This is a genomic window from Kribbella sp. NPDC056951 (assembly GCF_042674205.1).
Taxonomy (GTDB): Bacteria; Actinomycetota; Actinomycetes; order Propionibacteriales; family Kribbellaceae; genus Kribbella; species Kribbella yunnanensis.
The window spans coordinates 1-55,527 of record NZ_JBHUQZ010000012.1; the positions used below are offsets into that span (position 1 = coordinate 1).

The following is a 55,527-nucleotide window of genomic DNA, read 5'->3' on the forward strand; positions in this document are numbered from 1 at the left end:
GGACAAACCTGTCTACCCAACAGAGCTCCGCTGCTTTACGTTCAACACACCCCTTGACACCACCCAACCCGCCTTAACTAACCGGCCTTGGGGCTCACCCCAATGCCAGCTAGTCGAGAATGCCGGCTAGTCGAGGCTCGCCGCTGCGGCATCCGGGATCCCCGCTGCCACAACGTCCGAAGAACCCGCAGCCCCGGTCTCACGCAGCCCCGGTCTCCGGATCGTCGGACGTTACCGGCGGCGGAGGTTGCGTTGGTCGGTAACTTTGGGGCGCTATCCCGCGAAAAAATTACCGGCCAACGCATCACCGCACTGCACGCACGACGAGGGGGCGCGGCTTTGGTGGGGCGCGGCGCGGGGTGGTTTGGCGCGGCGCGGGTGGTGAGGGCGCGGCGCGGAGTGGTTTGGTGAGGTGTTGCGTGGTTGATGGGGTGCGGCGCCGGGGCGGTTTGTTGGCGCGGCGCGAAGTGGTTTGGTGAGGCGCGGGGTGGTGAGGTGCGGCGTGGGTCAGCTGCCAGCAGGCTCTTTCCCGCACGGCAACCACAGCCCGGTAACCCCAGGCGACGTGGAGCCGCGGTCACCGGGCCTCGCCATCCGCCTCAGCCACCGCGGCGCCCCGCCATGCTGTCTTTTTGGTCGGCCGGGAGCGGCGATCAGCCACAGCGGACGTCACCGGCCGAGTCCTTCCGCGCCTGTACCCCGACTCGACCACCAAAAGGCGGCCGACAAAAACCAGAGGGTGCGCCGCGCGGGTGGCTGGGCTGGTTGGCGAGGCCCCGCGACCGCGGCTGCACGTGGTCTGGGGCTGACGGACTGTGGCTGAGGTGCGGGATGCTCGAGGTCTTGCGTTAGTCGGAGGAGTTTCGGGTCCAGGCGAAAATGCTCCGACCAACGCGCCAGACACCCCCGACGACCCGAGATCGCTGGCCGGCAACCAGATTGAGCACCCTCAACCACCGTCAGAGGTTTTGGGATTCTGGTACTGGGGTTAGGGCGGTTCCGTAGGTGAACCAGTTGAGGAGGTTCTCGACGACTAGGTTGCCCATGGCGATTCGGGTGGGGATGGTGGCTGAGCCGACGTGGGGCAGGAGCACTGCGTTCGGGAGGGTGAGTAGGTCGGGGTGGACCTTGGGCTCGTGCTCGTAGACGTCCAGGCCGGCTGCGTAGATCGTGCCGGAGCGGAGGGCGTCGACCAGTGCCTGCTCGTCGACGACCGAGCCGCGGGCGACGTTGATCAGGATTCCGTCGGGTCCCAGGGCCTCGAGGACCTCGGCGTTCACGAGGTGACGAGTGGAGTCGCCGCCGGGGATCACCACCATCAGCGTGTCGACGTCGTGTGCCAGCTCGAGCAGGGTCGGGTAGTAGGGATAGTCGACGTCCTTCTGGCTGCGGTTGTGGTAGGCCACCGAGATTCCGAACGGTGTCACGCGGTCGGCGATTGCCTGGCCGATTCGGCCCAGGCCGAGGATGCCCAGGCGGCGGCCGTTCATTGTTGCCTTGGTCAACGGATAGGCGCCGTCCTGCTGCCACTTGCCGGCGCGCAGGTAGCGCTCGGCCTGCGGTAGCTCGCGGACCGTCATCAGCAGCAGCCCGAGCGCGGTGTCCGCGACCTCGTCGTCCAGCACGCCGGGAGTGTTGGTGACGACGACGCCGCGCGCGGCCGCGGCGGTGGCGTCGATCTGGTCGTAGCCGACGCCGAAGCTCGCCACGATCCGCACCGCAGGTAGTCGATCCAGGAACGCGTCGTCGATGCGGGTGCCACCGGTGGCGACGGCAACGATCTCGTCGCGGCGGTCGGCGAGGACCGCGTCGGGGTCGCTCTCCTCCCAGAGCCGGATCAACTCACAGTGACCGCTCAGCCCTTCGGCGACTGCGGTATGCATCGGTTTCGGCATCAGCACCACTGGTTGTCCCATGCGTCCCATCCTCATCGACCGATCCTGCCCGGACCAGGTACCCGGTTGCCCTTTCCCAGGAACTGGACAGGAACTGAACCGGAACCGGACCGAAGTTCACCTGTTCGCCCCTGTTTCCCGGCCACCCCATCGGCGACGATCGAGACCGGGGTGAGGTTCGGGAGAGGGAGGCAACCATGATCATCGACTGCGCCTACTACCAGGACGGCCGCCGTCAGCACGTCGAGACGATGTCGGTCCGCGAGGCCGCCGCGCAATGTTCCAAGGGCGGATTCGTCTGGCTGGGGATGTTCGATCCGACCGCCGAGGAGCTCGCGCAGGTCAGCGAGAGTTTCGGCCTGCACGAGCTCGCCGTCGAGGACGCGCAGACCTTCCACCTGCGGCCGAAGGTCGAACCGTACGAGGGTGACATCCGCCTCGTCATCCTGCGCACCGCCCGGTACGACGAGGAGCGGGAGGAGGTCGAGTTCGGCGAGGTCAGTGTGTTCGTCGGGCCGGCGTTCGTGATCACGGTCCGCCAAGGTGTCGCGAGTGATCTGCACGGCGCCCGGATCCGGCTGGAGCAGCGGTCGGAGCTGTTGGAGGCTGGGACCAACTCGGTGCTCTGGGCGATCCTCGACCAGGTGGTCGACGGGTACGGTCCCGTCGTCGCGGAGCTGGAGCGTGACATCGAGGAGGTCGAGCGGACGGTGTTCGCGGGTGCGGTCGCTCCGACCGAGCGGATCTACTTCCTGCGCCGCGAGGTGACCGACTTCTACCGCGCTGTGCATCCGCTGATCGCCGTACTGGCCACGATCGAGCGCGGTGCTCGTAACACCGAGTTGCTGCCGTACTTCCGCGATGTCCGCGATCACCTGGTGCTGGTGAACGAGGAGGTGGCGGCTCAACGCGACCTGTTGGCGACGGTGCTGGAGGCGAACATGGCAGTCATCTCGGTCGAGCAGACCAAGGTGGGTGTGCAGCAGAACGCGACCATCGAGCAGTTGACCATCCTGGCGACGATCTTCCTGCCGCTGACCTTCGTGACCGGCTTCTTCGGCCAGAACTTCGGGTGGTTGGTCGACCACATCGGTGCGGAGTGGGACTTCCTTGCACTCGGCATCGGTGGCTTGCTGGTGCCCTGTATTGCCTTGTTCATCTGGTTCCGCCGGCAGAGGGCGGCGCGGCAGCCGAATCCGTTGGGGTAGCGGACGGCAGGTGTCCGCCATGGCGGTGATGCTGGGTGCATGAGTGAGCACAACGTCAGCACAGCGACCTTCCATGCGTACTTCGGCTACCGCGACGCGGTCGGCGCACTGCGATGGTTGGAGCGTGCCTTTGGATTCGAGACCACCATGGAGGTTCCGGACGAGCAGGGCGGGATCTCGCATGCGGAGATGCGGTACGGCGGCGTCGCGTTCACGCTGTTCAGTGACAGGGACGGGTATGACCGACCGGTGCGCAAGGGAGACACCGTTGGGCACGGTATGTACCTCGCTTTCGACAGTCGTGAGCAGGTGGATGAGGTGTATCGCTCTGCCCTAGCTGCGGGGGCGGAGTCGATCTGGGAGGCGGATTTGAGCGAGTGGGGCAACTACCGCTGCCGGGTCGCCGATCCCGAGGGCTATGAGTGGACCTTCGGTACGCACCGACCAGGGAGCTAGCCGAGGTTTAGGTCGGCGACGGTTACTGGTTGGCCGGTGGTGAGGGACTGGTTGGCGGCGATGCCTACTGCTACTGCGTTGATGCCGTCGTTGATGTCGGCGGCGCGGGCGAGTGGGTCGTCGCCGGGGCCTTGGAAGAGGTCTGCGTAGAGGAGGCGGTCGCCGCCGCCGTGGCCGCCGGCGGCTCGGGGGATCTCGACCTCGACTGCGGCGGTCCAGTGCTTCTGGAGGACGAGGCGTTCGCCGTCGGAGCGGATGTCGCCGGTGATCAGGTTTCCGGCCGGATAGCTCGGGTCGATGCTGGCGTCGATCACTGCGGCGCGTTCGACGACCTCCAGCTCCGCGCGGCCCTCGGTGCCGTTGACGGAGACCTTGTAGCCCTCCCAGGGGGAGTGGGCGTTCAGCGAGTAGCTGAGGCGGGCGCCGTTCGTGTACTCGGCTATGACGGCCAGGTTGTCCTCGATGGTGATGCCTGGTCCGAAGACGTCCTGGTCGCGGAGATAGCCGTCGTACTTCTCGCTCTCGAAGTAGAGGCGGCGGTTGGCTTCGTCGTGGCGGAGGTCGAGGAGCCAGGGGTCGTCGGACCAGTCGTCCACGGTGCCGCGCGGCGGGCGGGGGCCCAGGCCGCGGGCTGCGGCGTTCTGGTCGCCGTAGAAGGACAGTGCGCCGGAGGCGAAGACGCGGGCGGGTTCGGAGGCGATCCACCAGTTGACTAGGTCGAAGTGGTGAGAGGCCTTGTGGACCAGCAGTCCGCCGGAGTTCTGCTTCTGGCGGTGCCAGCGACGGAAGTAGTCCGCTCCGTGCCTGGTGTCGAGCACCCACTGGAACTCGACGCTGGTGACCGTGCCGATGGAGCCGTCCGCGATCAGCTTGCGTAGTGCGCTGTTGCGGGGTGAGTAGCGGTAGTTGAAGGTCACGACGACGGACTTGCCGGACTCCGCCATCGCTGCGGCGATCTGACGGGTGCCTTCCGCGTCGATGGTGAGGGGCTTCTCGACGATCACATCGGCGCCTGCGCGGAGGAGGCGGGAGACCACAGCTGCATGGGTGTAGTCGGGGCTGGTGACGATGACTCGGTCGACGGACTGCTCCTTGACCATGCGCTCCAGGTCGTCGGCGCCGTACTGCGGGAGTTGGTGGCCGCCGAGTCCTTCGACGTACTGCTGGTGGAAGGCGAGGCGACCGGGGTTCGGGTCGAGGAGGGCTACCAGTTCGGCGTCGGTGGGGTGGTCCTGGAAGATCGCCCGGACGTACTCACGGGCCCGGGAGCCGGTTCCGGCGACGGCATAGCGGCGGGCCATGGCGGCGGCCTCTCTACTCGTGGAGGAATCTACTCGTGTAGATCGAGGCTAACAAGGGGCTTTGCATGCGGTCAACGGTCGCTACGATCGGGGTCATGTCGTCCCCAGTCACGCGTAACGACGTCGCGCGGTACGCCGGTGTCAGTACGGCGGTTGTGAGTTACGTGGTGAACGACGGGCCGCGGGCGGTGTCGCCGGCGGCGCGCGAGCGGGTGCTCGAGGCGATCCGGGTGCTCGGGTATCGGCCGAACGCTACGGCTCGAGCGCTGCGGACGGGGAGCACGCGGACCTTCGGGCTGATCACGCCGGACGGTGGGAACCCGTTGTTCGCCGAGCTGGCCAAGGCGATCGACAAAGCCGCTGACGAGCGTGGGTACGTCGTACTGCAGACGAGTGCTGATGGTGATCCGGGAACCGAGCGCACGAAGGTCGCGCAGCTACTGGCGCGACAGGTGAGCGGGCTGGTGCTCGTGACGCCAACCGAAGCCCCCGACCTGGCCGGCGCCGACGTGCCGGTGGTTGTCGTCAACCGCGTGCTGCCCGGGGTGAGCTCGGTCAGTCCCCGCTACCGCGAGGGTGCCCGAGCCGCCGTCGAACACCTGGTTTGGCACGGTCACACCCGCATCGCCCTGGTGATCGGTGGCCCCGGCGCTCGACGCGGTGGACATGCGGCGGGCAAGGCCGCGCCCACTCCCGCTGATGAGGGTATGGGGTTCCAGCGAGGCGGGGTGCCGGAGCGGGAGCGGGGTTGGCGGGAAGGACTGCGGGGGGCGGGGTTGGCGGATGGGCCGCTAATCAGGGTGGGGTTTAGTCGGGAGGGTGGGTACGACGCGGGGCGGTGGTTGGTGGGGTTGGGGGAGCGGCCTACGGCTGTGTTTGCCAGTTCGGATTTGCAGGCGGTTGGGCTTTTGCGGGCTGTGCGGGAGGCGGGGTTGCGAGTGCCGGAGGACTTGGCGGTGGTGGCGTTTGATGGGACGCCGGAGGCGGAGTGGTGTTGGCCGGGGTTGACGGTGGTTCGGCAGCCGGTGGAGCGGATGGCGGCTGAGGTGGTGAGGCAGTTGGTTGAGGGGACCAACGGTGAGGCGACTGCTTGTCCGACGGAGTTGGTGGTTCGGAAGTCTTGCGGGTGTTAGAGGGTTCCTAGGTCTTCGAAGATGAGGGCTGTGCGGGTGCCCAGGACTTCGGGGATGGCCTGGAGCTTTTCCAGGACTACGCGGCGGAGGCCCTCGTTGTCGGCGGCGCGGACCAGGAGGATGGCGTCGAAGTCGCCGCCTACCAGGGCCATGTGTTTGATTTCGGGGATGGCTTGGAGTTGTTCGCGCAGGGTGCGCCAGGAGCTCTGGCGGAGACTCAGGGTGACGTACGCCGAGGTGGCGAGGCCCAGTTTCAGCGGGTCCACGGTGACTGTGAAGCCGGTGATGGTGTCGGTGCTGGTGAGGCGTTCGACGCGAGCGTAGGCGTTCGCGCGGGAGATGTGCACCTGCTCGGCCAGGGCGCGGATCGAGAGCCTTCCGTCGCGCCCCAGGGCCTCGATGATCTGCCGGTCGATCTCGTCGAGCGCCGGAGCGATGACCATCCGTCCAGGTCCGGCGTGATGCGGGATCTCGTCCTGGGACATTCGCACTCCAATTTCAACCGTCGATGACCAAACGTCTCGGCATTTTCCCAGGTCTGGATCCGAATGGCCAGAAGTACGACGATGTGGCCACCGTCCGTCTCCTGCGCCTGGAGGGCTCATGACTACCGTCGAGGAGCTCTTGCTCCCCTCCACAGAACCTGTCCGGTTGATCGACCAGGACGGGGTTCTGCACGAAAATTCGTCGTACCAGCTGCCGGGTGAGCAGGCGCTGGTCGATGGCTACGTTGAGTTGATCAAGGGTCGTCGGATCAACGATCAAGCCAGTGCGCTGGTCCGGCAGGGCCGGCTGGCTGTCTACCCGTCGTCGCACGGGCAGGAGGCCTGCCAGGTCGCCGCCTCGATGGTGTTGGCCGACGGGGACTGGCTGTTCCCGACGTACCGCGACACGGTCACGATCGTGAGCCGTGGTGTCGACCCGATCGAGACGCTGACGCTGCTGCGTGGTGACTGGCACTCGGGCTACGACCCGTACGCGCGCAACGTCGCGCCGCAGTCCACCCCGCTGGCGACCCAGCTGACGCACGCGGTCGGGGTTGCGCACGCGGCGCGGTTGAAGGGCGAGGACACCGTGGTGATGGCGCTGTGCGGTGACGGTGCGACCAGCGAAGGTGACTTCCACGAGGCACTGAACTTCGCGGCGGTCTTCAAGGCGCCGGTCGTCTTCTTCGTGCAGAACAACGAGTACGCGATCTCGGTGCCGCTGTCCAAGCAGACGGTCGCGCCTTCCATTGCTCACAAGGGCATCGGGTACGGCGTCCCGGGAGAACGGGCCGATGGCAACGACCTTGCCGGGCTGCTCGCCGTACTGGGGCAGGCTGTTGCCAAGGCGCGCGCCGGCGAGGGGCCACAGTTGGTCGAGGCGCACACGTATCGGGTGCAGGCGCATACGAACGCTGACGACGCGACGCGTTATCGGCAGGACGACGAAGTGACACCGTGGCTGGCGAAGGATCCGATCAAACGGCTCGAGGCGTATCTGAGCAGCGCCGGGTTGCTGAGCGACGACCTCAAGAAGCGGGCCGAGGACGGGGCCACGCGGGTGGCGCAGCAGTTGCGCGACGGGCTGATGCCGGAACCGAGTGTTGATCCGGAAGACCTGTTCGCCCACCTGTACGCCGTACCGACGCCGCAGCTGGCCGAGCAGGCCGCGTTCCTGCGGGACGAGCTGGCGCGAGAGGAGGCCTGATATGACACACCAGAAGATTTCGATGGCGCAGGCCTTGAACCAGGCAATGCGGGACGCGATGGCCGCCGACGATTCGGTGCTGATGTTCGGTGAGGACGTCGGGGCGCTCGGCGGGGTCTTCCGGATCACCGACGGGCTGACCGCGGAGTTCGGCGAAGATCGCTGCTTCGACACCCCGTTGGCCGAGTCCGGGATCGTTGGAATGGCGATCGGGCTGGCGATGAACGGGATGCGGCCGGTGGTCGAGATGCAGTTCGACGCGTTCGGGTACCCGGCGTTCGAGCAGATCGTCTCGCATGTCGCGAAGATGCGGAACCGTACCCGCGGCCGGGTCGCGTTGCCGATGGTGATCCGGATGCCTTATGCCGGTGGGATCGGCGGGGTTGAGCACCACTGTGATTCTTCGGAGTCGTACTACGCGCACACGCCGGGGTTGACGGTTGTTGCTCCGAGCACTGTTGCGGACGCGTACACGTTGTTGCGTAGGGCAATCGAGTGGCCGGATCCGGTGGTGTTCATGGAGCCGAAGAAGCTCTACTGGGCCAAGGAGGAGGTCGATCTGACTGAATCTGTGCCGGGGATCGGGAAGGCTGTTGTACGGCGGGAAGGCGCGGACGCGACGCTGATTGCGTATGGGCCTTCGGTGCCGGTCGCTCTCGAGGCCGCGGAGGCTGCTGCGGCTGAGGGGCGGCAGCTGACGGTCGTGGATCTGCGGTCGGTGGTGCCGTTTGACGACGAGACGGTTTGTGCTGCAGTACGGCGTACTGGGCGGGCTGTGGTTGTTGCCGAGGCGAGTGGTTTCGCGAGTGTGTCGTCGGAGATCGTTGCTCGGGTCACCGAACGGTGTTTCCATTCGCTGGCCGCGCCGGTGCGGCGGGTGACCGGGTTCGACATTCCGTATCCGCCGCCGAAGCTGGAGAGGTTCCAGCTGCCGGGGGTGGACCGGATCCTTGACGCTGTTGACGATCTGCAGTGGGAGGACTCGTGAACACGTTCCTGCTCCCGGATCTCGGTGAGGGGTTGACCGAGGGCGAGATCGTGCGGTGGTTGGTGGCCGCTGGTGATGTCGTCGCTGTGGATACGCCGGTTGCTGAGGTCGAGACGGCGAAGTCTGTCGTGGAGCTGCCTTCGCCGTATGCGGGGGTGGTTGAGGAGCTGCATGGTGAGGTTGGGACGGTGATCCCGGTGGGGAAGCCGCTGATCACCATCGGGGCTGAGGTCGGTGCGGCCTATCGCGAGGAGGAGCGCGCGGGGTCCGGGAATGTGCTGATCGGCTATGGGACTGGGGAAGCCGCCGGTGCCGGCCGTCGGCGGAAGCCGCGTGGTGCTGCCGTTGCTGTTGAGCCGCGGGTTGTGCGGGTGATTTCACCGCTGGTACGACGGTTGGCTCGCGATGCCGGTGTGGATCTCAAGGGGTTGGTGGGGTCTGGGGCGGACGGACTGATTGTTCGGCGGGATGTGGAGCTGGCTATCGCACGCCGTGTTGGACCTGCGGCGGACGAGGTCGTGCCTGGTGCCGCCGAGAATGTTGTTAGTCCAAGCCTGGCGCCTCGGGCTGAAGTGAGTGGAGGGTTGCCGGCCGGTGCCCCAGCTGCCGTGACTGGAGTCGACTCTCGGACTGGGCTTGGGGAGTTGAAGCGGGAACAGATGAGTGGGTTCCGGAAGGTTGTGGCTGCGACTTTGAGTCGGAGTCGGCGGGAGATTCCGGAGGCTACTACTTGGGTTGATGTTGATGCGACCGCGTTGCTCGAGTTGCGGGAGTCGTTGCGGTCGGCAAGTGATTCGGGGCCGGGGTTGCTGGCTTTGATGGGGCGGTTTGTGGTTGCTGGGTTGGTGAAGTATCCGGAGCTGAACGGGTTTGTGGATACTGAGCGGGATGAGCTTGTTCAGTTCGATGGGGTGAATCTCGGGCTGGCGGCGCAGACTGAGCGTGGGTTGGTGGTGCCGGCGGTTGTCAACGCTCACCAGTTGAGTGCGCGTGGGTTGGACGTGGAGATTCGGCGGTTGATGGAGACGGCCCGTGCTGGGCGGTTGACGCCGGAGGAACTCAACCGTGGGACGTTCACGTTGAACAACTACGGGAGTTTCGGGGTGGATGGCAGTGCGGCGATCATCAATCATCCGCAGGTGGCGATCCTGGGGGTTGGGCGGATCATTGATCGGCCGTGGGTGGTGGACGGCGAGCTGGCGGTGCGGAAGCTGACTCAGCTGTCGTTGGTGTTCGACCACCGGGTGTGTGACGGCGGGACGGCTGCGGGGTTCCTGCGGTTCGTGGCCGATGCGTTCGAGAATCCGGTGTCGGCGTTCGCAGACCTGTAAAAGTAGAGTGGCCGGCCCCCGTGGGCCGGCCACTCCAGGTGTGACTAGTTGTTGATCTGGGTGGTCAGTGCGCTGTAGTACGAGGCGACCTCGGCGTACACGCCCGGGTTGCCGGCGTCGGCGCAGCCGATGCCCCAGGAGACGACGCCGAAGAGGCGGCCGTTCAGGACGAGCGGGCCACCGGAGTCGCCCTGGCAGGAGTCCTTGCCACCGGCCTTGTAGCCGGCGCAGATCTCACCGTTGGCGACGTAGCCCTCGCCCGCGTACTGCTGCTGGCAGTAGGAGTCACCGAGCACCGGGGTGAGCACCTTCTGGAAGCGGTCCGAGGGGCCGGTGCCCTCGGTCTCGCCCCAGCCGTACACGGTCGATTGCGCGCCGACCGCGTCGGCAGCCCGGCTGGACTCCAGCGGCAGGGTGGCGATACCGGTGAACGGCGTGGTCAGGGTCAGTACGGCGACGTCGTGGCCGGACTGGACGCCGTACAGCGGGTCCTTCCAGATCTTGGAGATCTTCGAGGTCTTACCGACCGTGGTGCGCAGGTCGTCGCGACCCTGGACTGCGGTGTAGGTGCTGATCGGCTGCGTGACGCAGTGCGCCGCGGTGACGATCTTGTTCGCCTTCACGAGAGTGGCGCCGCAGTACTGGTCGTACGGGTCGGACGAGCGGGTGTTGTTCAGCGCGATCGCCCACGGGGTCTGCGCGGTGCTGGCCAGCGTTCCGCCGACGATCGGGGCCGGCGGCTTCGACTTGGCGGCCTGCGCCTGACCCACTGCTCCGGCTGATGCTGCCACCAGGATGACGGCGGCGAACGCGGCACGGGCGAGCTTGAGCTTTCCTGTCATGCCTCACACTCCAGGGTTTGTTTGGGACCGCAGGGCGGCGCGGTCCCATCACCGTGAAGAGTTGTACGACGACAGGGAGTAGCACAAGCGATTGACCGGGCACAGTGGTGACGGGTCATCCCTGTGTCACAAGCGTCAGGAAAGCTGCCGTGGTCGCAGTCCGACCAGAATCACCCGGAGTCCCGCGGAAAACCGTGCTTCCGGACCGGCGCGGTTGGCGCGGTTGAGGTACGCGGCCAGACTCTCCGCGCCGACGCCGAGCTGGTCGCCGGCCTTGTTGGCCCACTGGCGCTCGGTCAGTCCGCTGCGACGGACCATCGCGGACCAGGCGGAGTCCGTGACGGCCGAGCCGATCAGGTAGTGGAAGACAGCCGAGACCGCGGAGTCGAGGTGCTCACCCTTGAAGCGGGCGCCGGCCAGGATCGAGACGAGCTGGTCGGTGAACGCCTGGTAGTTCGGACCGAGACCGGCGTGGGTCGCGAGCAGCTGCGGCGCCCAGGGGTGTTCCCACAATGCCCGGTACGCCGCTGTGCACGCGAGGGTGAGGTGGTCCCGCCAATCGCCCGGGCCGGCGTCGGCGACCGCCGTACCGAGGATTTCGTCGACTGCCAGCTCCAGCAGGTCGTTCTTGTTGGCGATCCGCCAGTAGAGGGCGGAGGTCGCGGTGGTACCGAGCTCGGCCGCGATCTTGCGCATCGAGAAGCCGTCGAGGCCGTCGCGGTCGAGGAGCTCGATCGCGGTGCTGATGATCTGCTCGCGGGTGAGAGGTGCCCGGGTCGCCTCGGCCTCGGTCCGGAGCCATACCGAACCGAGTGCCGTCCGTTCGTCTGCTGCTCGCACTGAAACAGTGTGTCAGATTTGAAGACGATGTGTTAGCAACCAAAGTCGCACGACCGGGGACGGAGGGTGGACGACTCGGTCGCGCTGTCGGCGAAGACTCGGGGTATGAGCGAATCGCGGATGGATCGGGCGCAGTTCCTTCGACGTGCGGCTGCTCTCGGGCTGGTCGCGGGGGCCGCCCTGCCACCACCCGCCGCGGCCGCCGTGGGGAGTGAGACGCAAGCCCGGTCCCTGGGTGGAGGTGGGCGGCGGCTGGCGTTTCGGGGGGTGGCTTATGACGTGGGGACGGGGTTCCTGGGGGATGACAGCCGGGTGCGGTGGAGTCGCGGGTTGATGCAGGGGGAGGTTCGGGCGATTCACGATCGGCTGCACGCCAACTGGGTGAGCGTCTACGGGAGCGATGTGGGGCGGTTGGTGGAGACGGCGACCGAAGTGCTGAAGCAGGGGATGGCGGTTTCGGTGCAGCCTCGGGCGTTCGATGAGCCGCAGGCGGATGCGTTGGGGAAGTTGCGGGAGGTGGCGATCGGGGCGGAGCGGTTGCGGCGGCGGTTCGGGGCGGAGGTGATCTTGGTGGTCGGGTGCGAGTTCATGTTGTTCACGCCGGGGATCGTGCCGGGGGCGGACTTCTTCGAGCGGGTCGCGTACCTGGAGAAGGGCGACTACGACATGACCGAGTTGCAGCGGAAGTTCCGGGTGTTCACCGCGCAGATGGTGAAGGTTGCCCGGCGCCACTTTCACGGGCGGATCACGTACGGCGCCGCGCACGATCTGGAGAGCGTGGACTGGTCGTTGTTCGACATCGTGGGGCTGGACTTCTACGGAACTGATCCGAAGGAGCTGGCGCCGTTTCGGCGGTGGGGGAAGCCGATCATGGTGCTGGAGTTCGGGTGCTGCACGTTCACTGGGGCGCCGGAGCTGGGTGGGATGGGCTGGGACATCGTCGACACCAACGGCGAGATTCCGCCGCAGTACATCCGTGATGAGCAGACCCAGGCGGATCACCTGGTGAAGATGCTGAAGGTATTCACCGCCGAAGGCTTGCTCGGTGCTTCGATGTACACGTTCATCTCACCGGACGCGCCGCATCGGCCGGACGACCGCCCGCACGACGAGGACATCGCGGCGTACAGCCTGTGCAAGGTACTGCGGAAGGATCCCGACGACCCGGCGTCGTCGTACCGCTGGGAGCCGAAGGAGTCCTTCCATGCTGTCGCGAACTACTACGCGAACTGCTAGACCGCGTTGAAGGTGTCCGGGTGCGGACCGGTGCGCTCGTCGCGGTCTAGTGGGGTGATCGTGGCGAGGTCCTCGTCCGACAGTTCGAAGTCGAAGACGTTGAGGTTCTCCTTGATCCGGGCCGGTGTGACGGACTTCGGGATGACGATGTTGCCGAGTTGGAGGTGCCAGCGCAGCACAACCTGCGCGGGAGTGCGCTCGTGCTTCGAAGCGAGTGCCTCGATGACCGGGTCGGTCAGCAGCGAACCGCCCTTGGCCAGCGGGCTCCACGCCTCGGTGCGGATGCCGAAGTCGGCGCCGTACGCGCGCACCTCGTCCTGCTGCAGGAACGGGTGCAGCTCGACCTGGTTGACCGCCGGGGTGATGCCGGCGAGTTCGTTGAGCCGATCCAGGTGGTGCGGCTGGAAGTTGGAGACGCCGATCGCGCGAACCCGACCGTCGGCCAGCAGCTTCGAGAGCGCGCGCCAGGTGTCGACGTACAGGTCGAGGTCCGGGGCGGGCCAGTGGATCAGGTACAGGTCGAGATAGTCGAGACCGAGCAGGCCGAGGCTCTGGTCGAAGGCCGTCAACGCCTTGTCGTAGCCCTGATCGGCGTTCCACAGCTTGGTTGTGATGAAGAGCTCGTCGCGGTCGATGCCAGAGGCAACGAGTGCTTTCCCGACACCGGCCTCGTTCTGGTACGCCGTCGCGGTATCGATACTGCGGTAGCCCGCCTCGAGAGCCGCCGTCACGGCCGCCGTGGTCTCGTCGTTCGGGACCTGGAACACGCCGTACCCGAGCTGGGGCATCTCGACGCCGTTGTTGAGCTTCACGGTGGGAATCATCGGTGGATCAAATCCTTCAGACTGTAGTGAGAACAGGTTCGGTGGCGGTGCGGCGGCGGTGGTCCAGTGCCCCGGAGAGCACGGCGACACTCAGGCCGGCGAGGGCGAGTCCGGCGCCGACCCAGTTGGGGGCGGTGTAGCCGAGACCGTGCGAGATCGTCAGGCCGCCGAGGTACGCGCCGATCGCGTTGCCGAGGTTGAAGGCGGCGATGTTGGCCGCGGAGGCCAGTGCCGGAGCGCCGGCCGCCTTGTCCATGACTCGCTTCTGCAGCGGAGCCACGGTCGCGAAGCCGGCCGCGCCGAAGAGCGCGATGGTGATTGCCGCCGGCAGCTTGGCGTGCGCGGTGAAGACGAACACGACCAGTACGGCGGCCATGACTGCGAGGGCCAGGTACAGACTCGGCATCAGTGAGCGGTCCGCCGCCTTGCCGCCGAGCAGGTTGCCGACGACCAGGCCGCCGCCGAACAGCACGAGCAGCCAGGTGACCGCGCCGGCCGAGAAGCCCGCGACCTCGGTCATCATCGGCGCGATGTAGGTGAACGATGCGAACACTCCGGCGAACCCGAGCGCGGTCATCGCGAGCGCGAGCCACACCTGCACGTTCTTGAACACGGCCAGCTCGACCCGAAGACCGGGGCCTTCGGCAGTGTCCTGCCGCGGAACCAGGAAGACGATCCCGAGCAGCCCGATCACACCGAGCGCGGTCACCGCCCAGAACGTCGACCGCCAGCCGAACTGCTGACCGAGCGCCGTACCGCCGGGGACGCCGAGCACGTTGGCCACGGTCAGCCCGGTGAACATCAGCGCGATCGCGCTGGCCTGCTTCGCCTTCGGGACCAGCGACGCCGCGACCACCGAGCCGACGCCGAAGAACGCGCCGTGCGCCAGGGCGGCGACGATCCGGCCGGTCATCAGTACGCCGTACGTCGGGGCGAGCGCGGCGAGCAGGTTGCCGGCGATGAAGACACCCATCAGCGCGATCAGCACGGTCTTGCGGGACACCTTGGACCCGATCGCGGTCAGCAGTGGGGCGCCGACGACCACGCCGAGCGCATAGCCGGAGATGAGCAGCCCGGCCGACGGGATGCTGACCCCGAAGTCGGTCGCGACCTCGGGCAGCAGGCCCATGATCACGAACTCGGTGGTGCCGATCCCGAACGCACCGATCGCCAGAGCGAGTAACGCCGCAGGCATAGTTTCTGGTCTCCCTCGAATGTAGTCTTGTGACTGTTACCAGCGTCCGCGATAGTTGCAGACGCCGACTATTGCACAAGCGCTATGATGGCGTACGCAATCGTGGATTTCAAGTGGAGGAGTCATGGGACTACCGGACGACGCTGCGGAGGCGCGGGCGCAGGGCTGGCGGACCCTGGCTGCTCTGCACGCCCGGATCGAGGACGAGCTGGAGCGCGCGCTGCAGAAGCAGCACGGTCTGTCCGTGAGTGAGTACGGCGTGCTCGACGTGCTGGCCCGCCAGGACGAGCACCACCTCCGGATGAACCAACTGTCGAACGCAGTCGTGCTCAGCCAGTCCGCGACCACGCGTCTGGTCAGCCGGCTGGAGGACCGCAAGCTCCTTGAGCGCTACCTCTGCCCGACCGATCGCCGCGGTATCTACACCGAGGTCACGCAAGCCGGTCGCGATCTACTCGACCAGGCTCAGCCGACGCATGACGCCGTACTGACTTCCGCTCTGGAGAAGGCTGCCGAGCTGCCGGAGCTGTCTCCGCTGGTCAACGCTTTGGACAGGCTGACAGTCAGCTGAGGAGGTCGATGAAGGCGGCGGCCAGTGGGTCCGGGCGGCCGCGCGTGTACGCCGTCAGTGCGCGGCTGATCGGGGGATTCGGGCGGAGGATGTGACCGTCGAAGCTCGCCGGGAGGATGTTCTCGGGGACCAGTGCGGGGCCGAGGCCGGCCGCGGCGAGAGCTGGTGCCGCAGCTGTCTGTTCGGTACGGATGGCGATGCGAGGCTCGAAACCTGCTTGTGCACAAGCGATATCGAGTACGTCGGACAGTCCGTGGCTCGGCGTGTAGTGGACCCACGAACGGTCGGCCAGGTCGGCCAGGCTGACCGTGTCGCCGATCGCTGCCGGGTCGTCGGCGGCGACCACGACCACGAAATCCTCGGTGCCGAGTGGTTGCAGCGTTCCCAACCAACCGGTTGGTTGTGGGCCGATCGCGAGGTCGGCCTGGCCGGCGTACATCGCTTCGGTGAGCTCGTCGGTGTGCCGGTGCTCGAAGAGGCGGATGCCGACGTCAGGGTAGGACTGTCGCCAGCGTCGTAGCGCGGTCGGTAGGACGCCCAAGGTGATCGAGTAGAGGGTGGCGATCTGCAGCTCGCCGACTTCGAGACCTGCTGCTTGGCGGGCTGCGCATTGGGCGCGGTAGGCGTCGGCCAGGGCGGCTCGGGCGTGCGGGATCATCGCGCGGCCGGTCGAGGTGAGGCGGACATTGCGCGGCAGTCGTTCGAGCAGCGGGCCGCCGGCCGAACGTTCGAGAGCGCGGATCTGGTGAGACAACGCCGGCTGGGTCACGTGCAGTTGCTCGGCCGCCTTCGTGAATGAGCCGGTGTCCACGACGGTGACCAGGTACTCGAGCTGCCGCAGCGTCGTCATTACTTCAGCTTATGTGATCGGTGACAACTATGCCTTGGCTTTATCTGCGCAGGTCAGGAAGGCTGTGAGGCATGGAGAACGTGGCGTTGGTGGTCGGTGCACGAGGTGTGATCGGGACGAATCTGGTCGATCACCTGGCCTCGCTGGAGGATTGGCGAGTGATCGGGTTGTCGCGGCGCGGGGGTGTCGACGTACCGGGGAAGGTTCAGCAGATTGCGGTCGATCTGCTCGATCCAAACGACACCCGGGACAAGCTCGCCGGGCTCTCCGAGGTGACGCACGTGTTCTACGTGGCCTATCAGGATCGGCCGACCTGGGCCGAGCTGGTTCCGCCGAACCTCGCGATGCTGGTCAATGTCGTGGATGCGATCGAGCCGGTGGCGCAGGGGTTGCGGCACATCAGTTTGATGCAGGGCTACAAGGTGTACGGCGCTCATCTTGGCCCGTTCAAGACGCCGGCCCGGGAGGACGATCCGCCGCATCTGCCGCCGGAGTTCAATGTCGATCAGCAGCAGTTCCTCGATGCACGACAGGTCGGCAAGGCGTGGAGCTGGTCGGCGTTGCGGCCGTCCGTGGTCGGTGGTGTTGCCTTGGGCAACCCGATGAACCTCGCGGTCGCGATCGCCGTCTACGCCTCGCTGTCGAAGGAACTCGGCGTACCGCTGCGGTTCCCGGGTAAGCCGGGCGCGTACGACACGTTGCTTGAGGTGACCGACTCCGGGCTGCTCGCGAAGGCCACGGTGTGGGCGGCGACCGCGCCGGCCGCGGCGAACCAGGCGTTCAACATCGCGAACGGCGATCTGTTCCGGTGGAACGAGTTGTGGCCGAAGATCGCGCGCTGGTTCGAGATGGACGTTGCGCCGCCGCTGCAGATGTCGTTGCAGGACGTGATGGCAGACAAGGCGTCGGCGTGGAAGCAGTTGCAGGCGACGCACGGGTTGGCGGAGACGTCGTACGACGAGGTGTCGTCCTGGCCGTTCGCGGACTTCGTGTTCGGGTGGGACTACGACTTCTTCGCCGACGGGTCGAAGGCGCGGCGGGCGGGCTTCCACGAGTACGTCGCCACCGACGAGATGTTCTTCCGGATCTTCGCGGAACTCAGGCGGCAGCGGGTGATCCCTTAAGCTCCCGGTGTGGCGGCGATGGGTGCGGGACGGGTGCTGGGGGCCAACCTGCGTGCGCGCCGGGACGAGCAGGGGATCTCGCTGTCCGAGCTGGCCCGGCGGTCGGGGATCGCGAAGGGCACGCTGTCGCAGCTGGAGTCGGGAGGCGGGAACCCGACCATCGAGACGGTGTTCAGTTTGTCGAACGCTCTCGGCGTACCGGTCTCGGCGCTGCTGAGCGATGCCCCGACGGCCGATCTGGTCCTCGTGCGGGCGGCGGAGGTCGACGTACTGTCCGGTGAGGCGATCGATCTGCGGATGGTACGGCGGCTGGAACCGGCCGGCGGGTTGTTCGAGATCTACACGCAGGACGTGCGGCCGGACGCCGTACAGCACTCGGACGGGCACCCCGGGATCGAACATCATGTGGTGTTGAGCGGGCGGCTGCGGGTGACTTCGCGCGGCCGGACCGAGGAGCTCGGGCCGGGGGACTACCTGGCGTTCCGGGCCGGTGGGCCGCACGAGTACGCGGCGGTGGACGGGCCGGTGCGCTCGGTGCTGCTGCTCGAGTACCCGCCGGACGCGGCGCCGCCCGGGCCGGGACCGCATCGCAGTTGAGACGTTGACCGCGGGCCGGTGCGCGCCGTACTCTCGAAATCGTTCAGTTTAATGAACGGTCATCGAGGAGGTCGCCGTGCCGCAGCCCGACGTGGTCGTCGTGGGCGCGGGCGTGATCGGCGCGGCCTGTGCCGAGGCGTTGTCGGCGGCCGGGGTCCGCGTGCTGGTGATCGACCGCGACGGACCTGCATCCGGTACGACGGCGGCCGGCGAGGGCAACGTGTTGGTCTCGGACAAGGAGCCGGGGCCGGAGCTTGAGCTGGCGGTCGCGTCGCGGTTTGAGTGGGAGACGGTGCTTGCGCGGCTGCCGGCCGCTGACGTCGAGTGGGAAGCCAAGGGCGGCGTGGTTGTTGCGACTGGTGATCCGGTGCCGTTGAAGGCGTTCGCGGCTAAGCAGCAGGCGGCTGGAGTTGACGCTCGGGTGATTTCGGCGGCTGAGGCTTTTGAGTTGGAGCCGTTGCTGACGCCTCGGGTGACGGTTGCGGTGCACTACCCGGATGACGCGCAGTTGCAACCGGTGCTGGCGGCAACTGCTTTGCTCGCTGCGGTGCGGGATCGCGGTGGTGAGGTTCGGTCGGGGGTGACCGCGCTCGGGGTGCGGCGATCGGCGTCTGGTCGGGTGATCGGGGTCGAGACGACTGACGGCGTGATCGCGTGTGGCGCCGTACTGAATGCTTGTGGGCCTTGGGCTGGTGGGTTCAGCGCCGAGGCTGGTGCGCCGATTCGGGTGTTGCCGCGGCGGGGGATGATCTTGGTGACGGCGCCGCTGCCGGCCTGTGTTCGGCACAAGGTTTATGACGCGGATTATGTGGGCGCGGTGGGGAGCGGGGACGCGGAGCTGCAGACGTCGACGGTGGTTGAGTCGACGCGGGCGGGGACGGTGTTGATCGGGTCGAGTCGGGAGCGGGTTGGGTTCGACTCGGCTCTGCGCGTGCGAGTGCTGCGGGAGTTGGCTCGGAAGGCTGTCGGGTTGTTTCCGTTCCTGGCTGAGGTTGCGGTGATGCGGACGTACGGCGGGTTTCGGCCTTATGCGCCGGACCATCTGCCGGTGATCGGGGCTGATCCGCGGGTGCCGGGGTTGTGGCATGCGACCGGGCATGAGGGTGCGGGGATCGGGTTGGCTGCTTCGACTGGGCGGTTGGTGACTGAGCTGTTCTTGGGATTGACGCCGCATGTTGCCGCGGAGCCGTTTCGGGTGGATCGGGAGGCGGTGATCTCCGGATGACTTCCTTCCTTGGGCCGGTTGGTATGGCGGACGTCGTACCGGTGACTGTGGACGGGTCGCCGGTGGAGGCGGTTGCTGGGCAGACTGTGGCTGGGTTGTTGCTGGGGCGCGGGCAGGACGCTTGGCGGACTACGCGAGGTGGTGGGCGGCCGAGGGGTGTGTTTTGCGGGATCGGGGCTTGTTTCGACTGCTTGGTTGTAGTGAACGGGGTTCCGGACGTGCGGGCTTGCCAGCGGACTGTCGCGGCGGGGGATGAGATTCGTTCGCAGGCTGGGGCTGTGCTGCCTCGTGGGGGTGTTGGCGGGTCTGCTGGTCAGACGGTTCGGGCTGATGTTGTGGTGGTGGGTGCTGGGCCGGCGGGGATGGCTGCTGCGTTGGCGGCGGCTGATGGTGGGGCGTCGGTGGTGCTGGTTGACGCTGGGCGTGCTCTGGGCGGGCAGTTCCATCGGCAGGCCGCGGCGGAGTTCGGCGTACGGCGGAAGGCGTTTGTGGGTGATCGGGTGCTGTCGCATGAGCTGATCACGTATCTGCCGGAGTCGTCGGTGTGGGCGGTCGAGGGGACGCGGCTGTGGGTGCAGAGCGGCGCGGCGGATGCTGCCGGGCGCTCGGTGTTTGCGGTTGATGGTCGGGCTGTGGTGCTGGCGACTGGTGCTTACGATCGGGTTTTGCCCTTCCCTGGTTGGGATCTGCCCGGGGTGTACACCGCTGGTGCCGCGCAGGCGCTCGCGAAGGGCCAGCGGGTCGCGGTCGGTCGGCGAGTGGTGGTTGCGGGGACCGGACCGTTCCTGCTGCCGGTCGCGTCGTCCCTGATCGGGGTCGGTGCTGCGGTGGTCGGATTGTTCGAAGCCAACCGGTTGTCGACAGTTGTTCGTGGGTGGGCGCCGGACGCATTAGTTGCTATTAGCAAGCTTGCTGAGGCCGCCGGGTATGCGCGCACGCTGGCTCGACACCGTGTTCCGCTCCGGCATGGTTGGACTGTCGTCGCAGCCCACGGAACCGACCGGGTGGAGGCAGTAACCATCGCCCGCCTCGACGCGGACTGGACCCCAATCCCAGGTACCGAACGACGCTTGGAGTGCGACGCAGTCTGCGTAGGCTTCGGCTTCACACCCCAACTCGAACTAGCAGTCGCCGCCGGCTGCAACCTCACCGACGACGCCCTCGCAGTCGTCGTGGACTCCAACCAACAGACAAGCACCCCCGGCGTATTCGCCGCAGGAGAACTCACCGGCATCGGCGGCGCAGACCTGTCAGCCGCCGAAGGCCAAATCGCCGGCGCAGCCGCAGCACGACACGCAGGCACGGTGGATGGTGTTGCACCTGCGGGTCGAGAGCTGACGCGGTTGCGGCGGTTTGCGGTTGCTTTGGGGCGGGCTTATCCGGTTCGGGGTGGGTGGAAGGGGTGGAGTGGGGACGACACCGTGGTTTGTCGGTGTGAGGAGGTTTGTCGGGGGGAGGTTGAGGCGGTTGGTGGGGTTGGGCGGGCGTTTCGGTTGAGTAGTCGGGTGGGGTTGGGGTTGTGTCAGGGGCGGGTTTGTTCGCGGAACGTGGCTGAGCTGGTTGGCGACAGTCCATTGATGAAACGGCCGATCGCCGTACCGGTGCGGTTGGGTGATTTGGCAGAGGCTGAGGAGACGTTGTGACGGAGAAGCTGGATGGCGTGATCGTGGCGACGGCGTTGCCGTATCTGGAGGATGCGGGGGCGCCGGCGGGGTTGCGGCCGGATCTGGATCGGTATGCGGAGCACTGCCGGTGGCTGGTGGACAACGGGTGTCGCGGGGTGGGGCCGAACGGGTCGCTCGGGGAGTACTCGTCGCTGAGCGATGACGAGCGCCGGGCGGTTGCGCGAACGGCTATTGATGCTGTGGGCAACGATGGTGTGGTGGTTGTCGGGGTGCACGGGGTCGGGGCGCATCAGGCGCGGGCCTGGGCGGAGAAGGCGGCGGAGGACGGGGCGGACGGCGTACTGTGTCTGCCGCCGACGATGTACCGGGCGAACCGGGGTGAGGTGCTGCACCACTTCAGTGAGGTGGCCAAGGCCGGGTTGCCGGTGATGGTCTACAACAACCCGATCGACACCAAGGTCGACCTGACGCCGGACTTGCTCGCCGAGATCGCGCAGATCGAGAACGTGGTCGCCGTCAAGGAGTTCTCCGGTGATGTCCGGCGGATCCTGGAGATCCGGGAGCTCGCGCCGGACCTCGCGGTCATCGCCGGGGCAGACGATCTGACGCTCGAGGCGCTGCTGATGGGTGCGACCGGGTGGTTCGCCGGGTTCCCGAACGTGTTCCCGGCCGAGTCGGTGCGGTTGTTCGAGCTCGCCGTACAAGGCAAGCTGGAAGAGGCGCGCGCGTTGTACGAACCGCTGGTCGCGGCGTTCCGGTGGGACTCGCGGGTGGAGTTCGTGCAGGCGATCAAGTACGGCATGGACTATGTCGGCCGGTACGGCGGCCCGTGCCGTCCGCCGCGTGGGCCGCTCGTGCCCGAACACGTCGCGCAACTGGAGCAGGACATGAAGAAGGCTGTGGAGTCTTTGCGATGAGGTCCGTCCGGACGATCACCGCGATCGACTCACACACCGAGGGGATGCCGACGCGCGTCGTCACGGGAGGGGTCGGCGTCGTGCCTGGTGCGACGATGGCTGAGCGGCGCGAGTACTTCATCAAGCACCTGGACGACCTGCGGCTGTTCCTGATGAACGAACCGCGCGGGCACGCCGCGATGAGCGGGGCGATCCTGCAGCCGCCGACCCGGCCCGACGCGGACTGGGGTGTGCTCTACATCGAGGTCTCCGGCCTGCTGCCGATGTGCGGTCACGGCACGATCGGGGTCGCGACCGTGCTCGTCGAATCCGGCATGGTCGAGGTGCAGGAACCGGTGACCGTCGTCCGGCTGGACACCCCGGCCGGCCTGGTCGTCGTAGACGTTGCCGTGCGCAACGGTCGCGCGGAACACGTGACGCTGCGGAACGTCCCGTCGTACAGCCATTCCTTGGATGCCGTGGTCGAGGTGCCCGGGTTGGGGCCGCTGACCTACGACCTCGCGTACGGCGGGAACTTCTACGCGATCCTGCCGTTGGAGCAGCTCGGGATCCCGTTCGACCGTGCCTACAAGGACCAGATCCTGGCGACCGGCCTGTCGTTGATGGACGCAATCAACGCGACGGATCGCCCGGTCCATCCGCTCGATCCCGGCATCAACGGGTGCAAACACGTGCAGTTCACCGCACCAGGTCTCGACGGCGCCCACTCGCGCAACGCGATGGCGATCCACCCCGGCTGGTTCGATCGCTCCCCGTGCGGCACCGGTACGTCGGCCCGGATGGCGCAACTCCACGCCCGTGGAGAACTCGCCCTCGGCGAAGACTTCGTCAACGAGTCCTTCATCGGCACCCGCTTCACCGGCCGCCTGCTCGAGGAAACCACCGTCGGCCCGCACCCAGCCGTCGTACCAACAGTCACCGGCCGAGCCTGGATCACCGGCACCGCCAACTACCTCCTCGACCCGGACGACCCGTTCCCGACCGGCTTCGTGCTGTAGACCGCTAGTTGAGGTGGTTCTGCCAGTCGGTGGGGACGTTGCCGGCGGGGCCGGGGACTGGTTGGTCGGCGGGGCGGGACTGGGGGTCGGCTAGGGCGGGGCCGTCGTAGTACTGGGACTCGCCGTAGTGCCAGAACCAGTCCTCGCCGGGTTCGAAGCTGCGGACGATCGGGTGGCCGGTCTCGGTGAAGTGCGCCGAGGCGTGCTGCGCCGGTGACGAGTCGCAGCATCCGATGTGACCGCATTCCGCACACCGCCGCAGGTGGAACCACCACCCGTCGTTGCTCAAACACTCCGCGCACCCGGTACCACTCGGCGGAACCGCGCTGTCGATCCCAGAACTCTCCATCATACCGCACATCCTTACCCGCCCAGGTCCCCCGGACAAGCAAGCTCCGGTCGGTAACGACACGTAGTGGTGCCGCCGAGGCGGTCCGGCAGGTCATCCGCAGGCGTACGCCGCAGTCCGTACGTCGACTACTACGTGTCCTTGCCGACGGATCCTCCGACGAACAGGAGGTATCCGCCCGACGGCCTTGGAATGCTGGGTGGTGAGCGTGGCGGCGGCGGGCGGTGGGTCTATACGTCCTGTCGTTGGGGTGATTACTCGGGCCAGGGGGAATTCTGGATGACCTCTACGAAGTCAGTGGGGTGGAAACCGGGGTGGTAGTGGCGGAGGACGTCGGATTTGACGTTGCCGAAGGTGGTGGTGGGGCGGTCTACGAGGGCTTCGGTGAAGGCGGCGAGGATTTGGGGCTTGAAGTTGGGGCGGGGGTGGGCGGCGACGACGGCGGCGCGTTGGGTAGCGGGGAGTAGGTCGTAGCCGACGCCTAGGACGTCGTATTCGACGCCTCGGGTGACGAGGGCGATCTCGGGCGCCATGTGTAAGGGGATCTCGGGGGTGGTGTGGAGGGCGATGGCGGTCCAGACGCGGTCGGCGTGGGGAGTGGGGACGCCGTGGGATTCGAGGAAGCGGCGGGCCTCGTCGGCGCCGTCGAGTTCGAAGCGCTGGTCGGTACGGCGGTAGTGCTCGGTGAGACCGAGGTCGTGGAAGAGGGCGCCGACGTAGAGGAGCTCGGGGTCGAACGCGAGGTCGTCGGCGAGACCTCGGAGGGCGCCGAACAGGTAGACGCGGCGCGAGTGGTGGTAAATGAGTGGTGTCGCGACGTCCTGGACGAGGGCGGTGGCTTCGCGCGCCAGGATGCTGTCGGGGATCTTGATACCGGCGATCTCTTCGGTCATGGGTCCAGGTTGGTCGGTGCGGTTACGCTGCTGCCATGTCCAAAATGCCAGGACAACCACAGATTCGGACACACCGCGTCGCGTTCATCGTGTACGACGGGGTGACGCTGCTCGACGTGAGTGGTCCACTCGAGGTTCTCCACCAGGCGAATCGGGGAACGCCGCGGTACGAGACGGTCCTGGTCTCGCCGAACGGCGGCACCGTGCCGACCGCCGCCGGACTGAGCCTCGCTGGCACCGTCAAACCGAACGAAGTCGACGAGCTCGACACCGTGGTGATCGCGGGTGCCGACCAGCTCGCCGAGCAGGTACCGGACGACGTTCGCCAGACTGCCGCCGTACTGGCGGACGCCGAGCGGGTCGCGTCCGTGTGTACCGGCGCCTTTGTGCTGGCTGCGTTAGGCGCGCTCGATGGCAGGCGGGCGACCACGCATTGGCGGCACGCGGAGACGCTTGCTCGCAAGCATCCGCAGGTGAACGTGGAGCCCGACGCGCTGCACATCACCGACGGTCGGTATGTCACCTCGGCCGGGATCAGCGCCGGGATCGACCTGACCCTCGCGCTGGTCGAGGCTGATCACGGTCCGGAGGTCGCGCGGGAGGTGGCGCGCGAGCTGGTCGTGTTCATGCAGCGCCCGGGCGGTCAGTCGCAGTTCTCGACGGCCATTGCGACACCGCCCGCCAAGAGCGATCCACTCCGCGAAGCGACTGCGGCCGTCGTCGCTGACCCGGCGGCCGACCATAGTCTGCCGGCGTTGGCGGCGTCGGTGGCGGTGAGTCCGCGGCATCTGACCCGGCTGTTCCAGACCGAGCTGCAGACCACGCCCGGCCGGTGGATCGAGCGGGTTCGGCTGGATCGCGCCCAGCAGCTGATTCTCGACGGGCACAGCATCACGGCAGCGGCCAGGCGCAGTGGTCTCGGGAGCGACGAGACGCTGCGCCGCGCGTTCGCCCGGCATCTTGGCACCACGCCGACGGAGTACAAGCGTCGCTTCCAGCTGACGGGCTGATACAGGCTGGGTCGAATGGTCTACCCCGGTTGCTGGACCATTTCGGCGGTACCCGTAGATCGTGGTCGGCAGAAACGTGGCCGCCCCCGAGAGGACCTCGCCATGCCGTCCGTCCGCCGTCTCGCCATAGCTGCCGTGGTGGCTGCCCTGGCGTTCGCTCCGAATGCCCAAGCCAGTACGCCGCCCAAGGCCGTCCAGGCCGCGCCCGGCATCGACTACTGGACCGAACCGTCCAGCACGAGTGTCTTCCAGGATTCCCTGCCCAGCAAGGAGTCCGGCCGCTCGATCGCTCTCGACACAGCGGCGAACGAGGAGGAGAGCGCACAGATCGTCCTGCGCTCGGCCGCCCCGCTCGCCGTCGATGGCGTGACCTTCGGCAACCTCACCAGCGGTTCGCAAACGATCGCCGCCGCCAACCTGTCGTACAACTTCGTCACCTACAAGCATCTCAACGCGAACACGAAGTTCGGCAACCAGCCGGTCTACCCGGTGGTGCGCAAAGCTGAAGCCGACTTCCCGGATCCGTTGTCCAACGCCCGTACGGCGAGTGTCGGCCCGCGGACGGCGTTGTCGATCTGGGTGACCGCCGCCGTACCGAAGGGGACCCGGCCCGGTGTCTACACGGGAAAGGTGGTAGTTGCCACCAGCAACGGTGATCTCGAAGTGCCGGTGTCGGTCGACGTCCGCGACGTACAACTACCGGATCCTGCGGACCAGACGTTCGAAACCGTCTTGTGGAACACGTTCTTCGGCGAGATCTCGTGGGGCCCGGACGGGCAGACGATCGAGGAGACGTACGACTACCCGCGGTACAGCCCGCAGTACTGGGACCTGCTGGAGAAGGTCGCGGTGCAGATGAAGCGGCACCGGACGAACACGTTGACGCTGCCGCTGGTCAACCTGATGCTGGACGGCAACACGACCGTCACCGACAACAGCAACGGGACCGGCCGTTACACCTTCGACTGGAGCCGGATCGACGAGCTGGTGAAGTTCTTCGTCGATCGCGGTGTGGTCAAGCGGCTCGAGGGATTCTGGGTATCGGCGGACACCTCCGGCTGGCCCGGCCCGAGCAACGAGATCCGTGATGTCGAGATCATCGACGGCACCGGCGGCAAGGGCAGGCGCAACTACGTGGACTGGAACACGAAGAAGGCGAACAACTTCATCGACCAGTTCATCCCGGCGCTGAAGCAGCACGTGCAGGACAAGGGCTGGGACACCGACCTGAAGTACTGGATGCACGTGGGTGACGAGCCGGGGATCGGCGATGACCATGAAGAGGAGGAGCGGGCGTGGCGCGGCATCCTGGACCGGATGCGGCTGACGTGGCCGGACGTTCCGGTCGGCGACGCTGCCTTCCACGAGCCGGTGGCCGCCAGTGTCTCCCAGGAGATGGCGGTCGTCATCCCGAACCTGCTGAACTACGACCAGAACCAGCAGACGTACGACGATTTGCGGGCCGATGGCAAGGATCTGTACTTCTACAACTGCAACATCCCGGTCGGCAACTATCTCAACCGCTTCATCGACCAGCCGCAGTTCAACCAGCGGCTGACCCCTTGGTACGCGTATTCGCGCGGCGCCAACGGCTACTTGCACTACTCGATGAACGGCTGGCTGGCGGAGCTCGACAAGGAGGAGCCGAAGGGCGATCACTACATCGTCTGGCCGGACAAGGACAACAACACCATCGAGTCGTCGATCCGGTACGAGTCGCTGCGCGACGGTATCGAGGACTACGAGGTGCTGAACATCCTCGGCAAGACGGATCCCAAGCTGGCAAGGGATCTGGCGACGGCACTGACCCAGAGGGCGGACAAGTACAGTCCGGACACGGGTTACCAGGCACGGATCCGCAAGATTGCGCTGGACGCCGCAGCCGGCAAGCCAGTGTTCGCCACTGACCTGGCCGCGGGGAAGACGGTGAGCGCGTCGAGTGCGGCTGTCGGGCACGAGGCCGCGAAGGCGGTCGACGGTAGCGACGCGACGAGCTGGCAGCCGGTTGACTCGGGCAACCAGTGGTTCCAGGTGGACTTCGGGCGGCAGATCCAGCTCGACGGGATCCGGCTGAACTGGTCCGGTACCCCGGCCGCCGACTACACGGTCAAGGTTTCCTACAACGGCACCCGCTGGAGTACGGCGTACGAGGGCGGTGGCGGTGCGTTCGCCGGGATCAACGGGAAGGCGCGGTTCGTCCGGATCGAGTTCGGCAGTGGGGTGTCCGGGCTGAAGAGTCTGGAGGTTGCCGGGAGCCCGCTGGCGAAGCAGAACCTGTTGGGCGGGCGCAACTACACGCTCAACCCGACTCCGAACAACCTGCCGGACACTGGATTCGAGTCGACCGACGGTGTGCTGGCCGACGCGCATGACGACGGGCGGACGTATGGGTTCGGAGCGGGGCAAGAGACTGCCACCATGCAGTTCGATCTCGGGTCGGCGCAGAAGATCGACGAGGTTCGGCTGCACGCTTACGAGGAATACCCGGCGTACCGGCCGGACCGGTTGACGATCGCGACGAGTACGAATGGGACGACCTGGACGCAGAAGGGCTTCTTGCCCGGTACGCCGAATGATCAGTCGAAGATCTGGTTCCAGTTCGACTTCCCGGAGACCAGTGCGCGCTATGTCCGGGTGACGCTGACGAAGGCGTTCACGGACGACGCCTCGGTGATGCTGGTCGACGAGATCGAGGCCTATGCGAGTAATGGGCCGGCCAACCTCGCCGCAGGCGCGTCGTACGCGAAGAGCACGCCTCCGCACGGCAACTACCCGGATACCGGCGACAAGGAGTCGACCGACGGGGTGATCGCGGGCCACCACGAGGACACCTTCAACTACGGCTACACCTTCCCGGTCGGTACGACGGGTCGGGCGAGTGTGACCGTGGATCTGGGCGCGGCGAAGCCGATCGGGCGGATCGAGGTGCACGACAACTTCGATGGGGTGACGAAGTACTCGCCGGACACGGTGCGGATCTCGGCCGGCAACAGTCCGGATGCGCTGACGCCGATCGGCTCCGCGGGAGTCTCGTCGGCGCAGTGGTTCCGGTTCCCGGTGCAGACCACGGCGCGGTACGTGCGGGTCGAGTACGAGAAGTACTCGCAAGGTATCGCCGCCGACTGGATCTTCGTGGACGAGATCGCGGTCTACCCGAACTGAGCCCGGCGGGATCCCAGTCGGCCGGTCACGACACATACCCGGTGAGAACCCCCGATGGGGGACGATCTGGAGGTGGTGACGTGACGATAGCGCCGGCTGGGATACCCGAGGGATTGCCGAGGACAATGAGCGATGCGGAGCTCTGGCGACGGTCGGTCGAGGGGGAGACGGAGGCGTTCGGGTCTCTGTTCGACCGGCATGCCAAGGCGGTCTACAACTTCGTGTTCCGGCGGATTGCCTCGTGGAGTGACGCCGAGGACCTGACGTCACTGGTCTTCCTGCACGCCTGGCGGCGCCGGGCCGAGGTGGTGCTGGTCCACGACTCGGCCCTGCCCTGGCTGCTGCGGACAGCCGACTACGTACTGCGGAACGAGTGGCGCAAACAGCACTTCCGGCGGCTCAATCTCCTGCGTCAGGCACCGGCCGCCAATGAGCCGGACCACGCAGAGTGGGTCGCGGCGCGGATCGACGACGAGCGAGAGGCCAAGCGGCTGCGCGCGTTGCTGCGCAAACTGCCGCGACACGAGCGCGAGATCGTCGAACTCTGCTTCTGGTCGGGTCTCGACGCAGCCGCGGCCGCCGTCGCCCTCGACATCCCGCTCGGCACCGTGAAGTCCCGGATGTCGCGCGCCCGCAAACGTCTTCGCGACCTGAGCGTCGCCGTCGGTACTGAAGCTTTGGAGGACCTGTCATGAGAGAGCTGCTCAACCGCCGTCCCGACCGGTCGATGCCGCTCGGGCAGCACGAAAAACTCCGCACCGACCTGCTCACCGCGATCGAGACCGAGGAAGCCCGTACGCCGCGCCGCGTCCTGGTCCCGGTCGCCGCAGCGGCCGCCGTACTGATGGTCGCGGCGGGCCTGGCCGTCGCCGTACCGGCGCTCAAGAAGGACGACACCGGTACGTCGGTCGCCGGCGGAGGCCAGCTGGTCGTGCGGGACTTGTCGGCGGCGGACACCGCGGAGCTGCAGGAGCAGTGTCGGGCCGAAGCCGACCGGATCACGGTCAAGCAGCTGCCGAACCCGTTCCGCGGGTACAAGCCGGTCCGCGCGTTCGAGTTTGTCGGTGTGGAGGACCCGAACGTCGTCACGACCTGGCTGATCGCCAAGGGGAAGGAGGATGAATGGCAGGACGGAAAGCCTTCCATCATCCCGCCGGGTCAGGGCTACTGGCTGTGCAGCCGGACCGCGGGCGGGGCGATCAGCGAGTCGAGCATCCGGCACGGTGTCGAGCCGGAGGTGTCGGAGGAGGTCTGGCGGGTGGCGCGCAACGCGGGCACCTTCGCCGGAGCGGTAGCGCGGGTGACGATGCAGCCGAATGGGCAGCCGGAGCGCGACGCGTACCTATGGAACGGGTTCTGGTTCGCGCCGACTGTCGGCCGGGTCGGCTGGGGTCCGCACCACGACGACGAGGACCCGAACCTGGCCGACTTCGTCTACCGGGCCTACGACGCGGGCGGTCGCAAACTCTACGACAGCACCGAACCGCCGCGGGCGAGGAACTGTGCGATCCAGTTCACACCGAGTCACCCCAAGGTGGGGTCGGTGAAGGTCACGCCGAGTCTGCCGGCCTGCCCGACGTACAAGTGGCCGTCCTGATCAGGCGGTGAAGCGGACGGGCTGCCCTGGGCGGAGTTGAGCGCAGGCCGGCAGGGACGCCGCCGAGACGTAGGCGATCACCGGGTAGCCGCCGGTGACGGGGTGGTCGGCGAGGAAGATGACGGGGAGGCCGGAGGGCGGGATCTGGATCGCGCCGAGGGCCATGCCTTCGCTGGAGAGTTCCCCTTCGCGGGAGCGCTCCAGCGGGGTGCCGTCGAGGCGGACGCCGACGCGGTTGCTGTTGCTGCTGACCTGATAGGTCTGGTTCAGGAACGACGACCAGCCGGTGTCGGTGAACCAGTCGCGGCGCGGGCCCGGAGTCACGCGGACGGCGACTGTCCCGGCGGAAGGGTCCGCGACCGGGGCGACGTCGACGCCCGGCATGGGACCGCACGAGCGGCCGACCGGCAACGAGACGCCAGCCTGCAAGGGTTCTGGGCCGAGGCCGGAGAGCAGATCGGTCGAGCGAGAACCGAGCACAGCCGGTACGTCGATCCCGCCGCGAACCGCGACGTACGTGCGCAGCCCGGATCGCGGCGGGCCGAATCGCAGTACCGAGCCGGCTCGCACGATGGACGGCGCATTCAGCGGTACGCCGGTGCACGGGGCGCCGGTGATGGCGATCGTCAGGTCGGTGTCGGCGTGCAGGACGAGACCGCCGAAGGTGATCTCCAGCGCGGCGGCGCCGGGGTGGTTACCAACCAACCGGTTGGATAGCGCGTACGACGCGGGGTCGCACGCGCCCGAGGCCGGGACGCCGAGGGCGGCCTGGCCGACTCGGCCGGCATCTTGAATCGTTGCCAAGGGCCCCGTTTCCAGCACGGTGATCATCCGCGGGCCGCCTCGACGAAGCGGACCCGACGGCCGGGGTGGAACAGGGCCGCGGGATCGCGTTGCTGGTCGAAGATCTTCAGGTCGGTGCGCCCGATCAGTTGCCAGCCACCGGGCGACTCCCGCGGGTACACCCCGCTGAACTCACCGGCGAGGGCGACCGCGCCGACCGGAACCTTGGTGCGGGGTGACGAACGGCGCGGGATGTTCCAGTCCGCCGTACCGGTCAGGTAGCCGAAGCCGGGGGCGAATCCGCAGAACGCCACCGTCCACTCCTCACCGGTATGGCGCTCGACGACCTCGGCAGCCGTGCATCCGAGCAACTCGGCCACGTCCTGCAGGTCCTCGCCGTCGTAGACGACCGGGACTTCCAGCAGGTCGCCTGAGCTCCGGGCTGTGGTCAGCGGCTGCACCTCGAGAAGGTGGCGGTTCAGCGCGCTCAGACTGCCGGTGGTCGTGACGAGCACGGTGCGCGCGGCGGGGACGATGTCGACGGCGTTGGGTGGCCGGTCAGCCAGTAGCGCGGCGTAGTAGCCGAGCACCTCGTCGAGGTCGTCGAGTTCGACCAGGAGCGCCCGGTCGCCCGCGGGCAGGATCTGCATCAGCGGCCGAACGGGCTCAGCGTGACGCCGGCGTCCTCCAGCGCGGTGCGCACCCGGCGCGCGATGTCGACCGCGCCGGGGGTGTCGCCGTGCACGCAGATCGAGGCGGCCTCGACGGTCAGCGCACCGCCGGTGTGGTCGGTGATCGGCCGGCCGGTCGCCATCGCCGTACAGCGGGCTGCGATCTCGTCGGCATCGTGCAGCACTGATCCGGCCTCGCGGCGGGAGACCAGCGTGCCTTCGGGTGTGTACGCGCGGTCTGCGAAGGCCTCGTGGACCACGGTGAGGCCGGCCTCGGCGGCGAGGCGGAGCCAGGCTGATCCGGGCAGGCCGAGGACTGGGAGCGTGCGGTCGTAGTCGGCGACCGCGCCGACGACGGCCGCGGCCTGAGCCTCGTGATGGCCGATCGTGTTGTAGAGGGCGCCGTGCGGCTTCACGTAGCGGACACGGTCCCCGGCGATTCGCGCGAACGCGTCCAGCGCGCCGAGCTGGTAGACGATCTCGTCGCGCAACGCGGCCGGCTCGATGTCGACGAACCGCCGTCCGAAGCCGGCCTTGTCGGCGTACCCGACGTGGGCGCCGATGGCGACACCGCGCTCGACCGCCTGGCCGGTCACCCGGCGCATGATCGAGGGGTCACCGGCGTGGAAGCCGCAGGCCACGTTGGCGCTCGTGACGACGTCGAGCAGTGCGCTGTCGTCACCCATCGGCCACGAGCCGAAACCCTCACCCAGATCCGCGTTCAGGTCCATACGCAACCTTAAGAGATTGTTGAACAATCCTGCAAGAGGTTTGTTCTATGATTCGCCCATGAGTACGGGTGCGGCCGACGGAAGCCGGCAGCAATGGTTGCGGACGGTGGCCGCCGATGTGGCGCGGCTCGACCGCAGCAGCTCTGCCGAGCGCGCTGCTGACATCCTCCGTCGCAGTATCACCGAGGGCGCACTCCCGCCCGGTGCCCAGTTGTCCGAGGTCGAGCTGACCGAGGTCCTGGAGGTCAGCCGGAACACGCTGCGCGAGGCGTTCCGGCTGCTCACCCACGAAGGCCTGCTGATCTACAAACTGCACCGCGGCGTCTTCGTCCCCGAGCTGGACGAGGCGGACGTGATCGACCTGTACCGGTTGCGCCGCGTGCTCGAGGTCGACGTCGTACGCGGTCTGGCCGATCGCGACCCCGAGTTGCCGACCGCACGGCTCGAACCGCTGGCCGATGACGTCGAGGCGGCCGAGGCTGCGGCCCTCGCAGACCGCTGGCCGGCCGTCGGTACGGCGAACATGCGCTTCCACCAGCACCTGATCGGCCTGGCCGACAGCGCGCGGATGGACGCGATGACCGGTCGGCTGCTCGCGGAGTTGCGACTCCTCTTCCACGTCATCGCGGCACCGCGCGAGCTGCACGAGCCCTACATCGCCCGCAACCGCACCCTCTTCGAGCTACTCGAAGCCCGCCAGTACGACGAGGCCGCGGCCACCCTGCACCAGTACCTCCTCGACTCCGAAATCGCCATCCTCGAAGCCTTCCGGACACGCTGATACTTAAGGGGTTGCGCGCCCCCGGTGCGACCTGAGTTGATGAGTGTATGAGCGACGAGCGGACCGATCAGACGCCCAAGTCCTACCGCCCCATCGACGCCAAAGGTTTCCGCGAGTCCATCGCGCGGGGCTGGGGACCGGTGGACCGTTCCGTGACTGTGCCGGAGGGGCTGGCCGAAGCGGCCGCCGAACATCGGCGCAAGCTGTCTGCGGCATTGCCTGGGCGCCGGATCGCGCTCGGGGCCGGACATGCGCCGGTGCGTTCCAACGACACCGACTACGACTTCCGCGCCGACAGCGACTTCGTCTGGCTGACCGGCTGCCAGGCGCAGGGCGCCGTACTGGTGCTGTCCGCCGATGGTGACGCCACGCTCTATCTTCGCGAGGCGGCCGGGCCGGAGGAGGCTGACTTCTTCGCGAATGCGCGCGACGGTGAGCTGTGGATCGGCCCGGTGCCGGGTCTGAAGGACTGGTCGGACGCGCTGCAGATCGCCTGCCGCCCGATCGAGGAGCTGCCGTCGGCGCTGCGTGGCGCGGTTCCGTTCATGCTCTCGGTGCCCGGGGTCGACCCGATGCTCGACGCGCTCGTGCAGACCTCGCCGCACGACGGGAACTCGTTGCGCCAGTCGATCGCCGAGCTGCGCCGGATCAAGGACGACTGGGAGCTCGACCAGCTGCGGGACGCGGTCGCGGCGAGTGTGCTCGCGTTCGAGGACGTGGCGCGCGAGTTGCCGGAGGCCATCCGTGGCGGCGGCGAGCGTTGGCTGCAAGGCACCTTCGATCGGCGCGCACGGACGGCCGGCAACGGCGTCGGCTACGCGTCGATCGTTGCTGCTGGCAAGCATGCGCCGGTGCTGCACTGGGTCCGCAACGACGGGGCCGTGAACGAAGGCGACGTGATCCTGCTCGACGCCGGGGTCGAGACCCGCACGCTCTACACGGCTGACGTGACCCGGACGTTCCCGGCCACCGGCGAGTACACCGCGGCTCAGCGGCAGGTTCACGACCTGGTGCACAAGGCACAGCTCGCGGCACTCGATGCTGTGAAGGCAGGAGCGCCGTACCGGGCCTTCCAGCACGCCGCGATGGTCGTGCTGGCCGAAGGGCTGCGGGACTGGGGTCTGCTCGACGTGTCGATGGACGAACTGCTCGGGCCGGACGGCCAGCAGCATCGGCGGTTCATCGTCTGTGGGACCGGCCACTACATCGGTCTCGACGTCCACGACTGCGACGCGGCCCGGCCGGAGACGTACTTCGCCGGTGAGATCGAGGCCGGTATGGCGCTGGCGGTCGAACCGGGCCTGTACTTCCACCCGAACGACGAGACCGTCCCGCCGGAGCTGCGCGGCATCGGAATCCGGATCGAGGACAACGTCGTGGTGCACTCCGACCGCCTCGAAATCCTCACCGAGGCGCTGCCGATCGATACCGACGGCCTCGAGAAGTGGACCCGCAAACACCTCAACAGAGCGTGACTGAGCGATCACTGAAAATTATTGGTCACCTGTAGTAACGAAGACCGGCGTCCACACGATGTAGTCGTCGGGGAGGGTCGAACTCGGCCCGGCGCGTGACAGTGGGGGGCCGCGGTCACGCGCCGGCCGAATTCCGACACCGGATCAGGGGAGATCCACGGGGGTGGGGTCATGAATCTGCGAGTGAAAGTCATCCATTACGGCCAGGCGCACTGGTACGCCGACATCGACGATGCGGACGATCCGCAGCCGGACGACCCGTTCTGGTACCTGGACCACTGCCGCACCCAGGCGCAAGCCCTAGAGGCCGCCTGCAGCGAGCTGACGGCCCTGTCGAGCCGAGCCCGCCGCGGCGACCATCTCTACCGCGTCCTCGAGATCAGCGGCGTCGCGGTCTGAGGCGTTGGCTGATAGGCGAGACGGGCGCGGATGCAGGGATCGGCGCACCCGCCTCGCCGGTCTAGTGGATCCAGATCGCGCCGCCGTCGTACTCGACACACTCGATGTGCTCACACCGCCAGTCGTTCGAGGCATCGAGCCATTCGACGGCGATCCGGCGATCGGTGCTGAGCAGCTCGTCAAGCGACGCCCAGAGCGCAGTTGTGGGCGGCCGCCCTGGCCAGTGCAGGGCCACCAACCCGGTCGACCACAAGGTGCCCTCAGCAACAATCCCGTCGGCGCCGGACCTGGCCTGCCGGCGAACGAGCCAGAACCGACGAGGTACGACGCGGTCCGGATCGAGGTCGGCGTTCACATCAGCTCCTTCCGGCCGACTCATTCTGACTCACAGGGTCGAGAGTGCCTCGCCGTGCGCTCTGTGTCAAGCGCTGATTACTAGGGGTTGACCGCTGTGCCGGTGGGTGTCAAGGTGAAGGCTGACTCATTTCGAATCAGCGGAGGCGGTATGCGACTCATTCACCGTGTGGGGTCCTGCAAGGACGGCTCTTGCCCGAATGTTTTCGACACCGACGTCGAGGGCTTGGTTGCTATTCAGGGAGCGGAGCTCATTGATGCCGAGGCACTGGGCCAGCTAAGCCGGATGCCGGCGCACGAGACCGTTGTACTGGTGCCACGAGATCTGCTGATCGAGTATGCGCAGAAGGTGCAGGCCGGGAGCGACTCGTGAACTACGAGGAGTTCGACGCTCACTTCGATCGCTTCACGACTGAGGTGTTTCGGCTAGAGAATCTGCAGCGCTACTCCGTTTCCGGCGAGGAAGAGGAGTTTGCCGCCTTCAGGCGAGGGGATCCACTGCCGGAGCGGTCGGTCCGCACGTCTCCGTGGCTGGCGCGGATTGCGGTGACGACTATCGGCGGCAAGCGCTGGGAGCGGGTTCATGTCGTCGACCACCCTTTGTCGGAGTACCTGCGTTACGAGCTTGTTGGGTACGTCGAGAATCAGGTAGCCGGGGAGCAGATCGGGATCGCGGATCGGGCGGCGGATGCTTCGCTGTCCGCGCTCGGCGAGGACTTCTGGCTGTTCGACAGCGAGTCGCCGGACGCGTACGCCGTACTGATGCACTATGACGAGGCCGGTCACTTCGTCGGCTTCGACCACACCGTTGATCCGGCTGTGCTGGACAGGTGCCGGCAAGAGCGCGACATCGCACGGCAGCATGCGGTGGGCTTGAATACCTATTTGGCAGAACGGAAGGCAGACGTCGTACCCGAGTGAGTGATGACAACCGGACCCCGCGAACTCCGAGGCAGCGTCTCGGTGCTGAATTGCGACGTCTGCGCATGCTTGCTGGCCTGAGCGGCCGTCAGCTTGCACTTCGGACGGGGCTGAGCCAGTCCAGGGTCAGCAGGATCGAGCGCGGCGATGTGCTCGCCTCGGTTCCTGAGTTGACCCAGTGGCTCGAGCAGGCCGGTGCAGTCGACCGACTCGAGCAGATGGTTGCTGCCACCGAGGCGGCGCTGAACGACACCGACAGCTGGCCAGAGTTCATGCGGGCCGAGAGCTTTGCGGCGATGCAGCAGCGGGTCCAGGAGCGGGAGGCTGTCGCGAGAACGCAGCGGTCGTTCTTGTCGGCTCTGGTGCCTGGCTTGCTGCAAACGGCCGAGTACGCGCGTCTTGTCTTCATTGCGTCCGATCTCACGGGCACACAGGACTATGCGGCTGCTGTTCAACGGCGGATCGACCGGCAGCAGATCCTGTATGAGCAGGGGCACTCGTTCGAATTCATCCTCACCGAGGCGGCATTGCGCTGGCGTCCCGGTCCGAAGCAGGTGCTGATCGCCCAGCTCGACCGGATCGCGAGCCTTGCCACGCTCAGCAATGTCTCCATCGGCGTGCTGCCACTGAATGCCGAGACTCGGGCGATTCCGTGGCACGGCTTCACGCTGAACGAAGACGTCGATGACGAGAACCCGTACGTTCAGGTCGAGACGATCCACGCCTACCTGACTGTCAGTCGGCCCGACGACGTCGAGCTGTACCGCAGGCAGTTCGCCGTACTGAAGAAGGCGGCTCGCACCGGACAGCAGTTCTCCGATTTTCTCAACAACCTTCGGAGCGAGCTGCTGTCCGGCGACTGATCCACTACCCAACCGGCGGTACGGCGGCGCACGTCGTACCGGGCTTGGGGACGTTGCGGTTGATCAGGTAGTTGTCGATGGTGTCGGTCATGCACGGGCTCTTGTTGTAGCTGCCGTGGCCCCAGCCTTCGTAGGTGAGCAGGACGCCGTCGCGGCCTAGCTGGCGTTGGACGTTCTGAGCCATCGAGTACGCCGTGGCTGGGTCGTGGCGGGCGTTGGAGAGCAGGATCGGCGTCTTCAGGTGGTCGACGTCGAGGCGGTGTTGCGGGTTGTTCGCCTTGGGGGCGCCCAGGCAGAGCGAGATGGCCATGAACTGACCGGGGTACGGCATGTCCGGGTTGTTGCGAGCGAGCCGCGCCAGCAGGCCGGCGTACTCGGGGTAGGTGCCGACACGCAGGTTCCAGTCCTGGCAGAACGGGACGAGGGTGTTGGCGACGAGTTCTGTGGTCGGCGGTGGCGGGGTCGGGATGACGCCCTTCTGGAGAGTGGTGGCGAGTGCGTTCCACTGCGGGCCGTAGAGCATCCGGAACACCGCGAACGAAGCCATGAACGGGTTGTCCGATTGCTTCCGGAGCTCGGCCCAGCGGGCGCGGACGTCCTGGCCATGCAGGGCGCACGTCGTCGTGCGGTCGCACCAGTCGACGAACTCGTCGAACGAGTCCTGGACCGATGCGGCCTGCGGATCGAGGAACTGGCGTGGCGTCGCGAGACTGTGGTCGAGCACGCTCTCCAGGACCATCGCACGCACGCGCTGCGGGTAGGTCTCGGCGTACTGCGCTCCGAGCGGGGTGCCGTATGAGCTGCCGTGGAAGGTGATCTGCCGCTCACCGAGTGCCCGGCGAATCGCGTCGACGTCGCGCACGGTCTGCCACGTGTCGACGTGGTCGTAGAGCGGACCGGTGTGCTTACGACAGTCATCGGCGAGTCGGCGGTTGTAGTCGATCAGCGCGTCGAACTCGGCCTGGTCGCGGACGAGCGGTGACGGCATCGCGGCGTACAGGCTGCTCGTGCACTTGATCGGGTTGCTGCGCGCGATCCCGCGCGGATCGAAGCTGACGATGTCGAAGCGGTCCTGCAGTTCCGGGCTGAACCGGCTGATCCCGGTCTTGATCCGGTCGACGCCGGAGTCACCCGGGCCGCCCGGACCGAACACCAGTACGCCGACGCGCTCGGCCGGTTGTTTCGCCGTCCGGCGGGCGATCTCGAGGTTGAAGGTCGGGCCGCTCGGGTTCCGCCAGTCGACGGGGAGCTTCAAGGTGGCGCACTCCGAGCCCTCGACCACGGCCGGGTCGTCCTTGCCCTCCGGCTTGCAGTCGGTCCACTGTGTCGCGGCCGACGCCGGGAGTACGGCGAGACCGGCCGCGGTGACGGTCAGGACCACACCCCACGCGGTGGTCCTGACAAGTTGTCCTGGTTTCATGACCCGATCCTTCGGCAATCGCTTGCTGCCGCACATCGGGGAGCAGCCCTTAGACCACCCCGGGGCGGGCTTGGGGGACTTGTTAGGGTCGGGCGCGATGACACACTCACGGTGGTTCCGGGCAGTGGCGATCACCGAGGCGATCTCGTGGACCGGCCTGTTGATCGGCATGCTGTTCAAGTACGTGCTGTCCGACAACGAGATCGGGGTGAAGATCTTCGGCCCGATCCACGGCGGCATCTTCGTCGCGTACGTCGTGACCGTGCTGCTCGTCCGCGGCCCGCTGCGCTGGTCGTGGCCGGTCACCCTGGCCGCGCTGGCCGCGAGTGTTCCGCCGCTGTTCACCTGGTTCTTCGAGATCTGGGCAGTGCGGACCGGCCGGATTGACGGCAGCCAGCAGGCCGCCGTACCGTCGCGTCCGGAAGCTAACTCAACAGCCGCATGAACCCGTGCGGGAGAGACCCGGGCCAGTGAGCCGGGCGCCGTAGGAGCAACTCTCCCCAAGAATCTCTCAGGCACCTTCACCGCACGGGCGAGGCACCTCTGAAAGGCAGCAGCCCAACAGAGTGGGGAGGACACCACTCTCGGTCAACGACGACCGGAAGGGACCTCCAGCATGGCGATCAGTGTCTTCGACCTGTTCAGTATCGGGATCGGCCCGTCGAGCTCACATACCGTGGGACCGATGCGTGCGGCCCGCACGTTCGTGCTCGGCCTGCAGGACGCCGGTCTGTTGACCGCGACGGCCCGGGTCGAATCGCAGCTGTTCGGCTCGCTCGGTGCGACCGGGCACGGCCACGGCAGTAACAAGGCGGTGCTGCTCGGCCTCGAGGGTGAAGACCCCGAGACCGTTGCCACGCACTCCGTCGACGCTCGGGTCGAGACGATCCGCGAGCTCGGCCGGCTGCGGCTGGCCGGGACCCACCAGATCGCGTTCGACGAGAACACCGACCTGATCATGCATCGCCGCAAAGCCCTTCCGTACCACCCGAACGGGATGACCTTCCTGGCCCGCGGGGCGGACGGCGCCGTACTGCGGGAGCGCACGTACTACTCGGTCGGCGGCGGTTTCGTGGTCGACGAGAACGCCGCGGCCGGCGACCGGATCGTGCCGGACAGCACGGTCCTGAAGTACCCGTTCCTGACCGGTGCCGAGCTGCTGGATCGTTGCCGCGAGTCCGGGTTGTCGATCGGCGACGTGATGCTCGCCAACGAGCTGGCTTGGCGGACCGAGGACGAGATCCACAGCGGCCTGCTCAAGATCTGGCAGGTCATGCAGGACTGCGTCAAGGAGGGCTGCGAGACCGAGGGCGTCCTGCCCGGCGGCCTGAAGGTCCCGCGCCGGGCGCACGCCCTGCACGACAAACTGACCCGCGACCCGTGGTCGGTCGACCCGCTGAAGGTGATGGACTGGGTCAACCTGTTCGCCCTCGCCGTCAACGAGCAGAACGCCTCCGGCGGCCGCATCGTCACCGCCCCGACAAATGGTGCCGCGGGCATCATTCCCGCCGTACTGCACTACTACCGGCGGTTCATCCCCGGCGCGAACGACGACGGCGCCGTACGGTTCCTGCTGGTCGCCGCGGCAATCGGCGTTCTGTACAAGGAGAACGCCTCAATCTCCGGCGCCGAGGTCGGCTGCCAGGGCGAAGTCGGCTCCGCCTGCTCAATGGCCGCAGCCGGCCTGTGCGAACTCCTCGGCGGCACCCCCGAACAGGTCGAGAACGCAGCCGAGATCGCCATGGAACACAACCTGGGCCTGACCTGCGACCCGGTCGGCGGCCTCGTCCAGATCCCCTGCATCGAACGCAACGCCATGGCCGCGGTCAAGGCCATCAACGCCGCCCGGATGGCAATGCACGGCGACGGCGTCCACGTAGTCACCCTCGACAAGGTCATCAAAACCATGCGCGAAACCGGCGCCGACATGAAGATCAAGTACAAGGAGACCTCCCGAGGCGGCCTAGCCGTCAACGTCATCGAGTGCTGAGCATCCTCCTAAGCACAGGACGTATACGGCAATCAGACGTCGCCACCACGCCCGCCGTCAGCAGTCCGGGGGCCCAGCAGACGTATACGTCCTGTCCGACGGAGGATCTACCTCCTGTCGTTGTGCAGGTCAGGCCTGCGTGGTTTCCAGGATGGTGCCGGCTACCAGGGCTGGGGCGTCGTTCATGGGGACGTGGCCGCAGTTGAGGAGGGGGATCATCCGGGCTTGGGGGAGTTGGAGGTGGGCTCGGGCGGCTTGGATCGGGAGGAGGATTCGGTCGTGGGTGCCCCAGGCGATGGTGACGGGGACGTCGGGGACGTCGCCTTCGAAGGTGGTGCCGCGGCGGGCGTGGGTAAGGACGCGGTCGAAGGCTACGCAGTCGCGGAGGGCGCGGGATTCGGCGACTACTGCTTCGGGGGCGCGCAGCGCCGGGCGGTGGTAGATGGTGCCGGTGAGGACGCGGCGGCCGGCGGGGGTGCGGGACAGGCGCTGGACGGTGGGTTCCGGCGTACGACGGGCGATGCGGCGGAGGTTGGTGAGTACGCCGACCGCCCAGCGGTTCTCGCGGGGTGACCAGAAGCCGGCCGGGGAGAGCGCGGTGACCGTGCGGGCCAGGCCGAGTTGGCCGAGGCGGAGGGAGACCAGGCCGCCGAGGGAGTTGCCGACGACGTGCGGCTGGTCGAGGTCGAGGGCCTTGCAGAGGGCATCGACGGTGTAGGCGAAGCTGTCGAGCTCGTTCGGAACACCCAGCGGTACGTCGGGGGATTCGCCGAAACCGGGGAAGTCGAGGGCGATCACGTCGTGGTGTTCCGCGAGCTGGTCGACGATCGGGTCGAAGGCCTGCCAGTGGTGGCCGATGCCGTGCAGCAGCACGAGCGGGTCGCCCGAGCCCTTGCGGTAGTAGGCGACCTCGACCCCAGGAACCCCGGCCACGGTGACGCTCGCGGTTGCACTCATGACCTCATCGTGACCCCGGTACGGCGTTCTGTCATCGTGACATGGTCGATGTCACATAACCTCAGTAAGCTTCGACCTCACTCGTCGATGCGTTCCCGGTGACTGTCGGGCGGAGATTGATCTTCCACGCCTTGTCCGCACCGAACGCCTGGTCGAACTTCAGGAACGAGCAGCCGATCGCGAACTGACGCCGCGAGGAACTCCAGTCCGCACCACTCTTGTAGTACAGGTGATACGGCCCGCCGATCCGCGTGATCGCGGCCGACTTCCCGGCCCGGATGTACGTCATCACGTGCGGTTCCCGCGGTGGCTTCCCGTCCGTGACCACCGAGATCACGACATCCTTCGCCGTACCGTTGGTGATCGACAACCGCCCGATCCCGGCGTCCCCACGCCGTACGACGGTCTCGCCGCTCTCCGGTCGGACCACCTTCGGAGCCGGTCCCGGGTCCGGGAGCGTACGCCCGAAGGCGAGCTTGAGCTTCGTCAGCGCCGCCAGCGCCGGCGCGAGGTCGGTCCGCAACTGTCGCTGGACCTTCTGCGACGTGTACGGCCCACCGCCGCACCGCGCGTCGAGCTCGGCCTGCTCCGGATCGGACAGCTTGTACGCCGCCACCCCGATCCGGTCCTGCAGCAACTGATGTACGGCGGTCAGTCGCCCCTCCACCGTCAATGCGGCCAGCTTCCCGGAGGCGGTGTTCAGCGCCTTCGACACGTCACCCATCGCCTGGGCCAGCCCCTCGGCCGTCTGGGCCCCAGCCAGCGCCCTCAAGCTCGTCGCCAACGACTTGTCAGCCTTGGCCAACTCACCCTGATAGGCCGCCTGACCCAACGGTCCCTGTGGTCCCGAGGGCGCAGCAACAGCCGTCCCACCGCTCGGTGTCGGCTCCGAGCCACCATCGACCAATGGCGCCGCACACCCCACCAGCACGCACAGCAGCGCCCCACTTACCGCAACCTGCCTCATCAACCCCGCCCCAGTAGCCCCAACCCCGCGCCCTGCTCCAGGCTACGGGGCCGACCAACTGGAGACGACCCAGCGCAGTGTTAAGAATCTCGCGAAGCCGGCCTGACGAAGGGGAACGCGAGCGTCGAGCGGATGTTCTGCCCGGTCAGCATCATCATCACCCGGTCGACCCCGATCCCCAGCCCACCGGTCGGCGGCATCGCGTACTCGAGCGCACTCAGGAAGTCCTCGTCCAGTGACATCGCCTCGGGATCACCGGCCGCGGCCTTCAGCGACTGCTCGGTGAGCCGCCGCCGCTGCTCGACCGGGTCGACGAGCTCCGAGTACGCCGTACCGATCTCGGCCCCGAAGGCGACCAGGTCCCAGCGTTCGGCGAGCCGGGGCTCGGTCCGGTGTGTCCGGGTCAGCGGTGAGGTCTCGAGCGGGAAGTCGGTGTAGAACGTCGGCAACGTGGTGTGCGGTTCGACAAGCTCGTCGTACAGCTCGAGGACCAGCTCACCCGCGCTCAGCTCGAACGTCGTGTGCACACCGTGCTTGACGCACAGCTCCCGCAGCGTCTCCACCGAGGTGCCGGGATCAATCGGTACGCCGGCCGCGCGGCCGACCGCGTCGTGCACACTGATCACCGGCCAGTCACCCGAGATGTCGATCTCGCCGTCCGGCCGCTGCACCACCGGCTTGCCGAAGACCGCGGTCGCCGCCTCGATCAGCAGCTCCCGGGTCAACTCGCGCATCACGTGATAGTCGGCGTACGGCTGGTAGGCCTCGACCGACGTGAACTCCGGGTTGTGCGTTGCGTCCGCACCCTCGTTGCGGAAGTTGCGGTTCAGCTCGAAGATCTTGCCGAGCCCACCCACGCTGAGCCGCTTCAGGAACAGCTCCGGCGCGATCCGCAGGAACAGATCGGTGTCATAGGCGTTGATGTGCGTCTGGAACGGCCGCGCGTTCGCGCCACCGTGCACCGCCTGCAGCATCGGCGTCTCGACCTCGATGAACCCACGTGTCTCGAACCCGTTCCGCATCGCCCGTACGGCGGCGCTGCGGTGCCGCATCATCCGCAGCGAGTCCGGGTTCATCACCAGGTCGATGTGCCGCTGCCGGACCCGGGCTTCGGGGTCGGTGAACCCCTTCCGCTTGTCCGGCAACGGGTGCAGGCACTTGGCCGCCATCATCCACTCGGTGGCTGCGATGGACAGCTCACCGCGCTTGCTCGTCACGACCTCGCCGGTGACGCTGACGTGGTCGCCGATGTCCACGAGCCGCCGCCAGTGATCGAGCGCCGCCTCGCTGCACGCATCGGCCGACAACATCACCTGCAGCTGGACCAGCCCGTCCTGCAGTTGGGCGAACGACAGACCGCCGTGGTCCCGCATCCGCAGTACGCGGCCGGTCACGGAGACCGTCTCGCCGGTGCGGTGATCGGCGGGCAGGTTCTGGTGCAGCTCGCGGATCCGCTCGATCGTCTCCGTCCGCAACACCGTGACCGGGTACGGATCGATGCCTGCGGCAACAAGTCCGACCAGCTTCGTACGGCGGATCTGCTCCTGCTCGGTGAGTTTGCGCTCCGGAAGCGCCGGCCGCAGCAGGTGTTCCTCCTGCTCGCGAACCGTCGCCGCGAACTGGTCGCCGTCGCCGGCCTGGATCGCGTGCCGCTCGCCACCGGTCACCCGGTCGACACGAGTCCACGGCCGAGGCGCGGGGAGGAAGCCCTCCGCCGTACCGGCCGCCAGCAGCACCTGGGCCAGCGAGGCACCGCGGGCGTAGCAGATCAATCGTGGTGACCAGCGCGGCAGATACTTCTCGTTGGACTGGTAGAGGCTCTCTAGCTGCCAGAAGCGGGAGGCGGCGGTGAGCAATGCGTTCGTGAGTCGCAGCACCGGGCCTGCACCGACGCGCTCGGCGTCGCTGAAGATCTCGCGGAACATGGCGAAGTTCAGCGAGATCCGGTGCAGACCGAGGTCCCCGCAGGCCTCCACCAGCGACGTGACCATGAACTCCATCAGACCGTTCACGGACTCCGGATCGCGGCGCATCAGGTCGAGTGAGACACCGCGCACACCCCAGGGCACGAAGGACAACAGACCGCGGACCTTGCCATCGGAGTCCCGCGCGATCACCATCACGCAGCGCGCGTCGGCCGGATCGCCCAGCCGGCCCAGCGCCATCGAGAACCCACGCTCCGTTTGGGCACCGCGCCACTTCTCGGCCAGCTCGACATAGCTCGCCAGAGCCTCGGGGGACAGGTCGCCGTGCCGAACCACCTCGGCGCGGTAACCGGCCCGCTGGGCCCGCGTCACCGCCTGCCGAACCGGACGCATCGTGCGGCCCTCAAGACTGAAGTCGGCGACATCGATGATCGCCTCGTCGCCCATCGCGAGCGCCCGCAACCCGGCGTCGACGTACGCCCGGGCGGCCTCCTCGCTGGCGGACAGGACCGCTGGCGACCACCCGTACAGGCGGGCCTCCGCGGTCCAGGCCTCGATCGCCCCGGGCCAGGCCGCTGGTTCGCCGAGGGGATCACCGCTGGCCAGACTGACCCCGTTGACCACCCGATAGGCGATCGCCGAGTCGCCGGCCGCGGAGAAGATGACCGCCTTGTCCCGGCGAGTCGCGAAGTACCCGAGGGAGTCCCGCTCACCGCTCTCGAGCAGCAACCGCCGTACGCCGAGCTCCTCGGGCTGCGTGAGGTATCGGACCCGGCGCGCGGACCGGAGGAAGATCGCGAAGGCGATCACCAGCGACGCGGCCGAGATCGCGCTGACGACCAGGCCGACCCAGGTGTGTCCCTTGTGTCCGTCGAGTTTGCTGTGCTGCTGACCGAACGCGGCCACGACCGCCCAGCCGATCTTCTGCCGCTGGCCGGTCAGCGTGTTCGGGAAGACCTGGGTCAGCGAGATGCTGACGGCAACCGAGATCAGCATGCCGGTGATCAGGGCGCCGATGGCGAGCCGTCGGCTACCGGGGGCCAGCCGCGCCGGGAACGCGCCGCGGATCTTCCACAGCAGCACGATCAGCGCGCTCACCACGACAACCTGCAGGATGCCGAACTCGAGCTTCTGGATGGTGATCCGGTCCAGGTCGTCGACCAGGGCGGTCTCCGGGTTGTTCAGCTGCACGCTGCCAAAGGCGACGTACGCGATCAGCCCGAGCAGCCACAGCCCCTCGAACACCCAGAGCACCCAGAGCAGCGCCGCGCGTTTCCCGCGCAGCAGTGCGCTGCCGACGACCGCCAGGTAGACGGCCGGGAAGAACGTGTGCCCGGCCGGAATCCCGAAGAAGTCGAACGCCTGGTCGACCCGTCTCACGTACGCCGGGGCGAACAGATGCAACACAATCGCAAGGAACGACCACACCGCGGCGAGCATCACGATCCGCCCGACCCACACCGCAGCGCGGTGCTGCCACGCCGGAATCACCTTCGCTTGTTCAGACACCACCTTGCGATCATCCCACTCCCCAGGACTAACTTTCGGTCGTGCTAGCTCCACCTTCTGGGTATACCTGCCGCGACAGCCAACGCCTTGGCCGGTATGCGAGGCTTACCGCCATGCTCGCCGTACCCAAGGGGTTCCCGTACCGCCTGACCAGGAACCTGATGATCGCCGCGGGAATCCTCTACTGCAGCCTGCTGCTGGAGGCCGCCGCCGGCTATCCGCTGAACATCCACACCTCGTTCCTCAGTGAGCTGGGCGCACGAGATCAGTCGACCAGCCCGTATGCGCGGGCGATGGACCTCGGGGCGAGCGTGCTGGTCCTGGTCGCCGCGATCCTGGCCCGGCCGGCAGCGCGGATGCATCGGGACGTCAAGGGCTTGATGATCAGTACGGCGGTCTTCGGGATCGGCACGTTGTTCGACTCGTTCTTCCCGATGGACTGTGCTCCGTCGGCCAGCGAGGCCTGCCGGCTCGCGGAGGAACGCGGGCATGAGGGCGCGGATCTGGTGGTGCACGAGGTCACATCGACGCTGGCGGGGCTCGGGACCATGGCCATCGGCGTCTTCGCCGTCCTGGTGCTGCGCCGGATCGGGTGGGGCGGCGCGTGGGGCCGGGCGGTCGCCGTACTGGCTGGAGCCGTCTTCGTGACGAACACCTGGCTCGGGCTCGAGACCGGGCTGGAGGTGCTCAGCGGTGATGATCTGCACCCGCCGGGCGTCCTGCAGCGGGTCGCGATCTTGCTCGTGTGTGTTCTGCTGGGGGTGTTGCTTCCCGCCTTGAAGCGAGGTTTCCAGCGATGACCACTTGGATCGTGTTGCCGGGGATGGCCGAGACCGCCGAGGAGTTCGACGGCCTCCGCGCGTTGCTACCGGGTGTCGAGCTGCACGTGATCGACCCGTGGCAAACCCCGGTGAACTCCGACCCCGACGTACTGCGGGCTGCGGTCGGGGCTCCTTCCGGTGTCGCGATCGGATTGATCGGGCACTCGATCGGCGGGCTGGCGGCGATGCGCTGGGCACTGACCCGGCCGCAGGAGGTCGCTCGGCTGGTTCTGGTCGACACCACCCTGCCTTCGGAAGACGGTCGTCGCTGGCTCTATCCCGGAACCGGTGCGGAGCGAGTGGTCCGCGCGGTCCTGAGTTTCTACGGCCTCGTGGGGCTCCCGCGACTCGTCGGCCCACTGGTCCGGCGTTCGATGGTGCGTGTCGGTAGCGTGAGTAAGCGCGATCCGTTGTCAAAGGCAACAGTGCGTGCGCGGTACGGCGATTCTCGTTCCTGGCAACGCTTCTGGGTCGAGCTCACGTCCAGCTGGACTACCGCTCGTGAGGTCAGCAAGTTGCTTCCGGCAAGCGGCGTACCGACTCGGTTGCTCGTGGCAACCGGTGGTAGCTCGCGGGCGGGGGCTGACACCTGGCTGGCTGGACAGCGTGAATTGGCCGCGGCCTTGTCCGGAACGGTCGACGTACTGACCGACTCCGCGCACCTCGTCCATCTCGACCGCCCCGACGCCATCGCCGAGGCGGTTCGCGGTTAGGTCGTGCTCGTCAGCGTGGGGGTCGGCAGCTTGCGCTGCCAAACCTCGTCGAGCGCCATTCGCATGGCGCCCGTCACGACCGCGTCCTCGGCCAGGGCGGACAGCTCCAGCTTCGGGTGGTTCAGCGTGAGCAGCCGCAGCTGGTCGGAGATCGCGTCCAGCAGCACCGCACCAGCGCGGGCCACACCGCCACCGATCACCACAGCCGTCGGGTCCAGCACCAGTACGGCGGGCGCCAGCGCGCGGGCGAAGTCTCGCGCAACCTGCTGCACGACCGCCTGAGCCACGGGATCACGCTCGGCCGCGGCAGCGAAGACGTCGGCGGTGTCGAGCTGGTCACCGCCCAGCTCGGCCAGTCGGGAGTCCGGGTTGTCCAGCGCGGCCTGGCGGCCAAGGGTGGCGATCGCCTCGGAGCCCACTGCGCGCTCCAACGGCCCCCGGCTGTCCTCGGGGTTGATGACATCATCCGGTGCAGTCGCGATGAAGCCGATCTCACCGGCCGCCCCGGTACCGCGGTGCAGGCGCCCGTCGATCACGATGCCGGCGCCGAGCCGCTCACCCCACTGAACCGCGAGCAGCGTCCCCGTCCCACCCCGAGCCGCCGCGATGGCCAAAGCGGCCAGGTTCGCGTCATTGTCGAGGATGACCGGGCAGTCGAGCAGGCTGCGCACGTGCTTGATCAGGTCGATCGCCGACCAGCCCGGCACACTCGGAACCAGCTGAACCCTGCCGGTGTGCTCATCCACGATGCCCGGACTCGCCGCGACAGCCGCGGCAATGTCATCCGCCGGCACCTCGGCCTCCGCGAGCGCCTCGGTGATCACCTCGCTGATGACCCCGAGCAGCTCCTGAGCAGTCCAGCCCGGACCAGAACGCCGTACCAGCGAAAGCTTTCGACCGGCCAGATCGGAAACCCCCACAGTCACCCGGTGCGGACCCACATCCAGCCCAAGCACCGGCGCCGCCCGCCCCCGCAACGACACCCGGATCGCCGGCCGCCCCAGCGACCGATCCGCCGAATCCGGCCCGTGCTGCTGCAACCACCCCGCATCCAGCAGCTCGTCAACAGCCTGCGCAACGGTCGGCCTGGCCAATCCCGTCCGCTCGACCAGCTCGGCCACCCGCAACGGCGCGGGCGCGGACCGGCGAACCGCGTCCAGCACCGCGGCGACGTTGATCCGCCGCAGCATCGTCGTACCGCCGCCGCCGACCGTTCCCTTGCTCATGTCCGACCCCTTGCCTGCCACTCGCCCACTCTATATACAAAGCGAGCGTTCATAAATTACGTTCCGGGGTCAGTCTTGCAGCACGGTCCGCGCAAAACTGCTCAACGCCTCCCGGTCGGGCTGTTGGGTCTTCGTCATCAGGCTGGCCACATGCTTCTCCACCGTCCGCGGCGAGATGTGCAACCGCGACGCGATCGACTTGTTCCCGATCCGATCCACCAGCAACCGGCACACCTCGTACTCCCGCGTGGTAATCCCCAACCGCCGCAAATCCGCCGGCACCAAATCACTCCCCGACCGCCGCTGCGACACGGTAGCCCCCAACTGCCGCAACAAACTCCGGCAAGCACTCGACACCGGCTGAATCCCAGCCCCGTGAAAATACTCCTCAGCCTGCCGCAACCACCCGACCGGATCCCCCCACCCATCCGCATGAGCCGACTCAGCCACCAGCCGCATCCCGAGATGCCGCGCCATCGGATACAGCGAGGAGGTTTCGAGTGCCTCCGTCATCTTGGCGCCGGCCTCGTCGACCTGCCCATCGCGGCCGAGGAGAATCGCGTGCGCCATCTGCACGAACTGCTTGTTCCACCGCATCCCACTCGCGGCCGTAGCGGTCACAACCTCGAAATGCGGCCAACTGTTCCGCCCTGCGAGCACGCCGAGCAGGAGTGCGAGACCGTTCTTGCCTGAGGTGTGGAACATGGTCGGATTCTGCGCGTCGTAGGCGAGCGCCTGAGCCATGTCGGCCTCCGCGAGCTCACGGTTCTCCTCCAGCAACGCGCAGAAGGTCCGGCCGAGCCCGTACGAGACCGGCAGTTCGTACGGCGTGTTGTCGCCGCCCAAGCCGGTTGCCTCGTTGAAGGTCTGCTCCATCGCGGTCCGGCGGCCCCGATGGGCTTCGAGGATCGCCTTGTAGGCCAGGAAGAATGTCGCGGTGCCGTTGAGCCGCAGCCGGCGGGTCATCTGGAAACCCTCGTCGACGGCCGTGGCCGCGAGACTGTACTCCGCGCGCAGAACCGCCTGCAGGGCGAGGATGCAGTCGATGTCGTAGACGACCGTGATCGCGCCGATCCGCAATGCCTGCTGACGAGCCCGCTCCAACTCGACGACACTGCCGGTGGCCAGACAGATGCTGCCGCCCTGGTAGAAATGCGACATGACCCGTTGCAGGGCCATACCGTGTTCTTCGGCCACCTGGCGAGCGCGCTGGAAGTAGTCGATCGACTCGTCGAGATCCCGTTCGCGAGCCAGCACCCCGAGCATCTGGAACGCCTCACACGCCACCTCTGGCAGGTCGGCCTGCTCGGCGGCAGCGGCGGCCCGCGTGGCCAGTTCGGTGCCGGTCCGCAAACGATCGGGATGCGTCCGGGCCAGCTCGAGATACGCCGCCAGAATGTCGACCGGCGCCGTATCGGCGGGGTCCGCCTCCCTGCCGAGCAGCGACCGCGCCTCGGTCAGATGTGTCCACGCAGGCGTTCGATGACCGGCCGCGTGCTCGGCGAAGGCCAGCTGGACGTGCAGCCCGGCCAGCTTGCGGCGGTCGAGGTTCCGGTCGGACATGTCGTCGACCGCGGCCGCGTGAACGGCGAGCTCGTCGAACTGCCCGACCGTTCGCGACGCCACCAGCAGCAGCCCCAGCACCTCGGCGCGCCGCTCGAGATCGGCGTCCGCGGTCAGCAGCGTGTTCGCGCGACCGAGGAGTTTGACCGCAGAGCTGGTGGAGCCTTCGTCGAACGACCGCCGACCGGTCAAGGCAAACAGCCGGCCCGCCCGGCTCAGGTCGCCGCCGGTCTCGGCCAGCTCGGCCACCATCGGGCACCACTCGCCGGGCAGACCGGGATGAAGTTCCTCGATGGCGTCCGCGCAGCGCCGGGCCAGCTCGGCGCGCTCGGTCGGCGTCAAGCCGGCCAGCAGCGCGTCCGCGGTCAGCGGATGGCAGAACGCGTACCAGTCCGGAACCGGCTCGTCCGGCCCGACCAACTGCGCGGCCACACCCGCCCGAAGAGTGGCCAGCAGCAACCGTTCGTCGGTACCGGTGGCTTGACGGACGACGCTGAGCGGAAACCGGTGTCCGATCACCGCGGCCAGAACGAGAATGTCGCGAGACTCGCTGCCGAGTTGGCCGGTGCGGCTCGTGATGCTCCGGACCACTGCGGCCGGCACATTGGTTCGCAGTCCGTCGATCACCTGGAGGCTACCGTCCGGCCTGGCCAGGAGCTGCCCCGACCGGGTGGCTTCCTGCAGCAGCTCCTCGACGATGAACGGGACACCGGCGCTGTCCTGCCACAGGCGTTCACACAACTCCGCCGGCAGACCGTCGGCCGGTATCTCGAGGCAGGCAGCCGCGAGCTCGACGACCTCGCCCGGCTGGAGTGGCTGCAGTTCGAGGACGCTCGCCGAACCGCGTTGTGCGGCGATTCGCGCCAGCTCCGTGGCCTGACAGTGGTCCGGACGCATCGTCGCGACCAGGGCGATCGGCTGGTCCTCGAGGTTGTCGAGCAGGTATTCCACCACAGCCATCGTCTCCGGGTCCGCGTCGTGCAGATCCTCGAGGACCAGGAGGCAGCCGCAACCGCGGCCGACTACCGCGAGCAGACGGAGGATCGCCTCGCCGAGCACTACCGGCGAGGCGGCAGCGTCATGGGCGGTGCCGTCGTCCCAGTCCGGGATCAGCCGGCCGAGCACCTGCCGGTACGGGCCGAGGCTGTCCGGCGCGGGCATCTCGCCGCGGCGTATCAATGCCAGCAACGCTTCGGTGAAAGGGCGGAAGGCCACGCTCGTTCCCAAGGCGCCGACCCGTCCGCGCAGCGAGGCCATCTGATCGTCGAGTGCGTGTGCCGTCGTGAGCGAGGCGAGGCGACTCTTGCCGATTCCCGGTTCACCGACCAGGAAGACCGCACCCCCGTGCCCGGCGCGTGTCGTGATCAGTAGCTGAAGGAGCTGGTCGATCTCCTGGTTCCTGCCGACCACCCTGGGCGAACGGGTCTGCATGGGAGCCACTGTAATGACGGATTGCTGATAGCGCAGCGTCTTCGGCGAGGTCGGCCGGGTGAGCACCCGGCCGACCAGGGTGGTTCAAACGCTCGCTGGAACAGGTCGATTACTGGTTACTGATCGTCGAGGTGGGAAAGGTGCTGGGATCACACGTTCCGAGGGCGACGGCGATGGCCGACAATCCGACCACGCCGCTCAGCGCCAGCGCCCGAGCGCCGATCCGAAGGCGGGTGGGCATGGCGATCGGACCCAGCGGGTCGGTCTCGGCCGCGGCCTGGTCAGCTTGGTCGCGACACTCGTCGTTCTGGAAGGTGTTGTTCTGGGCGGTCATTTGGTTCTCCCCTGGTGCTGTGTGGATGTCAGCGGCGGACAGCTCGCTTCCATCCGGTGGTTGATTCCAGCAACAGCACGGACGGGACGCGTTCTGGGAACGCCAGCCGGAGCAACCCGTAGCCGATTCCCGCCAGACCGGTCAGCAGACCTGGAGATGGAACCGAACGAGGTGTACCGCACTGTGGTCCGTACTGCTGTACTGCCGCGAGCACCAGCCGGATACGGCGTTGCCGCACCCCCTCTACGGCTTGGTGTTCACGTTCGGCCAGCCACGCCAGTGGCTCGACCGCGCCGAGCTCGCCATGACACAAACTGAGGTCTGCGAGTACCGGACGTTCGGAGGCGGCCCTCAAATACACTTCAAGGTCCACAGATTTTCCGGCCGCGAGCCGGGCCAGGGTCGTTCCGCCGTCGCCGGAACACCAACCAGGGCTGAAGTTCGGGCCGTTTCGGTCTAGATCAGCTGCGGCCGAGGCCGCAACCTCGTACTGGTCACCGGGGGTGCCGTACCGGCCGAGTGCGAAGGCGATCCCCTGATAGCCGCGGGTGAATCCCTGGCCGGGTGCGGCCCGCCCGCTGGCCACGACCTGGACCAGCTCATCGGCGTACCGCTGAGCCAGCCGAACGGCGGCTGGAATGCCTTGGATCGCTTGCATTGCGGCGAGCCCGCCGGCTGCGCCCTCGGCATAGGTTGGGAACTCAGTGGGGTCCGGTGTGAGCCGGCCGGCGAGATCGAGTGACGCCTGCAGCCAGGCCGAGAGTTCCGGATCGCCTAGCAGCGAGGACATGCGGTCCAGTCCGTAGCTGATGCCACCGAGGCCATGGAGACCCGGACCGATCATCTGCGCCGATTCAAGGTCCGAGCTGAGCGCCTGCAGCAGATGGGGGATCGGGCGGATCACGTCGCGCGCCAGCTCGCCGTACTTACGCTCTCCGGTCAGTGCACCGACCTGCGCGAGGAAGAGTGCCGTACCGGTGTAACCATTCGTGAGTCCGGCGCCCATCGGTCGCACTGCCCAGTGATTGTCGTCCAGAAGTTCCAGACCTACCCAGTTCGCCGCACCGCCCGTCTCACCGATGACCTGTGCAACGATCTCATCGGCGATGTCGGTAGCGGCTGCCAGTGCGCTGTCCGGATGCGCCCCTGTGGTGCCCAGTGGGGGCCGGGTTGCTGTGGTGCGGTGAATGATCGGCTCGGGTCGAGTGGCCAGGGTGGCGGAGATCAGCCACCGCTGCCGATGTTGATCGACATCGCTCAGCGACGCGATCTTCTGCTCGACCTTGGCGAGCCCTTCGTCCGCGAGGGCATCAGGAATGCGGGTGCCATCGGAGGCGAAGACGTCGCGGCTGCCCGGCAGGAACGTGAACAGCGGGACGTCACCTGCCCATAGATCGGCCAGCTCGTGCGGGACGAGACTGTGCAGCCAGGGGCCGGCGTCCCACAGCAGGTCGAGCAGTTGACTGCGTCCGTCCGCCGCGCGCAAGGCGTTCGGATGCGTCGCCTCATCGAGCAGGCCGGCGTACACACTGGTGCTGCGAGGCACGAAGCGCACCTGATCGGTCGTACACCGGGCCAGCATCCCCTCCGGTCCGAGGAGCTCTCCACGGTTCCAGGCGATCGCCTGGTAGGCGTCCTGGAAGCCCATCAGGATGGCGATCTCGTGGTCGCGCGGTTCGATTGCCACACCGTCGAGGAGCGGTCTGTTGTTCCCGCTGGGAACGGGAACGGGCCGCCGGATCAGGTGCATCGAGTCCAGGCCGGCGTCCGCCCAGTCGGCTCGGATCGCCTGCGCTTCGGTGTCCCCGCCGAGGCCGGAGACGTCGGCCACTGAGCCGGTCTCACCGACAATGAGAAGTGGCAGCAGAGCCGTGCGGGAAACAGAACTCATGAAGGTTTGATGCGCCGGATCGCTGCCGGTTGCGCCAGGCGGAGTCGGGGACGGGTGGAACAGGGTTTCGATGTCCACCAGCACCGGCTGCTCGCCGACGGCGATCAGGTTTTCGTAGTGCATGTCGGTGCCGTCCAGGACGTACAGGAGGGCTAGTAGGGCGCCTTGGCGGTGGTAGAAGCGGCGGACGGCGCCTGCGTCGGTGCAGGGGGCGGCGGTGACGAACTCCAGCCAGCCGTAGTCGGTACGGCGTTCCAGGCGGACCGTGCGCAGGTCCAGGCCGGTCTTGCTGTTCAGCCAGTCGACGAGTTCGTTGAAGTGGCCGTGGAGGTCCAGGGAGCGCGGTTTGTAGATCAGGTGGCGGCCGTCGGCGAAGGTCAGGGTGGCAGTGGCGCGGCCGCTGCGGTGCGAGTCGCCGGCGGGCTCGATGGAGACCAGGGCGCCCGGGTCGCGGCCGCCGAAGATGCCGTTGACCAGTGACTCTCGGTCCTCGGCGAGTCGTGCCAGCAGTTCGAGGTGGGCCTCGATGCTCTGCCGGCACGACTCGCCCAGGACCCGGGCCAGCACGGGGTAGGCGGCCAGGAACTCCGCCAGCTCGCTCCCTCCGACGAGCTGGTGGGTGAAGTCGAGGAAGCGCAGCGAGGGGGTGGCGCCGGCGAGCTCACCGCGGTCACGGGCTCGAGCCAGCTCCAGCACCAGCGTGCGGGACGAGAGCTTGACCAGTCGCAGTCCGAGGCGTTGCAGGAACTGCTCGGTCAGTACGCCGGTGTGGCCGGCGGAGGTCAGGTCGTCGCGGGCGACACTCAGGAGGGGCTGCAGGCAGTGCATGAAGGCCTGCTGCCAATCTTCGCCGGCTGCCACTGGGGGTGTGCACGGGTGGGCGGCGGTGCTGCGCTCGACGTAGTGGGCCCAGGCCGGCATGCCGCCGGATTTCTCGTCCGGCCGCAGCGCGGCGGACCACCAGGCGCTGTCGCGCTGGTCGGTCCGGAGCGGGCTCGCGGTGGCTGAGCTGAGCATGCGGTCAGGCTGCCATCGGCAGTCGGTGCTCGACATGGGTATAGGGCCCCCATATTTTGCGGTTGGGCGGGCCGGAAGGGGTGACAACGGTGGGCAACTGCCGCGGGGCGACGACTGGGGGTTGATCACCCCGCGGCAGCAGCGCCCGGCCGGCCTCTGGTGGAAGGCGGGCCGGTTCGGGTGGGGAGCGCTACGGCTCCCAGTTCGTCGTCTGCACCAAAGCTCGGCCTCCTCTGCCGCGAATTTCTGGAAGGAACGCCGGGAACAATGCCTGACGACTCAGGCAGGCGGCAAGGGATCGGGCCCCCCATCTTTCGGGGTGGTGGTTGACAGAAACATGGGGGCAGGACCCCCATGTGGAAACGGCGGGGCGCTGCGACGGTGGGCAGGTGCTATCTCCCGTCACTCCTGGTTTGCCGGTGTCTGCGCACTCGGTGCTGGACACCGTTCCGCAGCTGCCCGGTCAGTCGGCTGCGGCCGCACTCCGGGAGACCGCGGAGGTTGCACAGGCTGCCGACGACCTCGGATACCGCCGGTTCTGGTTGGGGGAGCAGCACGGCGTCCGAGGCGTCGGCAGCGCGGCGCCTGCCGTTCTTGCTGCGGTTCTGGCGGCACGGACCGACCGGATCCGGCTGGGCTCGGCCGGCGTACTGCTGACCAACCACCAGCCACTGGTGATCGCCGAGCAGTTCGCTGCGCTCGCTGCGGCATACCCGAGTCGCATCGACCTCGGTGTGGGCCAGCAGTTCAGTCATGCACCCAGTACGGCGGCCGCGCTCGGCGGTAGCGCGCGAGACACGTTCCCGCGGCGACTGGACGAGTTGTGCGGGTTCCTCCGGGACGGCATGCCCGGTCGCGCACCCGTGGGCGACGTACGGCTGTCACTTGCCGGACTGCCGCCGCCGGTGCTTGTGTGCGCCGACCAC

The 55,527-nt window shown here is 67.5% G+C and carries 51 protein-coding genes and 1 riboswitch (1 of these 52 only partly in view); of the genes, 29 read left to right on the forward strand and 22 right to left on the reverse strand.

The features are described 5' to 3' along the window. Positions 1–959: 959 nt before the first annotated feature. Positions 960–1,916 (reverse strand): 2-hydroxyacid dehydrogenase, encoded by a 957-nt coding sequence (locus ACFTSF_RS33180; protein WP_344149717.1) that lies wholly within the window; start codon positions 1,914–1,916, stop codon positions 960–962. A 176-nt stretch (positions 1,917–2,092) separates the two neighbouring features. Here ACFTSF_RS33180 and ACFTSF_RS33185 point away from each other — a divergent pair, with 176 nt between their 5' ends. Beyond that, complete coding sequence (locus ACFTSF_RS33185) at positions 2,093–3,103, forward strand: magnesium and cobalt transport protein CorA (RefSeq protein ID WP_380158526.1); 1,011 nt, start codon at positions 2,093–2,095, stop codon at positions 3,101–3,103. A gap of 39 nt (positions 3,104–3,142) precedes the next feature. Next, on the forward strand, positions 3,143–3,559 hold the full coding sequence (locus ACFTSF_RS33190; protein ID WP_380158528.1) for a VOC family protein: 417 nt from the start codon (positions 3,143–3,145) through the stop codon (positions 3,557–3,559). On the opposite strand, the gene ACFTSF_RS33195 is transcribed toward ACFTSF_RS33190, so the two are convergent. Then, complete coding sequence (locus ACFTSF_RS33195) at positions 3,556–4,860, reverse strand: Gfo/Idh/MocA family protein (protein ID WP_380158530.1); 1,305 nt, start codon at positions 4,858–4,860, stop codon at positions 3,556–3,558. The genes ACFTSF_RS33190 and ACFTSF_RS33195 overlap by 4 nt on opposite strands. A 95-nt stretch (positions 4,861–4,955) precedes the next feature. Between ACFTSF_RS33195 and ACFTSF_RS33200 the strand changes: the two genes are divergently transcribed. Continuing rightward, positions 4,956–5,993, forward strand: coding sequence for a LacI family DNA-binding transcriptional regulator (locus ACFTSF_RS33200; RefSeq protein WP_380158532.1), 1,038 nt, complete (start codon positions 4,956–4,958; stop codon positions 5,991–5,993). Here the strand turns inward: ACFTSF_RS33200 and ACFTSF_RS33205 are convergent. Then, positions 5,990–6,478 carry an Lrp/AsnC family transcriptional regulator gene (locus ACFTSF_RS33205; RefSeq protein WP_380158534.1) on the reverse strand — a complete coding sequence of 163 codons (489 nt, stop codon included), beginning with the start codon at positions 6,476–6,478 and terminating at the stop codon, positions 5,990–5,992. The genes ACFTSF_RS33200 and ACFTSF_RS33205 overlap by 4 nt on opposite strands. A gap of 118 nt (positions 6,479–6,596) precedes the next feature. Between ACFTSF_RS33205 and ACFTSF_RS33210 the strand changes: the two genes are divergently transcribed. The 3 genes from ACFTSF_RS33210 to ACFTSF_RS33220 are packed head-to-tail and all read left to right on the forward strand — an operon-like array spanning position 6,597 to position 10,004. Continuing rightward, on the forward strand, positions 6,597–7,685 hold the full coding sequence (locus ACFTSF_RS33210) for a thiamine pyrophosphate-dependent dehydrogenase E1 component subunit alpha (protein ID WP_380158536.1): 1,089 nt from the start codon (positions 6,597–6,599) through the stop codon (positions 7,683–7,685). A gap of 1 nt (position 7,686) precedes the next feature. After that, positions 7,687–8,673 (forward strand): alpha-ketoacid dehydrogenase subunit beta, encoded by a 987-nt coding sequence (locus ACFTSF_RS33215; protein ID WP_380158538.1) that lies wholly within the window; start codon positions 7,687–7,689, stop codon positions 8,671–8,673. Then, positions 8,670–10,004, forward strand: coding sequence for a dihydrolipoamide acetyltransferase family protein (locus ACFTSF_RS33220; protein WP_380158539.1), 1,335 nt, complete (start codon positions 8,670–8,672; stop codon positions 10,002–10,004). Before ACFTSF_RS33215 ends, ACFTSF_RS33220 begins: the two co-directional genes overlap by 4 nt. 44 nt (positions 10,005–10,048) lie before the next feature. Here the strand turns inward: ACFTSF_RS33220 and ACFTSF_RS33225 are convergent, their stop codons facing one another. Both ACFTSF_RS33225 and ACFTSF_RS33230 read right to left on the reverse strand, forming a co-directional pair. Then, on the reverse strand, positions 10,049–10,846 hold the full coding sequence (locus tag ACFTSF_RS33225; protein ID WP_380158541.1) for a S1 family peptidase: 798 nt from the start codon (positions 10,844–10,846) through the stop codon (positions 10,049–10,051). Between the two features lie 135 nt (positions 10,847–10,981). Next, complete coding sequence (locus tag ACFTSF_RS33230; RefSeq protein ID WP_380158543.1) at positions 10,982–11,686, reverse strand: TetR/AcrR family transcriptional regulator C-terminal domain-containing protein; 705 nt, start codon at positions 11,684–11,686, stop codon at positions 10,982–10,984. Positions 11,687–11,791: 105 nt separating this feature from the next. Between ACFTSF_RS33230 and ACFTSF_RS33235 the strand changes: the two genes are divergently transcribed. Then, positions 11,792–12,922, forward strand: a complete 1,131-nt coding sequence (locus ACFTSF_RS33235; protein WP_380158545.1) for a hypothetical protein — start codon at positions 11,792–11,794, stop codon at positions 12,920–12,922. On the opposite strand, the gene ACFTSF_RS33240 is transcribed toward ACFTSF_RS33235, so the two are convergent. Both ACFTSF_RS33240 and ACFTSF_RS33245 read right to left on the reverse strand, forming a co-directional pair. Then, positions 12,919–13,746 (reverse strand): aldo/keto reductase, encoded by an 828-nt coding sequence (locus ACFTSF_RS33240; RefSeq protein WP_380158546.1) that lies wholly within the window; start codon positions 13,744–13,746, stop codon positions 12,919–12,921. The genes ACFTSF_RS33235 and ACFTSF_RS33240 overlap by 4 nt on opposite strands. Positions 13,747–13,762: 16 nt before the next feature. Beyond that, entirely contained in the window at positions 13,763–14,941 is a 1,179-nt protein-coding gene (locus ACFTSF_RS33245) for an MFS transporter (protein ID WP_380158548.1), read from the reverse strand. A gap of 124 nt (positions 14,942–15,065) precedes the next feature. Here ACFTSF_RS33245 and ACFTSF_RS33250 point away from each other — a divergent pair, with 124 nt between their 5' ends. Then, positions 15,066–15,512, forward strand: a complete 447-nt coding sequence (locus tag ACFTSF_RS33250; RefSeq protein WP_344149749.1) for a MarR family transcriptional regulator — start codon at positions 15,066–15,068, stop codon at positions 15,510–15,512. Here ACFTSF_RS33250 and ACFTSF_RS33255 read toward each other — a convergent pair. Beyond that, the gene (locus ACFTSF_RS33255) at positions 15,505–16,362 is read right to left on the reverse strand and encodes a LysR substrate-binding domain-containing protein (RefSeq protein ID WP_380158550.1); all 858 of its coding nucleotides are present in this window, start codon (positions 16,360–16,362) and stop codon (positions 15,505–15,507) included. The two genes, ACFTSF_RS33250 and ACFTSF_RS33255, sit on opposite strands and share 8 nt — an antisense overlap. 71 nt (positions 16,363–16,433) lie before the next feature. Here ACFTSF_RS33255 and ACFTSF_RS33260 point away from each other — a divergent pair, with 71 nt between their 5' ends. From ACFTSF_RS33260 to ACFTSF_RS33285, 6 genes are all read left to right on the forward strand, one after another. Further along, complete coding sequence (locus tag ACFTSF_RS33260; RefSeq protein WP_380158552.1) at positions 16,434–17,486, forward strand: SDR family oxidoreductase; 1,053 nt, start codon at positions 16,434–16,436, stop codon at positions 17,484–17,486. Between the two features lie 18 nt (positions 17,487–17,504). Further along, entirely contained in the window at positions 17,505–18,083 is a 579-nt protein-coding gene (locus ACFTSF_RS33265; protein WP_380158844.1) for a helix-turn-helix domain-containing protein, read from the forward strand. A 76-nt stretch (positions 18,084–18,159) separates the two neighbouring features. Continuing rightward, positions 18,160–19,308 (forward strand): NAD(P)/FAD-dependent oxidoreductase, encoded by a 1,149-nt coding sequence (locus ACFTSF_RS33270; RefSeq protein WP_380158554.1) that lies wholly within the window; start codon positions 18,160–18,162, stop codon positions 19,306–19,308. A gap of 23 nt (positions 19,309–19,331) precedes the next feature. Next, entirely contained in the window at positions 19,332–20,951 is a 1,620-nt protein-coding gene (locus ACFTSF_RS33275; protein ID WP_380158846.1) for an FAD-dependent oxidoreductase, read from the forward strand. Then, a complete protein-coding gene (locus ACFTSF_RS33280; protein ID WP_344149759.1) occupies positions 20,948–21,850 on the forward strand; it encodes a dihydrodipicolinate synthase family protein in 903 nt (300 codons plus the stop codon). The genes ACFTSF_RS33275 and ACFTSF_RS33280 overlap by 4 nt, the downstream gene beginning before the upstream one ends. Further along, entirely contained in the window at positions 21,847–22,848 is a 1,002-nt protein-coding gene (locus tag ACFTSF_RS33285) for a proline racemase family protein (protein WP_380158556.1), read from the forward strand. Before ACFTSF_RS33280 ends, ACFTSF_RS33285 begins: the two co-directional genes overlap by 4 nt. A 4-nt stretch (positions 22,849–22,852) precedes the next feature. On the opposite strand, the gene ACFTSF_RS33290 is transcribed toward ACFTSF_RS33285, so the two are convergent. Both ACFTSF_RS33290 and ACFTSF_RS33295 read right to left on the reverse strand, forming a co-directional pair. Continuing rightward, positions 22,853–23,200 (reverse strand): UBP-type zinc finger domain-containing protein, encoded by a 348-nt coding sequence (locus ACFTSF_RS33290; RefSeq protein WP_380158558.1) that lies wholly within the window; start codon positions 23,198–23,200, stop codon positions 22,853–22,855. Positions 23,201–23,451: 251 nt separating this feature from the next. Then, positions 23,452–24,090 (reverse strand): HD domain-containing protein, encoded by a 639-nt coding sequence (locus ACFTSF_RS33295; RefSeq protein ID WP_380158560.1) that lies wholly within the window; start codon positions 24,088–24,090, stop codon positions 23,452–23,454. Positions 24,091–24,125: 35 nt separating this feature from the next. Here ACFTSF_RS33295 and ACFTSF_RS33300 point away from each other — a divergent pair, with 35 nt between their 5' ends. The 4 genes from ACFTSF_RS33300 (at position 24,126) to ACFTSF_RS33315 (ending at position 29,859) form a co-directional block, all read left to right on the forward strand. Beyond that, complete coding sequence (locus ACFTSF_RS33300; RefSeq protein WP_380158561.1) at positions 24,126–25,100, forward strand: GlxA family transcriptional regulator; 975 nt, start codon at positions 24,126–24,128, stop codon at positions 25,098–25,100. A 102-nt stretch (positions 25,101–25,202) separates the two neighbouring features. Next, positions 25,203–28,262: a glycoside hydrolase domain-containing protein gene (locus ACFTSF_RS33305; protein WP_380158563.1), complete on the forward strand. Its 3,060-nt coding sequence runs from the start codon at positions 25,203–25,205 to the stop codon at positions 28,260–28,262. Between the two features lie 125 nt (positions 28,263–28,387). Further along, positions 28,388–28,957: an RNA polymerase sigma factor gene (locus ACFTSF_RS33310; RefSeq protein WP_344149773.1), complete on the forward strand. Its 570-nt coding sequence runs from the start codon at positions 28,388–28,390 to the stop codon at positions 28,955–28,957. Next, positions 28,954–29,859, forward strand: coding sequence for a hypothetical protein (locus tag ACFTSF_RS33315; RefSeq protein WP_380158565.1), 906 nt, complete (start codon positions 28,954–28,956; stop codon positions 29,857–29,859). Before ACFTSF_RS33310 ends, ACFTSF_RS33315 begins: the two co-directional genes overlap by 4 nt. Here ACFTSF_RS33315 and ACFTSF_RS33320 read toward each other — a convergent pair whose 3' ends face one another. Genes ACFTSF_RS33320 through ACFTSF_RS33330 form a run of 3 tightly spaced genes read right to left on the reverse strand, consistent with a single transcriptional unit; the run spans position 29,860 to position 32,044 of the window. Beyond that, the gene (locus ACFTSF_RS33320) at positions 29,860–30,690 is read right to left on the reverse strand and encodes a biotin-dependent carboxyltransferase family protein (RefSeq protein ID WP_380158567.1); all 831 of its coding nucleotides are present in this window, start codon (positions 30,688–30,690) and stop codon (positions 29,860–29,862) included. Then, positions 30,687–31,292, reverse strand: coding sequence for an allophanate hydrolase subunit 1 (locus ACFTSF_RS33325; RefSeq protein WP_380158569.1), 606 nt, complete (start codon positions 31,290–31,292; stop codon positions 30,687–30,689). The genes ACFTSF_RS33320 and ACFTSF_RS33325 overlap by 4 nt, the downstream gene beginning before the upstream one ends. Next, positions 31,292–32,044, reverse strand: a complete 753-nt coding sequence (locus ACFTSF_RS33330) for a LamB/YcsF family protein (RefSeq protein ID WP_380158571.1) — start codon at positions 32,042–32,044, stop codon at positions 31,292–31,294. Before ACFTSF_RS33330 ends, ACFTSF_RS33325 begins: the two co-directional genes overlap by 1 nt. A gap of 58 nt (positions 32,045–32,102) precedes the next feature. On the opposite strand from ACFTSF_RS33330, the gene ACFTSF_RS33335 reads away from it, so the two are divergent. The 3 genes from ACFTSF_RS33335 (at position 32,103) to ACFTSF_RS33345 (ending at position 34,699) form a co-directional block, all read left to right on the forward strand. Continuing rightward, on the forward strand, positions 32,103–32,825 hold the full coding sequence (locus ACFTSF_RS33335) for a GntR family transcriptional regulator (RefSeq protein WP_380158573.1): 723 nt from the start codon (positions 32,103–32,105) through the stop codon (positions 32,823–32,825). Positions 32,826–32,872: 47 nt separating this feature from the next. Continuing rightward, positions 32,873–34,300, forward strand: a complete 1,428-nt coding sequence (locus tag ACFTSF_RS33340; RefSeq protein WP_380158575.1) for an aminopeptidase P family protein — start codon at positions 32,873–32,875, stop codon at positions 34,298–34,300. Positions 34,301–34,471: 171 nt separating this feature from the next. Continuing rightward, the gene (locus tag ACFTSF_RS33345) at positions 34,472–34,699 is read left to right on the forward strand and encodes a hypothetical protein (RefSeq protein ID WP_380158576.1); all 228 of its coding nucleotides are present in this window, start codon (positions 34,472–34,474) and stop codon (positions 34,697–34,699) included. Positions 34,700–34,760: 61 nt separating this feature from the next. On the opposite strand, the gene ACFTSF_RS33350 is transcribed toward ACFTSF_RS33345, so the two are convergent. Next, positions 34,761–35,054, reverse strand: a complete 294-nt coding sequence (locus ACFTSF_RS33350; protein ID WP_380158578.1) for a hypothetical protein — start codon at positions 35,052–35,054, stop codon at positions 34,761–34,763. A gap of 150 nt (positions 35,055–35,204) precedes the next feature. On the opposite strand from ACFTSF_RS33350, the gene ACFTSF_RS33355 reads away from it, so the two are divergent. From ACFTSF_RS33355 to ACFTSF_RS33365, 3 genes are read left to right on the forward strand one after another with little or no spacing between them, the layout of a single operon-like run. Further along, positions 35,205–35,426 (forward strand): hypothetical protein, encoded by a 222-nt coding sequence (locus ACFTSF_RS33355; protein WP_380158580.1) that lies wholly within the window; start codon positions 35,205–35,207, stop codon positions 35,424–35,426. Next, on the forward strand, positions 35,423–35,974 hold the full coding sequence (locus ACFTSF_RS33360; RefSeq protein WP_380158582.1) for a DUF6879 family protein: 552 nt from the start codon (positions 35,423–35,425) through the stop codon (positions 35,972–35,974). The genes ACFTSF_RS33355 and ACFTSF_RS33360 overlap by 4 nt, the downstream gene beginning before the upstream one ends. Then, entirely contained in the window at positions 35,971–36,837 is an 867-nt protein-coding gene (locus ACFTSF_RS33365) for a helix-turn-helix domain-containing protein (RefSeq protein ID WP_380158584.1), read from the forward strand. Before ACFTSF_RS33360 ends, ACFTSF_RS33365 begins: the two co-directional genes overlap by 4 nt. 4 nt (positions 36,838–36,841) lie before the next feature. Here the strand turns inward: ACFTSF_RS33365 and ACFTSF_RS33370 are convergent, their stop codons facing one another. Then, complete coding sequence (locus ACFTSF_RS33370) at positions 36,842–38,257, reverse strand: alpha/beta fold hydrolase (RefSeq protein WP_380158586.1); 1,416 nt, start codon at positions 38,255–38,257, stop codon at positions 36,842–36,844. A gap of 97 nt (positions 38,258–38,354) precedes the next feature. On the opposite strand from ACFTSF_RS33370, the gene ACFTSF_RS33375 reads away from it, so the two are divergent. Together ACFTSF_RS33375 and ACFTSF_RS33380 are read left to right on the forward strand one after the other, a co-directional pair. Continuing rightward, on the forward strand, positions 38,355–38,702 hold the full coding sequence (locus ACFTSF_RS33375) for a DUF3817 domain-containing protein (RefSeq protein ID WP_380158588.1): 348 nt from the start codon (positions 38,355–38,357) through the stop codon (positions 38,700–38,702). Beyond that, positions 38,700–38,794, forward strand: a riboswitch (glycine riboswitch). It overlaps the preceding gene by 3 nt. 79 nt (positions 38,795–38,873) lie before the next feature. Then, the gene (locus tag ACFTSF_RS33380) at positions 38,874–40,247 is read left to right on the forward strand and encodes an L-serine ammonia-lyase (RefSeq protein ID WP_380158590.1); all 1,374 of its coding nucleotides are present in this window, start codon (positions 38,874–38,876) and stop codon (positions 40,245–40,247) included. A gap of 129 nt (positions 40,248–40,376) precedes the next feature. Here the strand turns inward: ACFTSF_RS33380 and ACFTSF_RS33385 are convergent, their stop codons facing one another. From ACFTSF_RS33385 to lysX, 3 genes are all read right to left on the reverse strand, one after another. After that, positions 40,377–41,204, reverse strand: a complete 828-nt coding sequence (locus ACFTSF_RS33385) for an alpha/beta fold hydrolase (protein ID WP_380158592.1) — start codon at positions 41,202–41,204, stop codon at positions 40,377–40,379. Positions 41,205–41,265: 61 nt separating this feature from the next. Further along, positions 41,266–42,171, reverse strand: coding sequence for a hypothetical protein (locus ACFTSF_RS33390; RefSeq protein ID WP_380158593.1), 906 nt, complete (start codon positions 42,169–42,171; stop codon positions 41,266–41,268). A gap of 80 nt (positions 42,172–42,251) precedes the next feature. Next, positions 42,252–45,608 carry a bifunctional lysylphosphatidylglycerol synthetase/lysine--tRNA ligase LysX gene (gene lysX / locus ACFTSF_RS33395; protein WP_380158594.1) on the reverse strand — a complete coding sequence of 1,119 codons (3,357 nt, stop codon included), beginning with the start codon at positions 45,606–45,608 and terminating at the stop codon, positions 42,252–42,254. 110 nt (positions 45,609–45,718) lie between these two features. On the opposite strand from lysX, the gene ACFTSF_RS33400 reads away from it, so the two are divergent. Together ACFTSF_RS33400 and ACFTSF_RS33405 are read left to right on the forward strand one after the other, a co-directional pair. Continuing rightward, complete coding sequence (locus ACFTSF_RS33400; RefSeq protein WP_344149808.1) at positions 45,719–46,405, forward strand: DUF998 domain-containing protein; 687 nt, start codon at positions 45,719–45,721, stop codon at positions 46,403–46,405. Further along, a complete protein-coding gene (locus ACFTSF_RS33405) occupies positions 46,402–47,139 on the forward strand; it encodes an alpha/beta fold hydrolase (protein ID WP_380158596.1) in 738 nt (245 codons plus the stop codon). Before ACFTSF_RS33400 ends, ACFTSF_RS33405 begins: the two co-directional genes overlap by 4 nt. On the opposite strand, the gene ACFTSF_RS33410 is transcribed toward ACFTSF_RS33405, so the two are convergent. From ACFTSF_RS33410 to ACFTSF_RS33425, 4 genes are all read right to left on the reverse strand, one after another. Further along, a complete protein-coding gene (locus tag ACFTSF_RS33410; RefSeq protein ID WP_238176458.1) occupies positions 47,136–48,365 on the reverse strand; it encodes an ROK family transcriptional regulator in 1,230 nt (409 codons plus the stop codon). The two genes, ACFTSF_RS33405 and ACFTSF_RS33410, sit on opposite strands and share 4 nt — an antisense overlap. A gap of 69 nt (positions 48,366–48,434) precedes the next feature. Then, positions 48,435–51,359: an AAA family ATPase gene (locus ACFTSF_RS33415; protein WP_380158597.1), complete on the reverse strand. Its 2,925-nt coding sequence runs from the start codon at positions 51,357–51,359 to the stop codon at positions 48,435–48,437. A 109-nt stretch (positions 51,360–51,468) separates the two neighbouring features. Further along, on the reverse strand, positions 51,469–51,693 hold the full coding sequence (locus ACFTSF_RS33420) for a hypothetical protein (RefSeq protein WP_380158599.1): 225 nt from the start codon (positions 51,691–51,693) through the stop codon (positions 51,469–51,471). A 28-nt stretch (positions 51,694–51,721) separates the two neighbouring features. Continuing rightward, positions 51,722–54,601 carry a type 2 lanthipeptide synthetase LanM family protein gene (locus tag ACFTSF_RS33425; RefSeq protein ID WP_380158601.1) on the reverse strand — a complete coding sequence of 960 codons (2,880 nt, stop codon included), beginning with the start codon at positions 54,599–54,601 and terminating at the stop codon, positions 51,722–51,724. 419 nt (positions 54,602–55,020) lie between these two features. On the opposite strand from ACFTSF_RS33425, the gene ACFTSF_RS33430 reads away from it, so the two are divergent. Next, positions 55,021–55,527: the beginning of an MsnO8 family LLM class oxidoreductase gene (locus tag ACFTSF_RS33430; RefSeq protein WP_344149820.1), read on the forward strand. Its footprint extends 537 nt past the window's final position; the window shows 507 of its 1,044 coding nt (coding positions 1–507); its start codon is at positions 55,021–55,023; its stop codon lies beyond the right edge, outside the window.

What these genes read in the sequence shown, in the direction of transcription:
- ACFTSF_RS33180 (WP_344149717.1), bottom strand. Translation starts at nt 1,916, where the DNA reads ATGGGACAACCAGTGGTGCTGATGCCGAAACCGATGCATACCGCAGTC.
- ACFTSF_RS33185 (WP_380158526.1), top strand. Translation starts at nt 2,093, where the DNA reads ATGATCATCGACTGCGCCTACTACCAGGACGGCCGCCGTCAGCACGTC.
- ACFTSF_RS33190 (WP_380158528.1), top strand. Translation starts at nt 3,143, where the DNA reads ATGAGTGAGCACAACGTCAGCACAGCGACCTTCCATGCGTACTTCGGC.
- ACFTSF_RS33195 (WP_380158530.1), bottom strand. Translation starts at nt 4,860, where the DNA reads ATGGCCCGCCGCTATGCCGTCGCCGGAACCGGCTCCCGGGCCCGTGAG.
- ACFTSF_RS33200 (WP_380158532.1), top strand. Translation starts at nt 4,956, where the DNA reads ATGTCGTCCCCAGTCACGCGTAACGACGTCGCGCGGTACGCCGGTGTC.
- ACFTSF_RS33205 (WP_380158534.1), bottom strand. Translation starts at nt 6,478, where the DNA reads ATGTCCCAGGACGAGATCCCGCATCACGCCGGACCTGGACGGATGGTC.
- ACFTSF_RS33210 (WP_380158536.1), top strand. Translation starts at nt 6,597, where the DNA reads ATGACTACCGTCGAGGAGCTCTTGCTCCCCTCCACAGAACCTGTCCGG.
- ACFTSF_RS33215 (WP_380158538.1), top strand. Translation starts at nt 7,687, where the DNA reads ATGACACACCAGAAGATTTCGATGGCGCAGGCCTTGAACCAGGCAATG.
- ACFTSF_RS33225 (WP_380158541.1), bottom strand. Translation starts at nt 10,846, where the DNA reads ATGACAGGAAAGCTCAAGCTCGCCCGTGCCGCGTTCGCCGCCGTCATC.
- ACFTSF_RS33235 (WP_380158545.1), top strand. Translation starts at nt 11,792, where the DNA reads ATGAGCGAATCGCGGATGGATCGGGCGCAGTTCCTTCGACGTGCGGCT.
- ACFTSF_RS33240 (WP_380158546.1), bottom strand. Translation starts at nt 13,746, where the DNA reads ATGATTCCCACCGTGAAGCTCAACAACGGCGTCGAGATGCCCCAGCTC.
- ACFTSF_RS33245 (WP_380158548.1), bottom strand. Translation starts at nt 14,941, where the DNA reads ATGCCTGCGGCGTTACTCGCTCTGGCGATCGGTGCGTTCGGGATCGGC.
- ACFTSF_RS33250 (WP_344149749.1), top strand. Translation starts at nt 15,066, where the DNA reads ATGGGACTACCGGACGACGCTGCGGAGGCGCGGGCGCAGGGCTGGCGG.
- ACFTSF_RS33255 (WP_380158550.1), bottom strand. Translation starts at nt 16,362, where the DNA reads ATGACGACGCTGCGGCAGCTCGAGTACCTGGTCACCGTCGTGGACACC.
- ACFTSF_RS33260 (WP_380158552.1), top strand. Translation starts at nt 16,434, where the DNA reads ATGGAGAACGTGGCGTTGGTGGTCGGTGCACGAGGTGTGATCGGGACG.
- ACFTSF_RS33265 (WP_380158844.1), top strand. Translation starts at nt 17,505, where the DNA reads ATGGGTGCGGGACGGGTGCTGGGGGCCAACCTGCGTGCGCGCCGGGAC.
- ACFTSF_RS33275 (WP_380158846.1), top strand. Translation starts at nt 19,332, where the DNA reads ATGGCGGACGTCGTACCGGTGACTGTGGACGGGTCGCCGGTGGAGGCG.
- ACFTSF_RS33285 (WP_380158556.1), top strand. Translation starts at nt 21,847, where the DNA reads ATGAGGTCCGTCCGGACGATCACCGCGATCGACTCACACACCGAGGGG.
- ACFTSF_RS33290 (WP_380158558.1), bottom strand. Translation starts at nt 23,200, where the DNA reads ATGATGGAGAGTTCTGGGATCGACAGCGCGGTTCCGCCGAGTGGTACC.
- ACFTSF_RS33295 (WP_380158560.1), bottom strand. Translation starts at nt 24,090, where the DNA reads ATGACCGAAGAGATCGCCGGTATCAAGATCCCCGACAGCATCCTGGCG.
- ACFTSF_RS33300 (WP_380158561.1), top strand. Translation starts at nt 24,126, where the DNA reads ATGTCCAAAATGCCAGGACAACCACAGATTCGGACACACCGCGTCGCG.
- ACFTSF_RS33305 (WP_380158563.1), top strand. Translation starts at nt 25,203, where the DNA reads ATGCCGTCCGTCCGCCGTCTCGCCATAGCTGCCGTGGTGGCTGCCCTG.
- ACFTSF_RS33310 (WP_344149773.1), top strand. Translation starts at nt 28,388, where the DNA reads ATGAGCGATGCGGAGCTCTGGCGACGGTCGGTCGAGGGGGAGACGGAG.
- ACFTSF_RS33315 (WP_380158565.1), top strand. Translation starts at nt 28,954, where the DNA reads ATGAGAGAGCTGCTCAACCGCCGTCCCGACCGGTCGATGCCGCTCGGG.
- ACFTSF_RS33320 (WP_380158567.1), bottom strand. Translation starts at nt 30,690, where the DNA reads ATGATCACCGTGCTGGAAACGGGGCCCTTGGCAACGATTCAAGATGCC.
- ACFTSF_RS33325 (WP_380158569.1), bottom strand. Translation starts at nt 31,292, where the DNA reads ATGCAGATCCTGCCCGCGGGCGACCGGGCGCTCCTGGTCGAACTCGAC.
- ACFTSF_RS33330 (WP_380158571.1), bottom strand. Translation starts at nt 32,044, where the DNA reads ATGGACCTGAACGCGGATCTGGGTGAGGGTTTCGGCTCGTGGCCGATG.
- ACFTSF_RS33335 (WP_380158573.1), top strand. Translation starts at nt 32,103, where the DNA reads ATGAGTACGGGTGCGGCCGACGGAAGCCGGCAGCAATGGTTGCGGACG.
- ACFTSF_RS33340 (WP_380158575.1), top strand. Translation starts at nt 32,873, where the DNA reads ATGAGCGACGAGCGGACCGATCAGACGCCCAAGTCCTACCGCCCCATC.
- ACFTSF_RS33345 (WP_380158576.1), top strand. Translation starts at nt 34,472, where the DNA reads ATGAATCTGCGAGTGAAAGTCATCCATTACGGCCAGGCGCACTGGTAC.
- ACFTSF_RS33355 (WP_380158580.1), top strand. Translation starts at nt 35,205, where the DNA reads ATGCGACTCATTCACCGTGTGGGGTCCTGCAAGGACGGCTCTTGCCCG.
- ACFTSF_RS33370 (WP_380158586.1), bottom strand. Translation starts at nt 38,257, where the DNA reads ATGAAACCAGGACAACTTGTCAGGACCACCGCGTGGGGTGTGGTCCTG.
- ACFTSF_RS33375 (WP_380158588.1), top strand. Translation starts at nt 38,355, where the DNA reads ATGACACACTCACGGTGGTTCCGGGCAGTGGCGATCACCGAGGCGATC.
- ACFTSF_RS33380 (WP_380158590.1), top strand. Translation starts at nt 38,874, where the DNA reads ATGGCGATCAGTGTCTTCGACCTGTTCAGTATCGGGATCGGCCCGTCG.
- ACFTSF_RS33385 (WP_380158592.1), bottom strand. Translation starts at nt 41,204, where the DNA reads ATGAGTGCAACCGCGAGCGTCACCGTGGCCGGGGTTCCTGGGGTCGAG.
- ACFTSF_RS33390 (WP_380158593.1), bottom strand. Translation starts at nt 42,171, where the DNA reads ATGAGGCAGGTTGCGGTAAGTGGGGCGCTGCTGTGCGTGCTGGTGGGG.
- ACFTSF_RS33400 (WP_344149808.1), top strand. Translation starts at nt 45,719, where the DNA reads ATGCTCGCCGTACCCAAGGGGTTCCCGTACCGCCTGACCAGGAACCTG.
- ACFTSF_RS33405 (WP_380158596.1), top strand. Translation starts at nt 46,402, where the DNA reads ATGACCACTTGGATCGTGTTGCCGGGGATGGCCGAGACCGCCGAGGAG.
- ACFTSF_RS33410 (WP_238176458.1), bottom strand. Translation starts at nt 48,365, where the DNA reads ATGAGCAAGGGAACGGTCGGCGGCGGCGGTACGACGATGCTGCGGCGG.
- ACFTSF_RS33415 (WP_380158597.1), bottom strand. Translation starts at nt 51,359, where the DNA reads ATGCAGACCCGTTCGCCCAGGGTGGTCGGCAGGAACCAGGAGATCGAC.
- ACFTSF_RS33420 (WP_380158599.1), bottom strand. Translation starts at nt 51,693, where the DNA reads ATGACCGCCCAGAACAACACCTTCCAGAACGACGAGTGTCGCGACCAA.
- ACFTSF_RS33425 (WP_380158601.1), bottom strand. Translation starts at nt 54,601, where the DNA reads ATGCTCAGCTCAGCCACCGCGAGCCCGCTCCGGACCGACCAGCGCGAC.